This is a genomic window from Romboutsia sedimentorum, assembly GCF_030131845.1.
Lineage (GTDB): Bacteria > Bacillota > Clostridia > Peptostreptococcales > Peptostreptococcaceae > Romboutsia_D > Romboutsia_D sedimentorum.
Map to the genome: position 1 here is coordinate 288,357 of NZ_JASKYM010000002.1, position 57,671 is coordinate 346,027.

Here is a 57,671-nt window from a genome sequence, read left to right on the forward strand (position 1 = left end):
TTCTATAATATGTATTGGAATATATATTATATCGACATCTTTATATAGTAGTTATTGTTTTATAAACTACAATAAAGAACAATTCCAAATGCTAAATATAGCTAAGTCTAAAATAGAAGATGCTAAATATTATGTTAAAAATAGTGGATTAAAAATAGTAGAAAATAGCTATGATGTAGAATGTGAAAATGGGTATAAAATAGATACAACTATACAAAAAGATAGAGATTACTATCAATGCTATAAAATTAATGTAGGTGTATCGAATAAAAAACATGATATAAGGCTTAATAGCTATGCAACACAATAATAAAGGATCTATATTAGTGACTACATTGATAATATTTTCTATAATATTAACAATGGTTATGACTTGTATAGGATTACATTATACTAATTCTAATATTTTTAATTTGGAATATAAAGAAACTGATATGACTGAAATTGGTTATGGAGCTATTGAGATAGTTAATAGCAACATATTAGAATCAGTTCAATACATACTAAAAAACACGTCTAATAAAGATGAATTTAATAACTATTTCTTAGGAAATAACTTTTTAATTGAGATAAAAGATATAACTAAAAGTGAATTAAAAGGAGTTTCAATAAATGTGCCAAGTAATATAAAGATAGACAATACAAGTGGAACTTTAGAATTTAAAGTGATTAGTGATGTAGTAGATAATAAATATAGTAAAAAATTTCAGGCTAGCGTAAAAATAAACAATCCTTTTTTTAACTCGGTAAAAGATTTTGATGAAAATTTAAAAGAAGACAAAGATGATAATGTTGAAACTGACATAAAAGAATATAATATAAAAGAAATAGTAAAAGTATATGATTACAAGGAGATATAAATTATGAAAAGAGAAGGAATGTGACATTAGTAGAATTAGTGATAACCATAAGTGTAATGCTATTAATATCAACATTATGTTTTTCAAAAGAAGATATAACTAAGCATCAAATAAATTTATTTACAAAACAACTTTGTTCAGACATAAGATATATAAGAAAAACGAATATGCTAGGAGATTCTAATACATTTATATATTATAAGAAAAATAAAGATGCTATTAGTTATGTTCTAAGATCTAACGGAAAAGATATTAAAGAAATTAAATTGCCTAATAATGTAAATTTAGAATATATTGAAGAGAAGATGTTTTTTAAAAGAGATGGATCACCAGATCCAAAAGGCCAAACCATAAGGGTTTATGACAATAAAACTAAAAAAGAAATAACAGTAGTACCTGTAAGCGGAAGAGTGCTTTTAAAGGAAGGGAAGTATGAAACGTAAAGAAGGATATTTGCTTTTAGAGAGTATAATTTCTTTATCGGTTATACTAATAATAATATCTATACTTTATTATTTATTATTTTTTTCGTATAATACTAAAATTAAGCTTGAAGATAAAGTAGAATTGCAACAACAAGCTAACGAAATGAGTAGATATATAGAAGAGACCATAGGGGATTCTAAAGGATTGATTAGTATAAATTCTAAAGATTTAAACTATGGCGATTCTATAATAGATGCAACATCTATAAAGTGTAGATATAAGAATGACATAAATAGTATAAAAGATAAAGAAATTAGTTTGAAGCAAAACTTAAATAAACTTTTTATAAATAATTTAAGCAATAGTGGAAATAGTGAGCAAGGCGGATATGAAATAGGGGATTACATAGATAATATGTATGTATCTGTGCATCAGCAAGGTAAATTTATAAAAATAAAGTTAGAACTATCTAAAAATAATGAAAAATTACAAACAGAATTTAAAGTAAACATAAGAAACTTTGAGGGAGAGCAGATATGAGAATAATATTAATTGGTTTTATGGGAGTAGGAAAAACTGTAGTAGGAAAATCATTAGCTAAAAATCTTAGTATCAAATTTATAGATATGGATAATGAAATCGAGAAAAGAGAAAATAAGATTATATCTGATATATTTAAAGAATCTGGAGAAGAATATTTTAGAAAATTAGAAAATGATTTATTAAAAGAGTTAGTAAAACAAGATAACATTATAATTTCAACAGGCGGTGGAATAATTACAAAACAAGAAAATATAGATATATTAAAACAAGAAAGAAAAGTTGTTTTTTTAGATGCAAATGTATGGACAATACAAAAGAATGTATCTAAGGAGATAAATAAACGTCCATTACTTAAACAAAGCGAAAATATAGCTGAAACTATAGATAATCTTTTGAAAAAAAGAATAAATAAATATAATGATACTTATAACATAAAAATAGACATAAATGATAAAAATATAAATGAAGTAGTTAGTGAAATACTTGTTCACATTGGATAATATATGATATTATTAAGGTAGTAAAATTTGTAATCAATTTGTCGGGGGTGCTTATGAACATTATAGTAATTAATGGACCCAACTTAAACATGTTAGGGAAAAGAGAAAAGAGTATATATGGAAAAAATACTTTAAGTGATTTGGAGACATACATAAAAGAAGAGTTTAAAGTATCGGAAAATGATTTATGTATAGATTTTTTTCAAAGCAATCATGAAGGTTGTATAATAGATAAAATACATGATGCTATGGGTATTTATGATGGAATAGTTATAAATCCAGGTGCTTTTACCCATTACAGCTATGCTATTCATGATGCCATTAAATCTATAGATATTGACGTAGTAGAGGTTCATATATCTAATATTCATCAAAGAGAAGAATTTAGACAAAAGAGCGTTACAGCAAAAGCTTGTATAGGTCAAATATCTGGACTTGGATTTGATAGTTACATATTTGGAATAAGAGCTTTAATGAATCAAAATAAGATTTTATATTAACTCAAACTATATCAATAGAACTTGACAAGATTACAATAGGATATATAATTGAAAAAGGTATGGTGATATATATACATATGCATAGATTGCAAAAGAATATAGAATTATTTAATAATGAGTATCACCAAACCATAATAAAATAAAATTATTTTTATATGGAGGAACAAAGATGGTTTCAGCAAGTGATTTTAGAAAAGGTGTAACATTTGAAAAAGATGGACAACCATGTTTAATAGTTGATTTCCAACACGTTAAACCAGGTAAAGGTGCAGCGTTCGTAAGAACTAAATACAGAAATTTAAAGAATGGAGCAATAAGAGAAGAAGCTTTTAACCCAAGTGATAAATTCCCTAAAGCTCATATAGACACAAGACAAATGCAATATTTATATAGTGATGGAGATTTATACTACTTTATGGATGAAGAAACATTTGACCAAATTCCTTTAAACTATGTTCAAGTTGAAGAAGCTATAAAGTTCTTAAAAGAAAATGAAGTTGCTACTATAAGATTCTACCAAGGACAAGCTTTCCAAGTTGAAGCTCCGAACTTTGCAGAATTAGAAGTTGTAGAAACAGAACCAGGAGTAAAGGGTGATACTGCAAATAACGTAACTAAAGCAGCTACAGTAGAAACTGGTGCAGTTGTTCAAGTTCCTTTATTCATAAATCAAGGAGACAAAGTAAAGATAGACACTAGAACTGGAGATTATTTATCAAGAGTTTAAGAATCTATGTATAAAAAGCTGGTATATCTTAATAATAAAGATGTACGGGCTTTTAATTTATATAAAAAGAAAGAGAGGGGTATCTATGAAATATTTATATGAAGAAGTTGCATACCTAAAAGGATTAGCTGAAGGACTAGAAATAAGCACTGAAAGCAAAGAAGGCAAAATAATACATAAAATAGTAGACGTATTAGAAAGTTTTGCAGATGCAATAGTGGAGTTAGATGAAGAACAAGCTGATTTAGTAGAATATGTAGAATCTATTGACGAAGATTTATCAGATATAGAAGACGATATATACGAAGATGGTGATGACGAAGACGAAGAAGAGCTTAGCTTCATAGAAATGGAATGTCCCAATTGTGGAGATTTGGTAGAAGTAGATGAAGAATTACTATACGATGATGAAGTAGATGTAGTTTGCCCTAATTGCCAGGCAATTATATTATCAGCAGATGATAATGATGATTGCATGTGTATAGATTTAGACGAAAACTAAACAAAGAATAGAGACCTATGAGATTTAAATCTCATAGGTTTTTCTGTATATGAAAGAAGGGATATAAAGGGGAATAGAATATAAATGAATTTTATTTTGCAATACTTCTAGAAAAATAGTACACTATAATCTAGAGATAATTAACTCGGAGGTAGTAGTATGAAAATAAATAAGAAAATATCTGATACTATAGATAAGTTTGAAAATATAATAGACTATAAATTTGAAAATAGAGAATACATATTAGAAGCTCTTACTCATAGTTCATATTCTAATGAAAATAAAGATTATAATTTTAATGAACGATTAGAGTTTTTAGGTGATTCAGTTTTAAGTATAGTTGTAAGTGAATATCTATTTAAAAAAGAAACAAACCTTCCAGAAGGGGAACTTACTAAATTAAGAGCAAATATAGTATGTGAAGAGTCATTAAGTGATGCAGCTAATGAAATAAATCTTGGCGAACATATGTTACTTGGAAAAGGTGAGGAAGCTACTGGAGGAAGAAAAAGAATATCGATTATTGCAGATGCATTTGAAGCAGTTATAGCAGCCATTTATTTAGATGGTGGTATAGAAAGTGCTAGAAAATTTGTACTAAACTATATGGAAGATATAATATGTGATTCTAGAAAAGGTAAAATATTTAGAGATTATAAAACACACCTTCAAGAAGTACTACAAGGTAAAGGTGAAAATAATATATGGTACAAACTAGTAGAAGAAAAAGGACCAGACCATAATAAGAGCTTTGTTATGCAAGTTGGTACAAATGAGGAAGTTTTAGGTTTAGGAGAAGGAAAAAGCAAAAAAGAAGCAGAGCAATTAGCTGCAAAGGTGGCACTAAAAAATAACATATAGATCAAATAAATATTATCAAAAGGATGACATTAAATGAAAAAAAGAATAATTCCAATTTTTGTACCTCATCAAGGTTGTCCTCATGACTGTATATTCTGTAATCAAAAAAAAATTACGGGTGTAAGCACAGATATGACAAGTGACGATGTAAGGGGTATTGTTGAAGAATATTTAACTACGATAGATAAAGATGCAATGGTAGAAATTGCATTCTTTGGAGGCAGTTTTACAGCGATAGATGTAGATATACAAAGGTCTTTATTGTCTGTTGCAAAAGAGTATGTAGATAAAGGTGTAGTGCATGATATTAGAATGTCTACAAGACCTGACTGTATAAGCCAAGAGATACTTTCTATGTTAAAAGAATATAAAGTTAGCATAATTGAATTGGGTGTACAATCTCTTGATGAAGATGTGTTAAAAGATAGTATAAGAGGTCACCATACAGACGAAGTGTTCGTAAGTTCAAGACTTATAAAAGAAAATAATATAAAATTAGGTCTTCAAATGATGGTTGGACTACCATCAGATAGTGAGCAAAAATGTATAGATACAGCAAGACATTTTATACACTTGAACCCAGATTGTGTAAGAATATATCCTACATTAGTGGTTAAAGAAACGGGGTTAGAAGATTTATTGAACAAAAATGAATATAGTCCATTTTCTCTAGAACAAAGTATTGAGATAGTAAAGAAACTTTTAGCTTTATTTTATGTTAATAATATAAACGTAATAAGAGTTGGTCTACAAGCTACTGATGATATACAATTAGGAAAGGCCGTAGTTGATGGTCCGTATCATCCCGCATTTAGAGAATTAGTTGAAGGTAATATGATAAAAGACTACCTAAAACATATTGTTATAGAAAATAAAGTTACAAGTAGTGTATTAATAAAAACAAATAAAAAAAATATATCTAAAATAATAGGAAATAAAAAGTGTAATAGTATTTATATGAAAAATGAATTAAGTGTAAACTTAAAAACACAAGAAGAACATATTGATATAGATAAATTAGAAATTGTGTTAGATAATGATAAAATAGTTAAGATTGATTTTAAAAGTATCTATGCAACTTTATATAATATTTACAACCTTTAGTTTTAGCATTGAAGGGAGAGAGAAACGTGTATTTAAAAAGATTAGAACTAAAAGGATTTAAATCCTTTCCTACAAAAACAGACATAATATTTAAAGAGGGTATAACTGCAATAGTAGGTCCTAATGGTAGTGGTAAAAGTAATATATCTGATGCTGTTAGATGGGTTTTAGGGGAGCAAAGTATAAAAAGCCTTAGAGGTGACAAACTTGAAGATGTAATATTTGCAGGGACAGACACTAAAAAAGCAATGAATTATTGTGAAGTTGCCCTTACAATAGACAACTGTGATAATAAGCTAGATTTAGATTTTAATGAAGTTACTATAAAAAGAAGAGCCTATAGAAATGGAGAAAGTGCATTTTTTCTAAATAACAAAAGTTGTAGGCTTAAAGATATAAAAGAAGTACTGCTAGATACAGGAATAGGAAAAGATGGGTATTCTATTATAGAACAGGGAAAAGTTGATGAAATACTTAGTAACAATCCTGTAAATAGAAGAAAAGTTTTTGATGAAGCCTGTGGAATATCTAAATTCAGATATAAAAAGCAAGAAGCTGAGAGAAATCTAAAAAACACAAAAGAGAATTTAGAGAGAATAAATGACATATATATTGAAATTGAAAATCAACTAAAGCCTCTTTTTACTCAGCAAGAAAAAGCTAAAAAATATGAACAATTTAGTAAAAAGCTAAAAAATATAGAAGTAAATAGTTATATAAGAGAGATAGAAGGATTAGAAATAGAAATAAATGAAGTAAGCAAACATAGTCAACTATTAGAAAGCGATTCTACAGAAACAGAAAAACAAAAATCTCTTATAGAAAAAAGTTTTAATGAAACGAATAAAGAAATAGAAGATATAGATGAAAGCATCAATAAAGCTCAAGATTATATAAACAGCATAAAAACTGTAATATCTCAAAAGGATGCTCAAGTAAATCTTATAAATGAAAGAATAAAAAATCATAAAAGTGATATAGAAAGAAATCATAAAGAATTAAATGAAATAAAAGAAAAATTAGTAAAGAATAATGAAATCATAAGTGAATTGAACGAAACAAAGTTAAAAAATGAAGAAAATATAATTACTTTACAAGAAAACATAAGCTTATTAGATGAACTGAATACTAATAAAAAAGGTAAGATTGAAGATATAAATAATAATGTAGAAAATTTAAAAGACGATATAATAAGTATTTTAAATAAAAAACAAGAATCTAGTAGTAAATTATCTACACTTACGGCTAATATGGAAAATATAAACTCTAGAACTGAAAGTATAGATTTAGATATAAAAGAAATAAATAAAGAAATAAATGAAAAAAATGTAGATTTAAATGAGTCTAAACTTAGACATGAACGCAAAAAAGAAGAGTTAAATATACTTAATAATAGACAAATTGAAATGAATAAAAAACTAACTGATTTAATTAATGTAAACAATAACTTAGATAAACAAATTCAAAATAATAAATACAGTTTGAATGACTATAACTCTAAGGTCAATATCTACATTGAAATGGAAAATCATAATGAAGGTTTTAATAAAGGGGTAAAAGAAGTTCTTAAAAATAAAAACTTACAAGGTGTACATGGAGCATTAGGACAACTTGTAGGAGTAGATGCTAATTATGAAAAAGCTATAGAGTCAGCACTTGGTGCATATATGCAAAACATAATTACTAGCGATGAAGTTAGTGCGAAGATTGCTATAAACTACTTAAAGAAAAATAATTTAGGAAGAGTAACATTTTTACCATTAAATATTATAAAATCTAATAAAATAGATGTGAAAAATATTAGATGTAATACTAAATTTATAGGTTTAGCAAGTGATTTATTATCATATGATGAAAAGTATAAAAATATAGTTGAGAATATACTTGGAAGAACAATAGTGATTGATACTATAGATAATGGAATTAAATTTGCAAAAGAAACAAACCATAAATATAAAGTTGTAACTTTAGATGGAGAAATACTAAACCCAGGAGGTTCTTTAACAGGAGGAAGTTTTAGAACTAACGGGAATATATTATCTAGAAAAAGGTTAATAAATGAATACTCTCAAAAAATTCAAGATGCTAAAGAAGAAATTGAATTGTTAACAAATCAAAAAGAAGAATGTAGTCAAGACATAATCAACTATCAAAGTGACATAAATGAAATTAATAAACAAATAAAAGAAGTTGATAAAACTATAATAATTGAGAATTCATACATTGGAAAAGTAGAAGATGAGATAAAATCTTTAAAAATAAACACAGCTAAATTAGAAAATGAAAAAGAAAGTTTAGATTCTAACTTGAAATATACTTTAGAAAAAATTGAAAGCGTTAAAAAGAGTATATTAGAATTAGATAACAAACATAATGATAACAAGGATAAAATAGGTGAGCTATCTATAGTATTAAAACAATCAAGTGGAGTTTATGAAACTGACAAGATAAAATATGATGATCTAAATATAGATTTAGTGAAATATAAACAATTAAATACAAATACTTTAAGTGAATTAAATAGAATTGATAAAGAAAATCTAGAATTAAAAGAAAAACTAGACAGCATCCAAAAAGAATTTGAGATACACGGAGTTCAAACATCTAAACTAGAAGAAGAAATAGTTATAGAAGAAACAGAAAAGGTAAGTTTAAATAAACAGTTAGTTGATAATATTATAAACTTAGATAACAAAAAAGCTTCTAAAGAAGATTTAAAGAATAAATTAGAAGAACTAAACAAAGATTTAAAAACTATAGATAGACAGTACATAGACTTAAAAGAAAGTTTATTTAAAGTACAAGGTAAATTAGAAAGATTTAAATCTAGTCAAGAAACTTATAAAAATAGATTGATTGAAGAGTATGAAATGACTTTAGAACAAGCTGTAGAAATTAAAGATGATACTATAGAAATAGATAAAAGGATGCTAGAAAACCTAAAAAGAGAAATAAGAGTTCTTGGAAATGTAAATATGGACTCTATAAAAGAGTATGAAGAAGTAAAAGAGAGATATGATTTTTATAGTGAACAAAAACAAGATTTAGAACAGTCAATAGAAGCGATAGAAAAGCTTATATCAGATCTAGAAGAAAATATGAAGGCAGAGTTTAAAGTTAAATTTGAAAAAATAAATGAAAACTTCAAATATGTATATAAAAGGTTATTTGGTGGAGGTAATGGAGAACTTACTATATTAGATAAACAAAATATACTAGAAAGTGATATTGAAATAACAGCTCAGCCACCTGGCAAAAAAATGAAAAACTTAAACTTATTATCAGGTGGAGAAAAAGCTCTTACTGCAATAAGTATATTGTTCTCAATATTATTAGCTAAGCCAACGCCGTTTTGTATATTAGATGAAATAGAGGCTCCATTAGATGATGCTAATATATTTAGATTTGGAGAATTCTTAAAAGAATTATCTCAAGATACTCAGTTTATAGCAGTTACACATAGAAGAGGAACTATGGAAGCATCTGATTATATATATGGAGTAACTATGCAAGAAAAGGCAATATCTAAAGTTTTAAGCTTAAAATTAAATCAAGCTCAAGATATAACTGACATAATTTAAAACCATTTAGCAAGTAAATATATTTTACTTGCTAAATAAATATATAAACAGATTTATTAAAATCTATATGATAAATCTAATATTGTACTTTGGAGGTAAAATAGTGTTTAAGAAATTATTTAAATTTGGAAAGAAAAAAGATGATAATGAAGAAATAGAAAAATTAAATGAAACTGAAGATACAAATGATGTAGCTAAAGAAATAACAGAAGAAGAAAATACAAATAAAGAACAAAAAATTGAAACAAATATACAAGAACCAATAACTGAAAAAGACAAAGAACTAATTGAAGAAGAAATAAAACAAGACGAAGAAAATACAAAGTCTGAAGCTGAAGAAGAACCAAAACAAGATAAGATAGAACAAATAGAAGTTATTGAAGAATTATCACAAGAAGATGATAAAGAAGAAAATAATATTGAAGAAACTATAGAAGAAGAAAAAATTAGCTTATTTGATAGACTAAAGCAAGGTTTAAGTAAAGCTAAACAAGGTATAACAGATAGAATAGATGAGGTATTAAAATCATATACAAAAGTAGATGAAGAATTATTAGAAGAATTAGAAGAAATATTAATAACTGCAGATGTTGGTGTAAATACTACTATGGATATAATAGAACAACTTAGAGTTAAGATAAAACAAAAGGGAATAACAGACCCAATGGATGTTAGGGTTGAACTTAAAGCTATAGTAGAAGAAATACTAACTAATGATAATTCAAAGTTAGATGTATCTCATTCTCCAACTATAATACTTATGGTTGGTGTAAATGGAGTTGGGAAAACAACTACAATAGGAAAATTAGCAAACAAATATAAAAAAGATGGCAAAAAAGTATTATTAGCAGCAGGAGACACTTTTAGAGCAGCGGCGATAGAACAATTAGAAGTATGGTCATCAAGAAGTAATGTTGATATAATAAAACATCAAGAAGGAGCAGACCCAGGAGCTGTAATATTTGATGCTGTAAAAGCTGCGAAGGCTAGAAATGTGGATGTATTAATTTGTGATACTGCAGGTAGATTACACAATAAAGCTAACCTTATGAATGAACTTGGAAAAGTGTTTAAAATAGTAGATAGAGAATTCCCAGAAGCTAAAAAAGAAGTACTATTAGTAGTCGATGCGACAACTGGCCAAAATGCAGTATCTCAAGCTAAGACATTTAAAGAGGTTGCACAGATAACTGGAATAGTTTTAACAAAACTTGATGGTACTGCAAAAGGTGGAGTTGTTATAGCAGTTAAAAGTGAAGTTGACGTTCCGGTTAAGCTAATAGGAGTAGGAGAAACTGTAGAAGATTTACAAGACTTTGACGCAAAGGCATTTTCTGATGCTTTATTTGGGAAGTAATTAGCATTAAAAATAAAGTGTCAATAATATACTACAATAACTTTAAAATAAATAATAATTCTATATTGACAACAAGTGCTATATAGTATAAAATACAATGTGTAAAGTAAATAACCTTTACAGTATGTCACTGGGAAGTGTAATAGATGAATATAGAAAAGATGGTTGAAATTGGATTATTATTTGAACAATACAAAGAATTACTAACTGATAAGCAAAGAGAGATAGTTTCTCTATATTATGAAGAAGATTATTCTTTAGGCGAAATTAGTGAAAATTTTAATGTATCTAGACAAGGTGTCTATGATACGCTAAAGCGTTCAGAGAAAATACTAAAAGACTATGAAAATAAATTGAAATTAGTATATAAACTCCAAGAACAAGAAAAATTCGTCAAAGTTATAGTAGATAAAATTGTTGACATTAAACAAGATTTATTGCAAAATAGAGATTGTGCTAATTTAATCCCTAGGCTAGAAAATATAGAAGATATATGTAGGGAGATGTTAAAATGATATTTGAAGGATTATCTGATAAACTACAAGGTGCACTTAGTAAGTTAAAGTCTAAAGGAAAACTTACTGAAAAAGATATAAAAGATGCTATGAGAGAAGTTAAACTTGCTTTATTAGAAGCAGATGTTAACTTTAAAGTAGTTAAGGATTTCATAAAAAAAGTACAAGAAAGATGTGTTGGACAAGAAGTGATGGAAAGTTTAACTCCTGCACAACACATAATTAAAATAGTAAATGAAGAACTTACAAGCTTAATGGGTGATGTATCTAGTAAAGTAGTAATATCTCCTAAGCCACCAACAATAATAATGATGGTTGGACTTCAAGGGGCAGGAAAAACTACAACATCTGGTAAACTTGGAGGATACTTTAAAAAGCAAGGTAAAAGACCTTTGCTTGTTGCATGTGACGTTTATAGACCAGCGGCTATAAAGCAGTTACAAGTAGTTGGAGAAAAATTAGATATACCAGTATTCAACATGGGTGACAAGGAAAGTCCAATAAATATAGCAAAAGCAGGATTAAGTCATGCATTAAAAAATAATAATGACTTAGTTATTATAGATACAGCAGGTAGACTTCATGTTGATGAAGCTTTAATGGATGAATTAAAATCAATCAAAAGTGAAGTTAAACCTCATGAAATACTTTTAGTTGTAGACTCTATGACAGGACAAGATGCAGTTAATGTTGCAGAAAGTTTTAATGAAACTCTTGGAGTAGATGGAGTAGTATTAACTAAATTAGATGGAGACACTCGAGGTGGAGCAGCACTTTCAATAAGAGCTGTAACTCAAAAACCTATAAAGTTTATAGGTATGGGTGAAAAGTTAGATGACTTAGAACAGTTCCATCCAGATAGAATGGCATCTAGAATATTAGGTATGGGAGATATCCTAAGCTTAATAGAAAAAGCACAAGAAAATATGGATATGGATAAAGCTAGAGAGTTAGAGCAAAAGATTAAGAAGCAAGAACTTGATTTTGAAGACTTTTTAGAACAAATGGAACAAATTCAAAACATGGGACCACTTGATAAAATATTAGGTATGATGCCAGGTATGGGAAATATTAAAGACCAACTTGGTGACGTAGATTTAAATGGTAAAGAGATGAAAAGAACTAAAGCCATTGTACAATCTATGACAGTAGAAGAAAGAAGAAATCCTACTATATTAAATGCTTCTAGGAAAAAAAGAATAGCTAGAGGTAGTGGAAGTAGTGTCCAAGATGTAAACAGGCTGATAAAACAATTCAACGAAATGAAGAAAATGATGAAGATGTTTACAGGCTCACAAAAAAGTATGAAGAAAAGGGGCGGTTTCGCCGGACTTCCTTTCTTTAAATAAATAATAGACAAAAATTTTCGGAGGTGACTGTAATGGCAGTTAAAATAAGATTAAAAAGAATGGGATCAAACAAAAAACCTTTCTACAGAATAGTAGTAGCGGATTCAAGATCTCCTAGAGATGGAAAATTCATAGAGGAAATAGGATTTTACAATCCAATTACTCAACCAAAGCAAGTTAAAATAAACGATGAGAAAGCTGTAAAGTGGTTATCAAACGGTGCTCAACCAACTGAAACTGTAAAATCTTTATTAGTTAATAACGGAGTAATGGAAAAATTCGAAGCTTCTAAAAAATAATTTTTTTTGATTAGGAGATGAGTATATGAAAGAGCTAGTGTTAGATATAGCTAAAGCTCTAGTTGATAACCCAGAAGGTGTAGTAGTTGAAGAAACAAAGGATAAAGATGAAATAATCTTAAAACTTAGTGTTTCTCAAGATGACATGGGAAAGGTTATTGGAAAGCAGGGCAGAATAGCTAAGGCTATAAGAACTGTCGTTAAATCTGCTGCAAACAGAGAGAACGTCAAAGTTTCTCTTGAGATAGTATAAAAGGATTAGGTATATACCTAGTCCTTTTTGTATATAAGTACAAAGAATAAAAAATACCAATTATACAAAGAATAAGATTAATTTAAGGCGTAAGGAGAAGTATAATGAATAAATTAACGCATTTTAAAATAGGACAAATAGTTAGTACCCAAGGCCTAAAAGGTGAAGTAAGGGTATATAGTTATACAGATGATATATATAGATTTGATGATTTAGAGACTTTTTATTTAGGTAAAGATTTAGAAAATAAATGGATAGTTGAAAAAGTTAGATATAAGGGCAACATGGTAATAATGAAGATAAAAGGCATAAACACTGTAGAAGAAGCTGAAAAATTAAAAAATAAATTTATGTATGTATCAAGAGAAGAAGGTAGAGAATTAGAAGAAGGTGAATTCTTTATATCTGATATGATAGGTATAGATGTATACACTGTAGATGGACAACATGTAGGGGTATTAGATGATGTACTTCAATATGCTGCAAATGATGTGTATGTTATAAAAGGTGCAGAGAATAAAGAATATATGATACCAGCTATGCTTAAGTTTGTGCCTACAATAGATATGAGTGAAAGAAAAATGATAATAGACCCTATAGCGGGAATGTTAGACTAGGAGATAATATGAGATTTCATATAATGACCCTTTTTCCAGAGATATTTAATTCATATATGAGTGAGAGTATAATGAAAAGGGCTGTGGAGAAAGAAAAAATAGAAGTAAACATATATAATATGAGAGACTTTTCTACTAATAAACATAAAAAAGTAGATGACTATCCGTTTGGAGGAGGAGCTGGTATGGTAATGACTCCTCAACCTATATATGACACGTATATGCATATTATAAACACACACAATATAAAAGACCCAAGAGTTATTTATTTAACTCCTAAGGGAAAAGTACATAATCAAACTATGGCAGAAGGTTTTTCTAAATTAGATGATGTTATTCTTTTATGTGGGCATTATGAAGGGATAGATCAAAGGATTATTGATTTAATAGTAACTGATGAAGTCTCTATAGGAGACTATGTTCTAACAGGTGGGGAGCTTCCAGCTTTAATACTAATTGATTCAATATCTAGACTTATACCCGGTGTATTAAGTCAAAATGAATCTTTTGAAGAAGAATCTTTTAAGGATAATTTGCTAGAATATCCGCATTACACAAGACCGAGAGAGTTTATGGATCTTCAAGTTCCAGATGTTTTATTATCTGGAAATCATAAAAACATAGAAAATTGGAGAAATGACGAATCTATTAGAATCACTAAAGAAAGAAGACCAGATTTGTATAAAAAAGCTTGTAAATAAACATAAAATATAGTATAATTTTAAATGTTGAAAAAATAAACGGGCATTCCTCTTTTTACACAAATGAGGTAATTAAGAATGTCTATGATACTAGGAGGACGTAAAATGAACGAATTATTAAAATCATTAGAGCAAGAACAATTAAAGAACGAAATACCTAACTTTGGAGCTGGTGATACTGTTAAGGTACACGTTAAAATAGTTGAGGGTAAAAGAGAAAGAATACAAATATTCGAAGGATTTGTATTAAAAAGACAAGGTGGAGGAATAAAAGAGACTTTCACTGTTAGAAAAATATCTTTCAACGTTGGAGTAGAAAGAACTTTCCCAGTTCATTCTCCAAGAATAGATAAGATAGAAGTAACTAGAAAAGGTAAAGTAAGAAGAGCTAAATTAACTTACTTAAGAGGTAGAGTTGGTAAAGCTGCTAAGATAAAAGAATTAAGAGTTGCTAGATAATTAAACTTTACTATAAATTAAAAGGACTGATTATATCAGTCCTTTTTGTATGCTATATTATATGTGAGAATATATAATTTCCATGTTACCATCTAAAGTAAATTCATCTAAATCTGAAGGTATTATGAAATTATCGCCTTTAGTTAATTCAAATGAAGATGTAGAAGTAGTTAAAGTACCATTCCCATCTAATACACTGTATAAAGAAAATGGCTTATCATGTCTAAAATTACATTTTCCAAACACCTCTAATTTATGAACGCTAAAAAATTCATTACTTACAAATGTAGTACGATTAAAACTATCAGTAGATGCTGTATTGTAAGTGTTATTATTTTCAATATGAGGAACTGTAGTTACAGCTATAGATTTATTTACATGAAGTTCACGCTTATTTCCATTATCATCAACTCTATCATAGTCATAAACTCTATAAGTTGTATCAGAGTTTTGCTGCGTTTCTAATACTAAAGTTCCTTTACATAGTGCGTGTATAGTACCACTTGGAACATAGAAGAAATCTCCTTTTTTAACTTTAACTCTTCTAAGTAAATCACTCCACTCATTATTAGCTATCATTTGAGATAGTTGTTCACGGGAAGTAGCATTATGACCAAATATCATTTCTGCATCGTCATCACAATCTATTATATACCAGCATTCTGTTTTTCCAAGTTCTCCATTTTCATTTACATTTGCATATTCGTCATTAGGATGAACTTGCACAGAAAGGTTATCGTTTGCATCTAGAATTTTAGTAAGCAATGGGAATTTATCACCAGGAGCATTTCCGAAAACTTCTCTATGAGTATTCCATAATTGAGATAGTGTCATACCCTTGTATTTTCCATTTGAGATGGTACAATCACCATTTTCATGAGAACTTATAGCCCAACATTCTCCGGTATTATTAGAGGGTATTTCATAGTTGAATTTATCTTTTAAAGCAGTTCCTCCCCAAATTCTATACATGAATAAAGGGTTTAAAAATAATGGTTCCATATATATTTGCCTCCTAAGCTGTGATTAAAATTTAATGATACTATAAACAATTATATTATAAAATTAATTAAAATCAAGATAATAATAATTAAACAAGTTAAAATGTCCCTTAAATTGACACAAAGTATAGGGATATATATGCAGAGGTGTATTATTATAAAGTTATAAATAAAAAATTAGACTAACATATAGACATACAATTGGAGTGATAATATGAATAAATTTAAAAATACAAATCAAAATCATAAAAAAGAGTTATTAGAGTTAATAAAAGAGTGGGTTGCAATACCATCTGTATATGATGAATATACAATAAGTCATTGCATGCCGTTTGGGAAAAATGTGTCGGATGCTTTATGTTGGTTTGAAAATTTAGGCAAAGACAATGAATTTATTGTTAGGAATGTAGATAATCATGCAGTATATATTGAATATGGAAAAGGAAATGAACATATTGATATATTTGGTCATTGTGATGTTGTAAATGCATGTGAAGGATGGGATAGTAATCCTTTTGAACTTAAGATTGATGGAGATAAATTAATAGGGAGAGGTATTTCTGATAATAAAGGTCCTATGATAGCTTGTTTTTTAGCACTAAAAATGATTAGAGACTTAGATATAAAATTAAATAGAAAAGTAAGACTTATAGTAGGTGGCAACGAAGAAAGTGGATTTAAGTGCATAAAACACTATTATTCAAAAGAACCATATGGAGTATGTGGATTTACCCCTGATGCAAAGTTTCCTGTATTAAATGGAGAAAAAGGCTCAGGAAATATAAATTTAAGGTTAAACATAGAAAATAAAGATTTGATTTTAAGGGGAGGATTAGAAAATAACACTATTCCATCTAAGGCAACAATAATAAATTTAAAAGAAAATAAAAAATATATTGTAAAAGGCGTAGGAGGACACTCTTCTAAGCCACAAGATTCTGTAAATCCTATACCTAAAGCTCTTATAAATTTATATGAAGAATTAGGTGAAAAGTGGATAATAGATTTATATAAGCTTATAAATGAGGAGAATGTTAATGGTAAATTATTTGGGTTAGATATAGAAGGTAAGTGTGGAATATTATCAATTGTCCCTACGATTATTAATGTAGAAAATGGATGTGTAGAGGTTACATTGAACACTAGGTATCCTGAAAATATAAAGTTTGAGGAAATTATAAAAATTATACGAACATATATACATCAAAATAATATGGCGAAATTTAATGTAACTGGTAAAGAAGTTAAAAAGTCAAATTATATAGATGAAAAATCTGAATTAGTAAAAATATTGCATAATACTTATGTAAAGTATTCTAAAGATACTAAGAGTGTTGTAAGAGTTACATCAGCAGGAAGCTATGCAAGTGAAATGAATAACTCCGTTATTTATGGGTGCGAATTTCCTGATGGTGGATTTGGAAATATTCATAAAGAAAATGAATTTGCTAGCTTAGAAAAGTTAAATTTAGCAATAACAATATATGCAGAAGCAATAGTTTGTTTATGCAATAGTATATAAGTATTTAAATAAAGTATAAGATGTCCCTTGTTAAGACAAAGTATATATATAAATAAAATTTAATTATATGTATAATTAAATCAAGAAGAAGGTGATACAGTGATAACTAAAAAACATGCAACTATAGTAATATATTTAAATGATAAAGATGGATATGTAACATCTAATGAATTAGCTAGATTGCTAGATGTGTCTACTAAGACTATTAAAAGGTATATATCAGATTTAAATAATATAGTTAAAGAGTATGATGTAGAGATATCTTCTTCTAGAGGTATAGGATATAAGCTAAGTGGATCTAAAGCTAATACATTGAGGCTAGTAAAAGAAGCTGAAAATTATATAAATGGATTTTTGGATGATGACTCTGATGAAAGTCGGATAGGTAATGCTATATGTAGGTTTATAAATAAAACTTATATAAGTGTAGAAGAAATGTCTGAAGAGTTAAATTTAAGTGTTGGAGCCACAAATAAACTAGTCACTAAAATAAAAGAACAAATAAAAAAATATGATTTGATAATTAAGTCTAAGCCATATTATGGGAGTTATATATATGGAGAAGAAATAAATTTCAGACAACTTATAACTGACTATGCTATAAAAAATGATGGTAAAAATAAAATAAAGGTAGACATAGAAAATATAAGTGAGGTAGATATAAATAATATAGAAAATGTTTTAGCAAAGCATCTAAGAAAACAAGAAATAATAATTTCTGATAAAGATTTTAATCTTTTAGTTTCAAAAATTATAGTATCTATATTTAGAAGTAAAAGTGGTAATAGCGAAAAAGTAAATTATTTAGATACAGAGTATAGGCTTCATAATTACTTGTTTATAAAAGATTTAATGGAAGAATTGTATGAGTTGATAGATTGTGAGCTACTAGAAGAAGAAGTTCTTTATATATCTAACTATTCGGGAGTTGTTGCAAATAGTTATAGCAAAAATATCAGCAAGATTAATGAAGACCAAGAAAAGATAAATAAACTAATAGATAAAGCATTAAAAGATATATTGCTTATATCGGCAAGAGATTATAGTCAAGATGAAGAATTTATGGACGCTATATTTGATCATATAAAGAGATTTATAAATAGATCAAAAGCTAACGTAGAGTCTAAAAACCCACTTCTTAGTCAAATAAAATCTAAGTTTCCTATAGAATTTAATTTGGCTATATTTTTAGCTAATAAAATTGAAAGTGAGTTAAGTATTAAATTAAATGAAGATGAACTTGGATATATAGCAATACATTTTGCAGCAGCAAATGAAAGAAATAAAAAAAATACAAGTAAGAAAATTTGTATAGTATGTCACTATGGAATAGGAACAGGTCAGCTTCTTTCAGAAAAATTAAAGCAAAGCATAAGTGATCTAAATGTTATAGGTGTTTATCCTGTTAGGTACCTCGATATAGCAAATAGCCAAGATGTAGATTTGATAGTATCTACTATAGAAATAAAAGACAGTGAAAAACCTGTATTATATATAGAAAATATATTTGATGATAGTGTAGTGGCAAATGTAAATAAGGCATTTTATGAAAAAGAAGAAAGACGAAAAATAATAAATAATATGTTTGAGGAAGAAGCATTTTTTACTATAAAAGGCAAAGAAAAAGAAGAAATAATAAACAATGTTTGCAACCAGCTTATGCAAAGAGGATTCATAGAAGAAAATGCAATACAAAGCATACTAGACAGAGAAAAAATATCTTCAACTGAAATTGGAAATCTAGTAGCAATACCCCACACGATAGTAGAAGGCGATAAAAAATCTATAATAGGAGTAGCAATACTTGAAAATCCTATTATTTGGGATAAACAAGAAGTTCAATTAATATTTATGGTGTTTTTTAATCCAAAAGAAAAGCATAATTTTTCTATATTCAAATATCTTTATACTTTTATAAAAGATGAAGGTGGAGTGAGAGGTATAATAAAAATTTGTGATTTTAACAAGCTGATCAAATTAATTGAAGATTAAAGGAGGTTGTTTGTAGTGAAAGCAAACGTATTCAAAAAAGAAAATGTATTCTTAAATGTAGAGGAACAAACCAAAGAGGAAGTTTTAAAGTTCATAGGCTTAAAATCTAAGGAATTAAATATAACTAACGATGCTGATGGAGTATATGAGGGATTAGTGAAAAGAGAATCTCAGTTTACTACTAATTTAGGTGAATTTATAGCGATACCTCATACTAAAAATGATGCAGTGCTAAATCCAGCAGTTCTTGTTTTGAAATTTAATAAAGATGTAGTATGGAATGAAGGCGAAGAAAAAATTAAGCTAGTAATAAGTTTACTTATGCCAGGACAAAGTGAAGAAAATACTCACTTAAAATTACTTTCAGCATTATCAAGAAAATTAATACATGAAGATTTTAAAAGTGCATTATTAAATAGCAATGATTCAGATGAAATAACATCTTTAATAAGTGAAGCATTAGGATTATAAAAAAAATAAAAATCTAGGAGGAATTATACAATGAAAAAATTAGTAGCATTATGTGCATGTCCAATGGGGTTAGCTCATACATTTATGGCAGCAGAAGCAATAGAACAGGCAGCAAAGAAAGCGGGATATGAAGCTAAAGTTGAAACTCAAGGTGCAGATGGGATACAAAATGAATTAACTAGAGATGATATACTAGGTGCAACAATGATAATACATGCAATAGCGATAACACCGGAAGGAATGGAAAGATTTGAAGGATGTGAAGTGTATGAGGTTGAATTACAAGAAGCTATAAAGAATGCGGATGGAGTAATAAAAGAAATAGAAGAAGACTTAGGACTATAATATAAAATACTGGAGGCGAATATTATGGCAATTAAGAAAAAAACTATAAGTAGCAATGGTTCATCTAGTATGAATTCACAAGCACCTAACAATTCACCTAAACAACCACAAGGATCAAAAGGAAATAGTAAATGGAAAGAGATAAGCAAACATATAATGACAGGTATATCATATATGATACCAGTTTTAGTAATGGGTGGACTTATAGGAGCGCTATCTCAATTAATACCATATGCAATTCTAGGAATTGATCCATCGATTGGAATAGTCGATGCAATGAATTCAGGTGAATTTGCTGGATTTAAACTTACATTATTAAATATGGCTCAATTAATGTCTAACTTCGGATTTACATTGTTTGGATTTGCGATACCTTTATTTGCAGCATTTTGTGCAAATTCTATAGGAGGCAAAACTGCACTTATAGCAGGATTCATAGGTGGATATGTAGCTAACAAGCCAATTGCTACATTACAAATGGTTGATGGTAAATGGGCTGAAGTAGTTCCTGTAGCATCAGGGTTTTTAGGAGCTATATTAATAGCATTTTTAATAGGATACTTTGTAAAATGGTTAAACAAAACTATAAAAGTTTCTCATGATTGGTTAGCATTTAAAACTACATTCTTAATACCATTATTGGCATCATTAACATGTATGGTATTAATGATATTTATAATAACTCCAATTGGAGGATGGTTAAACGAAGGAATGAAAAACTTCTTAACAGCAGCAGGATCAGCTGGAGAATATGCATATGCAACAGCTTTAGCAGCAGCAACTGCATTTGACTTAGGTGGACCAATAAATAAAGCAGCAGGATTTGTTGCACTTGGATTAACAACTGAAGAAGTACTGCCAATAACAGCAAGAACAATAGCAATAGTTATACCTTCAATTGGATTAGGATTAACAACTTTATTAGATAAAAAATTAGTAGGTAAAAGAGTTTATGACAAGCAATTTTACCAAGCTGGAAAGACATCAATATTCTTAGCGTTTATGGGAATATCTGAAGGTGCTATACCATTTGCGCTTGAAAGACCAGGGTTTGTTATACCGTTAAATATAGTTGGAGCTATAATAGGTGCATTGACTGGTATAACTTTAGGAGCCGTTCAATGGTTCCCTGAGTCTGCAATATGGGCTTGGCCTTTAGTTAATAATTTATTAGGATACATTGTAGGAATAGCAGTAGGTGCTTTATTTGTAGCAATAGGAAACATATTATACAGAAATAAGTTAATAAAAGAAGGTAAATTAGTTGTAAATAATGACTAATATTATATAAAGGAAAGGGGAGATTTAATTTGAAATTAAAACTCCCTTTCTTTTATATCTTAGAAATTTTTTACTATATATAAATAGGAGAGCATTACCATGAATAAAATAGAAAAATTAAGAAGCTATTTAAGTGAAAATAATATACAAGGTTTGCTTTTAAATAGCTCAAAAAATAAGTTTTATAGTGCCGATTTGTATAGTTCATCAGGATATATTTTTATAACGTGTAAAAATCAGTATGTAATAGTTGATTTTAGATACTTTGAAGAAATGAAAGAAAAAGATATAAAATTTGAAGTGTTGCTTATGGATAAACAAAAAACGTACTTTGATATAATAAATGAAATATGTAAAAGAGAAAACATAATTAATATTGGATTTGAAGGAAATGAAGTTTCATTTGATGATTATAATAATATTGATGAAAAAATAAATTGTAACTTAACATCGATTGATTTATCTAAACTTAGATGTGAAAAAAGCGAAGAGGAATTAAAATATATAAAAAAAGCATGTGAAATAGCAGATAAAGCTTTTTATCATATAATTAAATTTATAAAAATTGGAATGAGCGAAAAAAAAGTTGAAAATGAAATAGTTAGATATATAAAAGAACAAGGTGGACAAAAAGAGTCTTTTGATATAATAGTTGCGTCTGGAGTAAGAGGATCTCTTCCTCATGGAAAAGCAAGTAATAAGCTTATAAAAGCAAATGAATTTGTAACATTTGATTTTGGAGTTAAATTTAATAATTATTGTTCTGACATAACAAGAACTATATGCATGGGCATAGGAAATGAAGAATTAAATGAAATTTATAACATAGTCAAATGTGCAAATGAAGAAGCTATAAAATTATTAAAGCCAGGTATGACTACTGGAGAAGTTGATAAAATAGCACGAGATATAATAGAAAAAGAAGGATATGGAGATTACTTTGGTCATAATTTAGGCCATGGAGTTGGAATTATGGTTCATGAATATCCAATATTAGCTCCTGGGGGCAAGGATTTGCTTTTAGAGGGTATGGTAGTTACAATTGAGCCAGGAATATACATACCGGGTCTTGGTGGAGTGAGAATAGAAGATGATGTTTTAATAACTAAAGAAGGTTGTAAAAGGCTTACTAATAGTACAAAAGACTTAATAAATATATTATAAAACATAAAGCTAAATGCTTATCATCATATAAGAAAGAGAGGATATAATAATGTATAGTTTTGATTATAAACCAGATAGAGTTAGTGAAAAGTGTAGAAAATGGGATTTAAATATAATAAGAGCAAAATTTGGAGATGTTAGTGAAGATTTTATACCAATGTGGATAGCAGATATGGACTTTAAAATACCTACACAAGTAGAAAAAAAATTTATAGATACAATTAAAAGAGGTGTGCTTGGATACACTTATTGCTATGATGAATTTTATGATGCAGTTATAAATTGGCAAAGAGATATGCATGATGTAGAAGTTAAAAAAGAAGAAATAACTTTAACTTATGGAACAGTATCTACACTTCATTATACAGTTCAAGCTTTTTGTAAGGAAGGAGATAGTATAATATTAAATACGCCAGTGTATGATCCATTTGAGTCAAGTGCTAAAAAACAAGGAGTTAAGGTTATAAGCAATGCTTTAGATGCTGTAGATAATAGATATTATATAAACTTTAAAAAATTAGAAACTCAAATAAAACATCATAAGCCAAAATTAATGATGTTTTGTACCCCTCATAATCCATCGGGTAGAATATGGAGTATTGAAGAGATGAATAAGGTAGCAAGAATTTGTAAGGAAAATAGTGTTATATTAGTAGCCGACGAAGTTCATGCAGAGCATATTCATTATGGAAAATTTAATTCTATATTAAAAATAGAAGATGAACTTTTACAAAATGTGATATTATTAACATCACCAAATAAAGGATTCAATATTGGAGGGTTAAAAACTTCTTATTCAATAATTAGAAATAAAGAATTAAGAGATATATTTAAAGCTAGGTTGCAACAAAACTCTATAACATCACCAAATGTATTTGGGATAATAGGGCTTATAACATCTTACAATGAAAGTAGAGATTGGTTAACAGAGGTTAATAAATATATAAAACAAAATTATGAACTTTTAGAAAAATGGATAAATAAGTATGACAATTTAAGTATGATGAAAATGGAGTCATCTTATTTAGCTTGGATAAATATATGCAAATTAGGTATAAGTTCTAAAGAATTAACGAATAAATTAGCACTTGAGGTAGGTGTCTTATTAGAAGAGGGTAGTCATTTTGTAAATGATGGAGATAATTATATAAGGATAAACTTAGGGACTCAAAGGGAAAATGTAATTGAGGCTTTAAATCGAATGGATAAATTTATGAGTAAATTAAGTAAATAGATAAAAACTACTTAGTGTTATAACACTAAGTAGTTTTTGTATACAAAGAGTGTGAATAAGGTAAATATTAGACAAGCATAAAAAATAATAATATGGTATAATAGACAAGTTAAAGTAAAATGAGCGAATTAGTTTAGAGAATACACTAGATATATAAAGGAGTGATAATTATGGCAAGAGGCGACAAAATGAGAGTCAATTATGAGGAGTACCTTGTAGACGACGATTTACATATAAACTGGTATCCAGGGCACATGAAAAAAACTAAGGACTTAGTTAGAGACAACTTAAAGTTAGTTGATGTGGTAGTAGAACTTTTAGATTCTAGAATACCGTTTAGTAGTAAAAATCCAGATATAGATAAACTTGCAGGTGACAAACCTAGAGTTGTTATATTAAATAAATCTGACTTAGCAGATAGAGCTAAATTAGACAAATGGATAAAATATTATAAAGATCGTGGGATTAAGGCTATACCTATGGACACTATGAAAGGTGTAGGTTTAAATAAAATAGTTGATGAGTGTAAAGATGCAGTTAAAGATAAAATGGATGCGTTAATTGAAAAAGGAAGAAAAGAAAGACCAATAAGAATTATGATAGTTGGAGTTCCAAACGTAGGTAAATCTTCTATTATAAACAAGTTAACTGGTAGAAAAAGTACTGCAACAGGAGATAAACCAGGTGTAACTAAAGGTAAACAATGGGTAAGATTAAAAGGAAACTTAGAGCTATTAGATACTCCAGGTATACTTTGGCCTAAATTTGAAGACCAAGAAGTTGCTCTTAACTTAGCATTTAGTAGAGCTATAAAAGATGAAGTATTAGATGTTGAAACTTTATCTTTAAGACTTATAGAAAAACTTATGGTAATAGAACCTGAGAAATTAAAAGCTAGATATAAGTTAGAAGAGTTAGGCGAAACTGGATTAGACACTATGGATATGATAGGTCGTAAAAGAGGGTTTATAACAGGTAAAAAAGAACTTGATTATACTCGTATAGCTACCACTGTTTTAAACGAATTTAGAGAAGGTAAAATAGGTAGAATAAGCTTAGAAGTTCCAGAAGATATAAAAAAGTAATTATATAATAAAAAACAAAAAGGTATTGATTTAAAAATCAATACCTTTTTTGTTTTATTATATATAGAATTAAAATAAAAAATTAATGATATAATTATTATATGTTTTAATCAAAAAATTAGGGGGTAAAATTATGGGATTATGCAAAGATGAAATAAAAAAATTAATAAGTGGGGAAGTAGAGAAAGTACATATAATTTCAGAATTTGAATCTATGGAAAGTATATCGACAGCATTACAAGTGTGGACGTATGATAAATCAAAAGACATAATATCATATTGTACAATAACAAAATCCAATTATAAGAAACCATATTTTATAAAAATAAAGAATGGTTCAAATTTTGTTGAAAAAAAATATGTTGGCGAAAGTTTAACCGATGATACTAAGCTTACGTTAACTACTAAAGAAAGAGCCTTTGAAATTTTAGAAAATTTAAAAATACCCAAAGATGTTATAATGTAATTATTTTATAAGTACAATTTATAAATCCTTTAACATATTATAAAATAAAATGTTAAAGGATGATGAGATATGAATCGAAAAATGAGCATATTAGCAGCTATAAGTATAGTATTAGTATTGTCATTAGTAGTACTAGGTGTTAAGTTTAAATCTACAAGTAGCCAAGTAGAAAATTTAAATGAAAAATTAGAAACAAGTAACAAAAGATTAACTTCATTGCTAATAAAAAATGAAGATTTAGAAAAAGATTTAGAGAACAAAGATCTAATAATAAAAGAACAAAATATGGGGATACGAAAACTTGATGATTTAATATCTATTAAAGAAAGTACTATAAAAGAAATAGATGATTTAATAATACAAAAGAAAATTAGAATAGATAAAATAGATAAAATAATAAAACAGCAAGAAGATAAAATATCTAAATTAAATAAGCTGATAAATACTAAAGATAAAAAAATAACAGACTTAGATAAATATATTAAAAATAAAGATAATTACACACAGGAACTTCAAAATTTAATAAATACTAAAGACAAAAATATAGAAAATATAAAAAAAGAAAAAGAAACTTTTGGTAATAAAAGAAACGAATTGCAAAATAAAGTAACACAGTTAGAAAATGAAATAAAAGACTTAAATCTAATAAAATAAAATTTGAAATGAAAAAGCTAGCTTAGTTTATATTAAGCTAGCTTTTAAACTTTAATAAAAATATAACTATGGTTGCAAATGCAACTAAATTGAAGTATACTAAAACAGTTGTGTATACAATAAACTATACATATCCACAAGGAGTTGGAAACTTGATGAAACAAAATTGTGAATACATCGGAAAATATATATCTCAAATGTATAGAAAAGGCAGCTCATTTGTATCTAAGGAACTTAACGATTTAGAAATAGGTTCAGGCCAAGTTATGTTTTTACTAGAACTCTACAGAAAAGATGGAAGAAATCAAGAAGAACTCTCAGATATTCTTAATATAGACAAAGGAACTACTGCACGAGCTATAAAAAAATTAGAATTAAATAATTTCTTAATTAGAGTAAAAGATGAAAATGATAAGAGAGCATATAAAGTTTACTTAACTCAAAAGAGTAAGGATTTAGAAAAAGAGATTTATGCTGTTATGATGAACTGGGAAGATATCATAAGTTCGAAACTTACTAAAGATGAAACAAGAACGATGATATTATTACTTAGAAAAATGTGCACAATTAAATAAGGAGGTAATTTATGAAAAACTCGCAAGTATTAGGAACAGAATCAATTGGAAAATTATTAATTAAATATTCAATACCGGCAATTATAGGAATGATAGTTAACGCACTTTATAATGTAGTAGATAGAATATTTATTGGAAATATACCTGATGTAGGACCGTTAGCTATAACAGGTGTTGGCGTTACAATGCCTATTATGACTATAATATTAGCATTTGCAATGCTTATCGGGATAGGTGTCACAACTAACATTTCAATTAAATTAGGTCAAGGTAAAAAAGAAGAAGCGCAAAAACTTATAGGAAATGGTATAACATTATCAATAATCATAAGTGTAATTATAAGTATAGTAGGAATAATATTTGGAGATAGTATACTAAAGTTATTTGGGGCAAGTGATCAAACACTATATTATGCTCAATCGTATATATATATAATTTTAGCAGGAACTATATTTAACATATTAGCATTTACATTAAATAATACCATAAGAGGAGATGGGAATCCAAAACTTGCTGCAACTATAATGGTTGTAGGGTGTTTAACTAATATAGTATTAGATGCTGTTTTAATATTTGTATTTAAATTAGGTATACAAGGTGCTGCAATAGCAACTGTAATATCTCAAATGGTAACGGCAATATGGGCATTAATGTATTATGTAAAAGCAAAATCTAATCTTAAATTTGAAAAATCAAGTTTAAAACTAGATAAATCATTAGTAAAGATAATATTTGCAATAGGATCAGCTCCTTTTGCGATGCAAATAGCTACAAGTTTGGTTCAAGTAATATCTAACAATGCATTAAAAGTATATGGTGGAGATTTAGCAATAGGAGCTATGGCAACTATATCATCTATATCTATGATATTTTTAATGCCTATATTTGGGCTTAATCAGGGTGCACAACCTATAATTGGATTTAATTATGGAGCAAAACAATATGACAGAGCAAATAATGCTTTTAAAGTATCAGCGTTAGCATCAATTATAATAATGACTAGTGGATGGTTATTGGTTCAAACTGTACCTGAACTTATAGTTGGAATGTTCAACAAAGATCCAAAACTTATGAAAATAACAGTTAATGGAATTAGAATATACTTACTTATGTTACCTATAATAGGTGTGTCTATAACTGGTTCGAACTATATTCAATCAGTAGGAAAAGCAAAAATAGCAATGGTGTTAAGTTTACTAAGACAAGTTATACTACTGATTCCTATGATTGTTATATTGCCAAAATTCTTTGGATTAGATGGTGTATGGTATGCTCAACCGGTATCGGATTTTTTAGCTACAGCAATTACGGTAGTTATATTAGTTAAAGAATTAAGAAGTTATAAAAAAGATGATTTTGTAAAAAATGAAAAAAAACTAACGGCATAAAAGTTAAAAAAGTATAGATCTTATCTATGCTTTTTTTTTGTTTTGTATAGGAAGAAGTTTTCTTGGATTTTAATATGAAAAATGAAATAAAAAATAAAAAATATGAAAAAATATAAAAAAAAGTATAATGAAATGAAATGCTTAGACTTAAGTTATTCCATAATGCGACAAGAAAATGATTTCATAAATAGAATTGTCAGAAAGTTTAATAAATTTTAAATATTATTGACCTTTTGAAAATATAGATGTTATAATTAATTCAAAATATTAAATTAAAAAATAATTTGATATTTTGAAGTTATAATTATTTAGATTTACATGAATTTTTAAGGGGGCAATAATATGAATAAAACAAATAAAGATGTAGTGATAGTTGGATTTGCACTGTTCGCCATGTTCTTTGGAGCAGGGAACTTAATTTTCCCACCGTTTCTAGGAGTGATTTCTGGCTCAAGCTGGATAACCGGATTTGGTGGATTTTTACTAGCAGATGTTGGTTTAGCATTATTAGCAGTAGCAGCTTCAGCTAAATGTAATGGAGAAATAAGTCAAATTCTTGGAAGAGCAGGAAAAAATTTAGCTTTAATATTAGGTTCAGCAATAATGATATGCCTAGGACCGCTTTTAGCAATACCTAGAACAGCAGCAACAACTTTTGAGATGGGTGTAGCACCAATATTTAATGGATTTAATCCGATATTATTCTCAATATTATTCTTTGCATTAACTTTTATATTAACTATAAAGCCATCAAAAGTTGTAGATATAATAGGACAATATTTAACACCAGCATTATTAATTGCATTAGGAGTGTTAATAGTTAAAGGTATAATGTCTCCACTAGGAGAAATAAACCCACAACCAATGATAAACGATATCTTTGCAGAAGGTGTTAAACAAGGATATCAAACAATGGATGCATTAGGTGCAGTTGCATTGTCAACAGTTATAATAACATCACTTACAAACAAAGGTTATACTGATCAAAATCAAAAAGTTAAATTAACTATGAAAGCAGGGATTGTTGCTGCTATAGGATTGTTCTTAGTATACGGAGGACTAACATACCTAGGAGCAACAGTATCTAAAATATACGGACAAGATGTAGTAAGAACATCATTAATAGTAGAAATAACAGCATCACTTCTTGGTCACCCAGGAAAAATTATATTAGCTTTAATAGTAGGGTTAGCTTGTTTAACAACAGCTATAGGTCTTGTGTCCGCAACAGCACAATTCTTCTCAAAGCTTACAAATGGAAAAGTAAAGTATGAAACAATAGTTACAGCAGTTTGTATATTTAGTGCAATAGTATCAAACTTCGGAGTAAGTACAATAATACAATTCTCTGGTCCTATATTAGATATAATATATCCAGCAACAGTTGTATTAGTAATAATGACATTATTTAGTTCTAAAATTAAAAATGATAATGCATTTAAAGGCGCAACTTATATGGCTTTAATAGTAAGTGTATTAACTGTAGCAAATAATTTAGGAGTATCTATACCAATGGTTACTAAATTACCATTTAACTCATTAGGATTTAACTGGATAGTACCAGTTTTAATAGCAGGTATAGTAGGTAACTTTATACCTTCAACTAATAAACAAACAAGAATAGACATTGATAAAGTTGGTTAATTAGTAAATAATATATTTACATTTTAAAGATTAAATTATATTTTTAAAAACTAATATTTTTAGAAATTATTATATAATTGGATAGTATTATAAAAATCGTTGATATTAATTTATCAACGATTTTTTATTTGTAATGATTTTATAATTACTGTGTATAAGGTATACTAAATTGTAGTGATATTTAGTAAAATAAATAATACATAATGTTAAGGAGAAAAAATATGAAAGACAAAAATGTAAAAGAAATTAAAGAAATAATAGATAATTTAAGTTCTGATAAATACTTAGAATATATAGATATATTAAGACTTGATGAGAGAAAATCAGTTCAAAATATAGCTGTAAAAATGGCAAAGAAATTAGATTCTATTAGAAGGGAAGATGAAAGGCTAGAAGCTATAAATATATTTGAAAATGAAGGATACAACAAAGGATATATGTATATTGGGGGGATAGATGAGGCTGGACGAGGACCTCTTGCAGGACCTGTTGTAGCTGCTGTAGTAATATTTAAACCAAATACTAAGATAGAAGGCGTAAATGACTCTAAAAAGCTAAGTGAGTCAAGAAGAGATGAATTGTTTGATATAATAAAAGATCAAGCTCTAGATTACGGAATAGGGATAGTTAACAATGAGGAAATAGATAAATTTAATATATTAAATGCTACTTATATGGCTATGAAAAAGGCAGTAAATTGTTTAGAAAAAAATCCTGATTATTTATTAATAGATGCTACAACAATACCAGGGGTAGATATAGCACAAAATCCTATAATAAAAGGTGATTTAAAATCTATATCTATAGCAGCAGCAAGTATATTAGCTAAGGTTACAAGGGATAGTATAATGTATCAATATGATGAAGTATATCCAGGATATGGATTTAAATCACATAAAGGATATGGAACTAAAGAGCACTATGAAGCTATTGAAAAACAAGGAATAACACCTATTCACAGAAAGAGTTTCTTGAAAAATATATTATAAAATACAAACAGCTGCTTTAAGTTAATAGGTTATTACAATATACATTATTTGAAACAAATATAAATTGGAGGAAGCTATGATGGACTTTAAAGAATTAGAAAAAAAAGCAAGAGAAAATTTAAATGGAAGTTGTAAAGTTTGTAAAGTATGTAATGGTGTAGCTTGTGCAGGTGAGGTTCCTGGAATGGGTGGAAAAGGAAGTGGATCTTCATTTATTGAAAGTAGAAAAAGTTTGGACTCTGTAAAAATAAATATGAGAGTAATTCACAATGTATCTAATCCAGATATGAGTGTTGAATTATTTGGACAAAATATGGAGGCGCCTATATTTGCAGCACCAATAACAGGTACTACTTTAAATATGGGTGGTCAAGTATCTGAAAGAGAATATATAGAGCCTGTTGTAAAGGGTTGTGCAAATAGTGGTATTCTTGCAATGGTAGGAGATACAGCCGTAGATGAATTTTTAATAGAAAACTTAAAGGTTTTAAAAGAAAATAATGGTCAAGGAATAGTATTTATAAAGCCGTGGGAAAATGATGACATAATAAAGAAAATTAAGTTAGCAGAAGACAGTGGTGCAATAGCTGTAGGAGTAGATATAGACGCATGTGGTTTAGTTACCTTATCAATGCATGGAAAAACAGTAGAACCTAAGGATATGAAAGCACTAAAAGAATTAAAACAATCTACTAAACTACCATTCATAGTGAAAGGAATAATGACAGTTCAAGATGCATTGATGGCAGCTGATTGTGGTGCTGATGCTATCGTAGTATCCAATCATGGAGGTAGAGTGTTAGATTGTACACCGGGTGTTTGTGAGGTGCTACCTCGAATATCAAAAGCAGTAAAAGGTAGAGTGACTATACTTGTAGATGGAGCGATTAGAAGTGGCGTAGACGTACTTAAAATGATAGGATTAGGTGCAGATGCAGTATTAATAGGAAGACCATTTATAACAGCTTCATTTGGTGGTCAAACTGAAGGCGTAGAGGCTTATGTAAATAAATTAAAAAATGAATTGAGTTCAACTATGATATTAACTGGATGCCAATCTATAAAAAATATAAATGATAGAGTAATTTATAAAAGTATGCCAGATAATAAGGGAGTACACATAATATAAAGATAAAAGCCCTATGAAAAATTTTCATAGGGCTTTTATCTTTATGTTATATATAAATTAAATAACAACTAATTAATTTTAACAAATTAATATTGCAAAGATAAATATTGTATATATAAATATTAAAAAGGTAATAATTACAAAAAAGTTAAAAAATAGGAGATAGTATGAATAATAAACAAAAAGGTGACTTAGGTGAGAGTATAGCATCTAGATATTTATTGAATAAAGGTGCACAAATATTAGAATCTAACTATAAAATAAAAACTGGAGAAATCGATATAATAACGAAATTAGAAAATGAACTTGTGTTTGTAGAAGTTAAAGCAAGAAGTAATATAAAATATGGATATCCATGTGAAGCTGTTAATTATAGAAAAATTAAAAAAATAACAGATACTGCAAAGTATTATATTTTAAAAAATAATTTAAATAATGTACCAATTAGATTTGACGTTATAGAAGTTTATTTAAATGAGAATAAAGTCAATCATATAGTAAATGCTTTTTAGGAAGGAGAATTATGTTTAGTAATATCAATGGTAGTAATTTAATAGGAATAGAAGGATTTCTGGTAAGGGTAGAAGTGGATATAAACAATGGAATGCCTTGTTTTAATATAGTTGGTCTTGCTAGTACTGAAATAAAAGAATCTAGAGATAGAGTGAAATCGGCAATAATAAATAGTGGATTTAAGTTTCCAAATTCTAGGATAATAATAAATTTATCCCCAGCTGATATGAAAAAAGAAGGTTCCTTTTTTGATTTACCTATAGCTATTGGAATTTTAAGAGGATTTATAAAAAAAGATGATAGCTATTTAAATGAAAGTATGTTTGTAGGTGAAGTATCATTAGATGGAAAAATAAGAAAGGTAAAGGGAATACTACCGATAGTTATAGGTGCTAAAAATAAAAATATAAAAAGAATATTTGTACCATTAGAAAATATAGTAGAGAGTTCTTTTGTAGATAATATAGAAATAGTTCCTTTAGGGAGTTTAAAGGAATGTATTGAATTTTTAAATGATAATTTGCAAATAGAAAGCAATGAAATTTTAGAAAACAAAAGATTTAGTATAAATGAAGTAAATGAGAAATATTACGATGAAGATTTTCAAGATGTAAAAGGTAATTATTTTGTCAAACGAAGTGCAGAAATAGCTGCAGCAGGAAATCATAATATACTTATGATAGGTCCACCGGGGTCAGGTAAAACTATGATTGCAAAACGCATAAGAACAATACTTCCACAAATAGAAAAAGATGAAATGATAGAAGTTAGTAAAATATATAGTGCATCAGGTCTTATAAATGAAAATGAAGGCATAATTTACAAAAGACCATTTAGATCACCTCATCATACTTCAACAAGGCAATCTCTAATAGGTGGAGGAGCTAATGCAACACCTGGAGAGGTAGTATTAGCTCATAGAGGGGTATTATTCTTAGATGAGATAGCAGAATTTGATAGACGCATATTAGAAACACTAAGACAGCCGATAGAAGATAAATATATAAATATATCTAGAGTAAAGCAAAATATACAGTATCCGTGTAATTTACTTTTAGTAGGAGCTATGAATCCATGTCAGTGTGGATATTATTTATCAGATAATGAATGTAAATGTAGTGGTTTTGAGATAAGCAGGTATATAAATAAAATATCAGGACCTTTGTTAGATAGATTTGATATTTTTATACAAGTTAATTCTGTATCTTATGAAGAGCTAAATAATAATACTAATTGTGAAAGTTCAGAGGTAATTAGAAATAGAGTGGAAAATGCAAGAAAAATTCAAGGTATAAGATTTGAAAATGAAAATATAAAAACAAACGACGAAATAAAATCATCTAAGTTACTAGACTACTGTAAACTAGATGAGCAAGCTTTAAATACTACAAAATTAATATTGAATAAGTATAAACTGAGTAATAGAAGTTATACAAAATTATTAAAAGTAGCTAGGACTATAGCTGATTTGGAAAGTAGTGAAAATATAGATTCAAATCATATTATGGAAGCTTTTTCATTTAGAAAAGCTTACTATACTTATTTCAAATAGGAGAAAATCATGGAAAAGAAAGATGCATATTTGTGGTTAAATTCAATAAATGGAGTAACTAATAAAACTATAGATAAAATAAACGATAATGATTTAAATATAGAAGAATTAATTTATCTTAGCGATAAAGAAATATATAATTTAAAAAATATAAATTTAAATATTAAGGAAAATATAGTAAAATATAAAAGTATTTCATATTTAGATGAAATAAAAGAGAAAAATATTAAGGAAAATATAAATTATATTTGTATTGAGGAAAATGATTATCCAAATAATTTGAAATATGTCTATGATGCACCAAATATTATATTTTATAAAGGCGATATAAAGATAATAAACAAAAACATTGGGTTAGCAGTAGTAGGTTCAAGGAAAGCTACAAAATATGGAATGAGTTGTGCAACCTCAATAAGCAAAAGTCTTTCTAATGTAGGAATCAATGTAATAAGTGGTTTGGCTTTTGGAATAGATTCATATGCACATATGGGGTGTATGGAAGGTTTAGGGAAAACTATTGCAGTATTAGGTTCATCCGTAAATAATGTGTTGCCCAAAAAAAATATTTATTTAGCAAATAAGATATTAGAAAATGGTGGATTGATAATCTCAGATTATAATATTAATTCAAGTGTTTTTCCAAGCAACTATGTAAATCGAAATAGAATAATAAGTGGAATTAGTGAAGGCGTAATAGTAGTGGAGGCTGCTAAAAAAAGCGGTGCGTTAATAACTGCTGAATTTGGTCTAGAACAAGGTAAAAACATATATGCAGTGCCAGGAAATATAAACTCATGTATGAGTAAGGGATGCCACCAAATTATAAAAGAAGGTGCTAAATTAATAGACAATATAGAGGATATTTTAAACGAATACCAAATAGTTAATATTAAAAGTAGAGAAAATTTAAAAAAGTATGATAATATGAACTTAAGCAAAGAAAGTACCGTAATAATCGATACAATAAAAAAGCAAGGTGTCTTGCATATAGATGAAATATGTGATAATACTAGAATGGAAATAAAATCTGTGAATACAATTTTGAGTGAGCTAGTATTAAAAGATGTATTAGTAGAGATGAATAATAAAACATACAGTTTAAATGTATAAATAACATAGATAGTGGGGGTGTGGGTTTATGGCCAAAACATTAGTCATCGTGGAGTCGCCTGCGAAAGCTAAAACCATAGAAAAATTTTTAGGAAAAGGACATTATACAGTAAAAGCTTCTGTAGGACATGTTAGGGATTTACCTAAAAGTAAATTAGGTGTAGATATAGAAAACAATTTTGAACCGCAGTATATAAATATACGAGGCAAAGGCGATGTAATAAAGGAATTGAAAAAAGAAGCGAAAAAATCTAAAAAAGTGTACTTAGCAACTGACCCTGATAGAGAAGGTGAAGCTATATCATGGCATTTAGCTCATATATTAAACCTAGATCAAACTGAAGAGTGTAGAATCGAGTTTAATGAAATAACTAAAGATGCCATTAAAAAAGCTATAAAAAATCCTAGAAATATAGATTTAAGTGTAGTAGATGCTCAGCAAGCAAGAAGAGTATTAGATAGATTGTTAGGATATCAAATAAGTCCAATACTTTGGCAAAAAGTTAGAAAAGGGCTTAGTGCTGGTAGAGTACAATCTGTAACAACAAAGCTTATATGTGATAGAGAAAAAGAAATAAAAGCATTTATACCAAAGGAATATTGGAGTATAGAGTTAGAAGCTAAAACAAATTCTAATGAAGATATAAGTTTAAAGTTTTATGGAAAAGATAATCAAAAATTAGAAATAGAAAATGAAGAAATGGTAAACGAGATATTAAATGATATAAAAGATAAAAATTTAGATGTAGTGTCTATAGAATCTAAGTCAAGAAAAAAATCAGCTCCAAAACCATTTACAACAAGTATGTTGCAACAAGAAGCTGCAAATAAGTTGTCATTTACAACAAAGAAGACAATGAGCGTAGCACAAGAGTTATATGAAGGTATAGATATAGATAAGGAAACAGTAGGTCTTATATCGTATATAAGAACCGATTCTAAGAGAATATCTGATGAAGCTAAAGAAAAATCAAAAGACTACATATTAGATGTGATAGGTGAAAACTATTATAAATCAAATGCTGATAAAAAAGAGAAAAAAGAAACAAAAAAAGTTCAGGATGCACATGAGGCAATAAGACCAACTTATGTAGATAAAACACCAGATAGCATAAAGAGTTCTTTAACTAGAGATCAATATAAGTTATATAACTTAATTTGGAGAAGATTTGTAGCAAGTCAAATGGAAGATTCAGTGTTTGACATTTTAAACGTTGAATGTAGAATAGACAACTATGTATTTAAGGCAACTGGATCTAAGATGAAGTTTGATGGATATACTAAAATATATAATTTTACGGATAGAGAAGATAAAATTTTACCAGTAATTAATGAAGGTGATATTTTAAAACTTGAAAATACATTACCACTTCAACATTTTACTCAGCCGCCAGCAAGGTTTACAGAGGCGAGTTTAGTAAAAACGTTAGAAGAATTAGGAATAGGTAGACCTAGTACTTATTCACCAACTATAAGTACTATATTAAATAGAGAATATGTTGAAAAACAAGGTACTAGTTTATGCCCAACTGAATTAGGAATAATAGTAACTGACATATTAGAAAATAACTTTCAAAAATTTATAGATGTTGATTTTACAGCACATATGGAAAATAAGTTAGATGAAATAGAAGAAGGTAACACAGAGTGGAAATCAGTTGTATCTGAAGCGTACGAACCTTTAAAAGAAGCTATAGAGATAGCTATGGAAAGCATAGAAAAAATTAACATGGATGAAGAAACCGATGAAATATGTGAAACTTGTGGAGAAAACATGGTTATCAAGTATGGAAGGTTTGGAAAATTCATGGCTTGTAAAAATTACCCAGAATGTAAAACTACAAAGCCACTTGTTAATAAAGTAGGGGTAAAGTGTCCAAAATGCCATGATGGAGATATAATACTTAGAAAATCTAAAAGGGGTAAAGTTTTTTATGGATGTTCTAATTATCCAGGGTGTGACTTTATAACGTGGAACAAACCAACAGGAGAAATCTGTGATAAATGTGGTTCTTACATGATTGAAAAAATAACAAAAAATGATACTAAGGTTATTTGTTCAGATAAAGAATGCCATAAACAAAATGGGAAAGATATGGATAAAGACATAGACAAAAAATCAGGCAAAGAAACCGATAAAGATATTTTGCAGGAAAATAGCGAAAATTAAAAAAATAATAACAATTCTATTGAAAAAGGCAGAGATTTGTGATAACATTTCAATTGCACAAATTAGCATAAAATAGGGAAAAATATTGAAAATAGATAATGTAAAGACAAGGGCTTGTAGAGGCAGAATTTACATGAGGAGATGAATTATAAATGGCAAGTGAAGTATTACAAAAAACTAGAAGAATAAACAAAACATTGCAAACAAGCGGTGGAAGTAATGTATCCTTCAATTTATTAGCAGGAGCATTAGGAGAAGTATTAAATTCAAATGCATACGTATTAAGTTCTAAAGGTAAAGTTTTAGGATTATATCTTAGCAATGAAAAAGATAGTTCAGCAATGGAAGAAGAAGGAACTAATCAAAAGAAATTTCCTAGTGAATACAACAAAAATATGTTGAAAATTTCAGAAACACAAGAAAACTTAACTGGCGAAGCGTTATTAAAAGTATTCCCAGATGAGCAAGAAAGAACTGAAAAAAATACTACTATAGTTCCAATACTTGGTAGTGGACAAAGACTTGGTTCTTTAGTTCTTTCAAGATATGATGAAATTTTTACAGATGATGATTTAGTTATAGCTGAATATAGTGCAACAGTAATTGGTCTTGAAATATTAAGATCAATAGGGGAGCAACTAGAAGAAGAAATGAGAAAAAAAGCTGTAGTACAAATGGCTATAGGAACATTATCTTATTCAGAACTTGAAGCTGTAGAGCATATATTTGAAGAATTAAAGGGAAGAGAAGGATTACTTGTTGCAAGTAAAATAGCTGATAGAGTTGGAATAACAAGATCAGTTATAGTAAATGCATTAAGAAAGTTTGAAAGTGCTGGAGTTATAGAGTCAAGATCTCTAGGAATGAAGGGTACTCATATAAAGATACTTAATGATAAACTTATAGAAGAATTAAAAAAATTAAAAAGTAATCACTAACAATTAATTCATTAATATACAAAAGGTATCTATATTGCATAGATACCTTTTATTTTATAAAAAAGGAGGAGGAACTATGCAACCATTAGCAGATAGACTACGTCCACAACAAATTGATGACATGGTAGGTCAATCACATATAATAGGCAAAGGCAAAATTCTTAATAAGCTTATACATAATAAATCTATACCTAATATGATTTTATTTGGACCACCAGGGACAGGTAAAACTACATTAGCCAATATAATTGCTGCTATAACCGGAAAAAAATATGTTAAGTTAAATGCTGTAAATTGTGGAGTAAAAGAAATAAAAGAAGTGATAGATGCTACTAAAATAGATTTATTTTCATATAATGGGATAATTTTAATGTTAGATGAGATCCAAGCGCTAAATAGAAAACAACAACAGTCATTACTTGAAGTTATTGAAGATGGATCTGTAACATTAATAGCAAGTACAGCAGATAATCCATATTTTGTAGTATATAAAGCTATTTTAAGTAGAAGTACTATATTTGAGTTTAAACCTATACAAAAAAAAGATATATTTAAAGGCTTAAAAAGGGCAGTAGATAAGTTTGAAGAGCTATATACATATGAAACTATTAATGTAGAAGAAAAGGCCTTAGAATATATCTCTGAAACTTGTAATGGAGATATGAGAAGTGCTCTAAATAAATTAGAACTAGTTTTTAATACGGGTATAGATATTGCTTCTAACTCTGTAAATATAACGCTAGAGAACGTTGTGGAATGTTCTAGTATTAAGATGTTAAATTATGATAAAGGTGGAGATGATGCATACTCTATAATGTCTGCATTTCATAAATCACTAAGGGGTTCTGATGCAGACGCTTCTATTCATTATTTAGCTAGGCTTGTCAAGGCTGGTGATATACAAGGAATAACTAGAAGATTATTATGTGTTGCAAGTGAAGATGTAGGATTAGCAGTCCCACAAGCTATCACAATAACACAAGCATGCGTTGCATCAGCATTGCAATTAGGTTTTCCAGAAGCTAGAATACCCCTGGCACAAGCTACAATATATTTAGCACAGTGCCCAAAATCAGACTCGGTTATTAAAGCTATCGATGTTGCATTATCAGATTTAGATAATATAGAAATAGGAGATATTCCATTTAATTTAAAAGATGCTCATTACAGTGGAGCTAAAGATTTAGGTAGGGGGTTGGATTATAAATATCCGCACAATTATGAGAATCACTATGTTAAACAGCAATACTTGCCAGACCCCATAAAGGATAAAAATTACTATGTACCTTGTGAAAATAAAAATGAAATAGCGTTTAAGCAATATTGGAACAGTATAAAAAAGGGTGAGTAGTAATTTATGCTATTTTGAAAATACAAAAATAATTTTGGATATAAATACACATAAAATACAATATATTTAGAATAAACTATTATAAAACTTTAAATTATCGTTATTACATTGGCACAATATAAAGGCGAAAAATTTATATCAGGGGGACGTTTTATGATTGTAAAGCTTAATAATAGTCATCATAATAAAGTTATGGAGTATTTAAAAAAAGAGCCTGAATTTAATTTATCTATAATAGGGGATATAGAAAGATATGGATATGATAATTATTTTTTGAATATATGGGCAGGTATTGATAAAAGAGGAAATATAGAGGGAGTTCTATTTAAATATTTTGAGTTTATTATGTTTTATTCATATAATAAATTTGAAGTAAATGAATTTGCACGACTTATAAATAAATTGAAATATAAAGAGATAAGTGGAAAATCTGAGAGTTTAGATATACTGGCTACTAAGTTGAATTTTAAAAAAAGAAGAGTAGTGAATTTTTGTAAGTTAGATAGAAAAGATAATCTACAAAATAGTAGTACAAATATAAAAATTAAAAAAATAGGATTTGGAAATATAAATAAAGTTGTTAAACTGTATGAATTAATAGATGAATTTGACAACACTACATCAGAGAGTGTCAAAAATGGACTAAAAAGTGGTAGAGGATATTGCATAGAAAAAAATAGACAAGTAATAGCCATGGCAAAGAGTACTGCAGAAACTAACACACATGCAATGATTGTTGGTGTTGGGACACATCCTAATCATAGGAACAGAGGATATGCAACTAAATGTATGATTAAGGTTTGTAGAGAACTCTTAGATGAAAATAAAATACCTTGTTTATTTTATGATAATAAAGAGGCAGGCAAGATATATAGAAAATTAGGCTTTCAAGAACTTGGAAAATGGAGTATATATTATAAATAGTTATAAAGATAAAATATGTTTAGTAGATTTGGAAACTATTAAGCATATTTTTTTATGAAAAAACTTGGTGAAAAAAATATCTATATAATGTATAATTTTATGTATTGAAGGAAACCTTTTTCAGCTAAAACTATTTAAGAATACATATGTAAGTTAAATCGTAGAAAATATAAAAAGCAATTTTAGGAGGAGTATTATGTATAGTATAGGAATAGATGTAGGTGGTATGAGCATAAAGTCGGGCATTGTAAAAAATGGGGAAATTATTCATAGTTTAAGTAAAGAAACAAGTCGTGGAGGAGTAGAAGTATTAGTACAAGATATAGAAAACTTAGTTCAAGAACTTTTAAAAGAAAAGAAAATAAACATAAAAGAAATAAAAAATATAGGTATAGGGATACCTGGTGTTGTAACTAATGATGGAGCTGTTACATGTGTAAATTTAGGGTTAAATAACTCTTTGATAGCACCTGCATTAGAAGAAAAGTTTGAAGGAATTAGAGTTTGTATAGGAAATGATGCTAATGTTGCAGCTCTTGCAGAATATTCATATGGAAGTATGAGGGGATTTGATAGTGGAGTAATGATAACTCTAGGAACTGGTATTGGTGGAGGCGTGGTTATAAATGACAAGCTTATAACTGGAGCTAATGGAATCGGAGCTGAGATAGGTCATATGATGATATCTAGTAACCATTTTGAGTGTAACTGTGGTAATAATGGATGCTTTGAAACGTTTTGTTCAGCTACTGCAATAATAAAATACGCTCAAAAAAAAGTTTTAGAAGGTGCTAAGACTTCAATAATAGAAAAATCAGAGAATGATATAAACAACATAACTGCAAAGATGATATTTGATTGCTATAGAGAAAATGACGAAGTAGCAATAGAAATTGTTAATAGATTTAAAAAATACTTAGCAATGGGACTTGCAAACATTGTGAATTTTATAGATCCTAAAGTAATATCTATAGGCGGAGGGCTTTCTAATGCCAGTGATGTGATTTTAGATGGATTAAGTGATCAAGTTAAGCAACACCTACCGTTTAAAGAAAGTAATATTGGTGAAATTGTAATCGCCAAATTTAAAAATGATGCAGGTATATTAGGTGCTTCTGCTCTTTAAAAATAAAAAAGTATTCTATTGTATCGTGCAATAGAGTACTTTTTTTTATAAAAAGAAGAAGCTGAAATAATTTAAAAATTGATTATAATTTATATTTTAAGGGTATAAAATACGTTGAATATAAAGTAATATAAAAATAAATTAATTCCTAGTAAAACAGTATGAATTTAATGTTGACAAAATTACTAGGGTATAATAAAATAATATTGAAAGTAATTCATATCAAAATAGTAGGGATTAGATTTCAAAAGTAAAGGGTGATGAAATATGAAGCTATCAACTAAAGGTAGATATGGACTTAAGGCTATGTTTGAATTATCACTAAATGAAAAAAATAGTCCGGTACCCTTAAAATATATTGCTAAAAAACAAAGTATATCGGATCAATATTTAGAACAAATATTTTCATCTTTAAAAAAATCTGGTTTAGTAAAAAGTGTAAGAGGTGCCCAAGGCGGATACCTATTAACTAAAGAACCAAAAGATATAACTGTAGGAGATATTTTAACAGTATTAGAGGGTCCTGTTTCTGTATCAGATTGTGTATTAGATGAGGATATATGTGAAAATTCAGGTGTGTGTGTAACAAAAGTAGTTTGGGAAAAAATTAAAAAGGGTATAGAAGAAGTTATAGATTCGATTACTCTTCAAGACATGATAAATGATTACAATAAAAACAAACTAGAAAATGATATAACTAATTTAATTATAAAATAGATAGGGAGACGAATAAAAATGGAAAAAAGAAGATTATATATGGATTATTCTGCGACAACTCCTGTAAAAAAAGAAGTGCTAGATGAAATGATGCCATACTTAACAGATTATTTTGGGAATGCATCAAGCTTTCACCTATTTGGTAGAGAAGCAAAAAGTGCTTTAGATAAAGCTAGAGAACAAGTTGCAAACCTTGTAAATTCAAAAACAAATGAAATATACTTTACAGCTGGTGGTACAGAAAGTGATAACTGGGCGCTAGAAGGTGTAGCTTATGCACATAGAGAAAAAGGTAACCACATAATAACATCAAAGATAGAACATCATGGTATACTTCACACATGTGAATATTTAGAAAAACATCATGGGTTTGAGGTAACTTACTTAGATGTTGATAGTGAAGGTAAAGTAAGAATAGAAGATTTAGAAGCTGCAATAAAAGATACTACAATATTAATAAGTATAATGTTTGCTAATAATGAAATAGGAACAATACAACCTATAAAAGAAATTGGTGAAATAGCTAAAAAACATAAAATATTATTCCATACTGATGCAGTTCAAGCAGCAGGGAATATACCAATAGATGTTAAAGAATTAAATATAGATTTAATGAGTATGTCTTCACATAAAATATATGGACCTAAAGGAATAGGTGCATTATACATAAAAACAGGAACTAAACTTCATACGTTTGTTCATGGTGGAGCACAAGAGAAAAGAAGAAGAGCAGGAACTGAAAATATACCATCAATAGTGGGATATGGAAAAGCAGCAGAGATTGCTAAAGCTAACATGCAAAATCATATAGAGACACTTACTAATTTAAGAGCTAAATTAATAGATGGAATATTAGCGAAAATACCATACACAAGAGTAAATGGTAGTATGGAAGATAGATTACCAGGAAATGTAAACTTCTCATTTGAGTTTATAGAAGGAGAAGGAATTCTTCTAATGCTAGACATGTTAGGTATAGCTGCATCAAGTGGATCAGCTTGTACTTCAGGATCACTTGATCCATCTCATGTCTTAATGGCTATAGGTCTACCTCATGAGATAGCTCATGGATCACTTAGACTATCAATAGGAGATTTTACAACAGTAGACGATATAGATTATATAATAGGACAATTACCAGCAATAATAGAGAGATTGAGAAGTATGTCTCCTCTTTATGACGCGGCTATGAAAAATAAATAATAATAAAAACTAACAGATATTTAGGAGGAAAAAAGATATGAACCCATATAGTGATAAAGTTATGGAACATTTTATGAACCCAAAAAACGTTGGGGAGATAAATAATGCAAGTGGAATAGGTGAAGTAGGAAATGCTAAGTGTGGAGATATAATGAGAATATATCTTGATATTGAAAATGAGATAATAAAAGATGTAAAGTTTAAGACATTTGGATGTGGATCTGCAATAGCAAGTTCATCAATGGCTACTGAAATGGTTAAAGGAAAAACAATACACGAAGCACTAGCTGTAACCAATAAAGCAGTTGCAGAAGCATTAGATGGTTTACCACCAGTAAAAATGCACTGCTCAGTGCTTGCTGAGCAAGCTATAAAAGCGGCGTTAATAGATTATGCTGAGAAGAATAATGTTCATATACCAGAATTAGATGGTGTTGTTATAGACAATGATCATGATCATCATGATGATATAGAAGTAGAAGAAGCTTAATACAAAGTTATTCATTAAATTGTAATATCCCTTTTAGGTAGTATACTTAAAAGGGATATTGTAATTTAAGTATCTATTTTCAAAAATAAAAGTTTATTCTTTAAAAAATAGTATATTATATATATAATAGTAAGATAAATGTAATTTATAAGAAGAAGGTGACAACATGAAAAAAAAGGTAATGATCGGTATGAGTGGTGGAGTAGATAGTTCTGTTGCAGCGTATCTTTTAAAGCAACAAGGATATGATGTAATCGGAGTAACTATGAAACTTTGGCAAGATGATGACGATGAGCTAATAGAAAATGAAGGTGGATGTTGTTCATTAGCTGCAGTTGAAGATGCAAGAAAGGTAGCAGATAGTATAGGTATACCTTTTTATGTATTAAATTTTAGTGATGTATTTAAAGAAAAGGTAATAGAGCCTTTTATAGATGAATACTTAAATGGAAGAACGCCTAATCCTTGTATAGCTTGTAATAAACATATAAAATTTGATGATTTCTTTAAAAAAGCTCGTCAAATAGGTTGTGACTACGTAGCTACAGGACATTATGCTAAAATAGAAAAAGATGAAGAAAATAATAGATTTTTACTTAAAAAATCAGTTACAGATAAAAAAGACCAAACTTATGCACTTTATAACTTAACTCAAGAGCAACTAGAACATACTCTACTTCCTATAGGAGAGTATGAAAAAGACAAAGTAAGAGAAATAGCAAAAGAAATGGGAATGGACGTTCATAATAAACCAGATAGCCAAGAAATCTGTTTTGTAAAAGACAATGATTATGCTGGATATGTAAAAAAACATTCCAAAAAAAGAATTGAAGAAGGTTACTTTGTCGATACTAAAGGTAATGTTTTAGGAAAGCACAATGGGATAATAAATTATACTATAGGTCAAAGAAAAGGTCTTGGAATAGCATTTGGAAAGCCTATGTTTGTTGTTGATATAAATGCTAAGAGAAACACTGTAGTATTAGGAGACAATGAAGATATATTTAATAAAGAACTTATAGCTAAAGATGTGAACTTTATACCATTTGATGATATAGATGAGCCTAAGAGAGTACAAGCTAAAATAAGATACTCAGCAAAACCATCTCCAGCTACTATATATAAAATTCGACAAAATACTATAAAAATAGTTTTTGATGAACCACAAAGGGCTATAACTAAAGGTCAATCTGTTGTAATGTATGACGGAGATGTAGTAATTGGTGGCGGAATAATAGATTAGGTATTGATTAATTATATAAAATTTAGTAATATAAAATATATAATGTAATATAAAATTTAATTAATTTAATACAGTGATAAGAAGTAGTAAGTTATTTGATATCTTATAGAGAGAGGGACATGGTGGAAGCCCTTAGAATAGAATAATTGAAGCAGTCTTTGAGTATCAATCTTGAAATTTTAGTAGAGGTTGACGGTAGTAACGTTATAGCTAAGGTTTTCCGAAGATGTCATAATTTATTATGATAATTAGGGTGGTACCGCGAAAGTAATCCTCGCCCCTATAAGTTTTTATAGGCGCGAGGTTTTTTATATAAGATAGAAATTTATATTTAATTTGTGAAAAAATTTTATTGTTTAAAATAAATGAAATTACATAATGTAGGAGGAATTTTAAAATGCAACAAATGGGATTAAACGAAATAAGAAGTAGATTTTTAGATTTTTTTAAATCTAAGGATCATTATGTAAGGGAGAGTTATTCTTTAGTACCACAAAATGATAAAAGTTTATTACTTATAAGTGCTGGAATGGCGCCTCTTAAAAATTATTTTTCTGGAGTAGAAGTACCTCCAAGTAAAAGAATGAGCACTTGTCAAAAGTGTATAAGAACTGGTGATATAGAAAACGTAGGAAAAACAGCTAGACATGCTACTTTCTTTGAAATGTTAGGAAACTTCTCATTTGGAGATTACTTTAAAAGAGAGTCTATCAAATGGGGATGGGAGTTCGTTACAGAACATTTAAATATACCTGAAGATAAAATATGGGTAACTGTATATGAAGAAGATGACGATTCTTATGATCTATGGTCAAAAGAAATGGGATTCCCTGAAGAGAGACTAGTTAGACTTGGAAAAGACGACAACTTCTGGGAAATAGGTATAGGACCTTGTGGACCTTGCTCAGAGATACACTTTGATAGAGGACCAGAATATGGATGTGATAATCCAGATTGTAAACCAGGATGTGACTGTGACAGATACTTAGAATTCTGGAATCATGTATTTACTCAATTTAATAGAGATGAAGAAGGAAACTATACTCCTCTTGAAAATAAAAACATAGATACAGGAATGGGATTAGAAAGAATCGCTTGTATAATGCAAGGAGTTAATACTATATTTGATGTAGATACTATAAAGCATATATTAAACTCTGTTGAAAAAATGGCAGGAGTAGAATATGGAATTAATGATAAAACAGACACTTCAGTAAGAATAATAACAGATCATATAAGAGCTGTAAGTTTCTTAGTAGCAGATGGTGTACTTCCATCAAATGAAGGAAGAGGATATGTACTTAGAAGATTACTTAGACGTGCTGCACGTCATGGTAAATTATTAGGAGTTAAAGAAAACTTCTTATTTAAATTAGTTGATGAAGTTATAAAAGTAAGTGGGGAAGCTTACCCAGAACTAGTCGAAAAAGAAAGTTACATTAAAAAAGTTATAAGAATAGAAGAAGAAAAATTTAATGAAACTATAGACCAAGGAAGTGAAATATTAGCTTCTTATATAGCTGATTTAAAGAAAAATAAAGAAAATACTTTAAGTGGAGTAAATGCATTTAGATTATATGATACGTTTGGATTCCCAATAGATTTAACTAAAGAGATATTAGAAGAAGAAAATCTTTTAATAGATGAAGGTGCTTTTAATGACGAAATGAATAAGCAAAGAGAAAGAGCAAGAAGCGCTAGAGGAAATATGGATGGAGAAAGCTGGAAAGAAGATCCTTTATCAAAACTAGATTCTTCAGTTAGTACTGAATTTATTGGATATGATAATTTAAAAAATGATGGAGCTGTTAAGGCAATAGTAAAAGATAATGAAATAGTAGAATCTGCCACTATTGGCGATAAAGTTGTTATAGTTTTAGATAAAACAACTTTCTATCCAGAAGGCGGAGGTCAATCTGGAGATACTGGATTATTAGTTAATAAAAATGAAGACATAATAATAGAAGTGATAGATACTAAAAAAGGTGCAAATAATACTATAAAACATATTTGTATTGTAAAAAGTGGAATGATAAATACTCACGAAAAATTAAATACAATAGTAAACAAAGAAGTAAGGATGGCATCTGCAAGAAATCATAGTGCTACACATATACTTCACAAAGTATTAAAAGATGTACTTGGAGATCATGTTAACCAAGCTGGGTCACTTGTTACTCCTGATAGACTAAGATTTGATGTTACTCATTTCGAAGCTATAACAAAAGAAGAGATAAAGCTTATAGAAGATAAGGTAAATGACGCAATATTAGAGGCATATACAATAAATTGCGAAAATATGAACATAAATGAAGCTAAAGAAAAAGGAGCTATGGCTCTGTTTGGAGAAAAGTATGGTAATGACGTAAGAGTTGTTTCTATGGGTGACTATTCAATAGAGCTTTGTGGAGGAACACATTTAACTAACACTTCTCAAATAGGTATGTTTAAAATATTATCTGAAGGTGGAGTAGCAGCAGGTGTAAGAAGAATAGAAGCTATAACAGGTAGAGCTGTATACAACTATTTAAAAGAAAAAGAAGAACTTATATCTAATGTTTGCTCAAATTTAAAAGTTAAAGAAGATACACTAGCTTTAAGAGTTACATCTTTATTAGAGGAAAACAAAAACTTAGGAAAAGAATTACATGATGTTAAAACTAAAATGAGTTTACAATCAATGGATTCAGTATTAGATTCTAAGATAGATGCAAATGGAGTTGATTTAGTTTGTTCTAAGTTTGAAGGAATGGACATGAACACATTAAAAGAAGTTGCAGATAGCTTAAGAGATAAATTAGTTTCTGGAGTAGTAATACTTGCTAATGTAGCTGATGGTAAAATAAACTTTGTAGTTACGGCAACTAAAGATGTAGTAGAAAAAGGAATACACTGTGGAAACATAGTTAAAGAAATTTCATCTATAGCTGGTGGAAAAGGTGGAGGAAGACCTAATATGGCTCAAGCTGGAGCACCAGATGTACTTAAGGTTGATGACGCATTGAATGCAGCTAGTGAAGTTGTAAAATCACAAGTAAAATAATTTATTCAAGGAGGTTTTTAATATGGATCAAGAATTAGATTATACTATGAAATTTGAAGGTGTAGTAACTGAAAAAATGAGTGTTGAACAAAGTATAGATTTTGTATATGAAGCATTGCTTGAAAAAGGATACAATCCAATCAATCAAATTATAGGATATATCCTTTCTGGAGACTCTAGTTATATAACTAGTTATAAAGATGCAAGAACTGTAATAAAGAAATTTGAAAGAGACGAAATACTTGAAGAAGTAATAACACATTATTTAAATAGAAAGTAGGACAATCTTATGAAAAAAAAGATTGTATCATTATTAGCAGTAGCTTTAATACTCCTAGTTTCTATTCCTAAATATAGCTTTGCCAATGAAAAAGGCAAAGTTATATTTATTAACATGAATAGAACTAACTTAGTAAGCATGCTACATATACCGACATTAGAAAATGAAGTGCAAAATAGAGGTTATGTAGGGCTTATGAACATAAGAGGAGATAAAGGTACAGATGATAGACGATCATATGCAAGTATGGGAGCTGGTGGAAGAGCCAATGTATCCACTGAGCAAAACATAAATTTTGAAAAAATAAATAAAGAAACTGAAAAATTATTCAAAGTAACAACAGGTAAAAGTGCAAAAACAATAAATGATTTAAGCATCAATAAATCAATAAATGAAAATGTAGATAATGGTCAGTATGGTTCTACACTAGGAGCACTTGGACAAACTTTATCACAAAATAAACTTAAAACATCAGTTTTAGGAAATAGTGATATTATAGAAAATGGAGAACTTACAAAAAATAGAAATATAGGATTAGTTGCAATGGACCAATATGGAAGAATAGATGCTGGTAATATTGATGATATCAATATTAAAGATGCTAATATGCCATTTGGAATAAGCACTGACTATAATAAGTTGATAAAAGAAACTAAAAAATACTATAAAGAAACTGATGTTGTATTTGTAGATTTAGGTGACACATATAGATTAGACAATTATAGATTAAATTTAAATGACGAAACATATGCTTCTATGAAAAAACGTATATCTAATCACATAGATAAATACCTAAAAGAGGTATTAGCTATGGTGGGTGAAAATGATACTGTTTATATAAGTAGTGCTTTTCCAAGTGATTTAGATTATAAGAATAAGAGAAGATTATCTCCAATAATCAAATTTAAAGGTGAAGGCAAAGGTATATTAAGCTCAGCAACAACAAGAAGAGAAGGTATAGTTACTAATTTAGATGTTGGAGTAGATATATTAAATGAATTCGGCCTTAAAAATGACAATATGGTAGGTAAAAAATACAGTCTAATAAATAAAGAAGATAATGTGGACTTTATATTAGATGAATATGAAAAAATAGTATCAATATCTAGTATAAGATCAAATGTTGTAAATGTATTTGTAGGAGTTGTATCGGCTTCATGGGTGATAGCTATGGTTTTACTTTTATTTAAGGATCGTATACCACATAAAGAAAAAGTATTTAAAGTATTAAAAGAGTTTGTAAAGTTAGGATTTATATTACCTATAGCTTTCTTTATAGCACCGATATTTAACTTTAAAACTCCAGAAACTATATCTGGAGGTATAATAATGACTACATTATTACTATACGCTTTAGGTAGAAAATTATTTAAAGATGATATAAAAAATATGGGATTCTTTGCTGTAATAACCGTAGTAGCAATAGTTATAGATACAATATTTGGAACATATTTAATGAAAAATAGTATCATGAGTTATGATTCTATAATTGGTGCAAGATATTATGGAATGGGAAATGAATATCAAGGTATCGTTATAGGAAGTTCTATTTTTGGACTTGTAATATTACTAGAGTACAAGAAGATTTCAAAGTGGCTTGCTGCAGTTGCATGTTTTGTCATATTAATGACTACAGCATCACCAATTATGGGTGCTAATGTGGGAGCTGCAATATCAGAATGCGTAGCATTCTTACTATTAATTTTACTGGTATTTGATGTTAAACTTGATTTTAAAAAGGTTATATTATTAGGGTTAGCAGCGGTAGGTGTAGTATTTGCATTCGCTGCAATAGATATAATATCAGGGAGTGAATCTCACTTATCTGGATTTGTAAGACAAATACTTTTAGATGGACCAAGTGCAATAAGTCAAACATTTGCAAGAAAAATACAGATGAACATAAAATTAGCACAAAGTAGTGTATGGGTAAATATTTTACTTGCTGGAATTGCCATAGTAGCAATATTTATATTTAAACCATCAAAACATTTTATAAATATCGCTAAGCAATCTCCATATATATTCAAAGGATTTGTGGCGTGTATTGTAGGTTGTACTGTAACACTTTTAGTAAATGACTCAGGAATAGTGGCGGCGGCTACTACTTCAATCTATATTCTTATACCGTTATTGATAGTGAGTATAAATATGATAATATTTGATAATAAAAATTAAAACAAAAATAATAAATAAGATTAGTCACTAAAAATCCTAACCAATCTTATATAAATGTAGTAAAAGAAGTAATAACAAATTATTTAAATAGAAAGTAGGTCAATCTTATGAAAAAGAAGATTGTATCGTTATTAGCAGCAGCCTTGATACTTCTAGTTTCTATTCCTAAATATAGCTTTGCCGATGAAAAAGGCAAAGTTATATTTATTAATATGAATAGAACTAACTTAGTAAGTATGCTACATATACCTACATTAGAACATGAAGTACAAAATAGAGGTTATGTAGGGCTTATGAACATAAGAGGAGATAAAGGTACAGATGATAGACGATCATATGCTAGTATGGGAGCCGGTGGGAGAGCCAATGTATCCACTGAGCAAAACATCAATTTTGAAAAAATAAATAAAGAAACTGAAAAATTATTTAAAGCAACAACAGGTAAAAGTGCAAAAATAATAAGTGATTTAAGCATCAATAAATCAATAAATGAAAATGTAGATAATGGTCAATATGGTTCTACACTAGGAGCACTTGGACAAACTTTATCACAAAATAAACTTAAAACATCAGTTTTAGGAAATAGTGATATTATAGAAAATGGAGAACTTACAAAAAATAGAAATATAGGATTAGTTGCAATGGACCAATATGGAAGAATAGATGCTGGTAATATTGATGATATCAATATTAAAGATGCTAATATGCCATTTGGAATAAGCACTGACTATAATAAGTTGATAAAAGAAACTAAAAAATACTATAAAGAAACTGATGTTGTATTTGTAGATTTAGGTGACACATATAGATTAGACAATTATAGATTAAATTTAAATGACGAAACATATGCTTCTATGAAAAAACGTATATCTAATCACATAGATAAATACCTAAAAGAGGTATTAGCTATGGTGGGTGAAAATGATACTGTTTATATAAGTAGTGCTTTTCCAAGTGATTTAGATTATAAGAATAAGAGAAGATTATCTCCAATAATCAAATTTAAAGGTGAAGGCAAAGGTATATTAAGCTCAGCAACAACAAGGAGAGAAGGTATAGTTGCCAATTTAGATGTCGGAGTAGACATATTAAATGAGTTTGGCCTTGAAAATAAAGCTATGCTTGGTAGAAGTTATAATTTAGTGGAGAAAGATGATAATGTATCGTATGTATTAGACGAATATGAAAAAATAGTATCGGTATCAGATATAAGATCAACTGTTGTAAATGGCTTTGTAGGTGTGATTTCAATATCATGGATAATTGGTATGATTGCTATATTGCTTAGAAATCACTTCGCACATAAAGAAAAGGTGTTTATAGTTTTAAAGGAATTTATAAAACTAGGAATAATAATGCCACTATCATTCTTAATAGCGCCGATATTTAATTTTAAACAGCCAATAGCGATAGCGGGTGGAATATTACTTACAACATTAGTACTTTACTTGATTGGTAGAAAGTTGTTTAAAGATGATATAAAACAAATGGGATTCTTTGCATTTATAACAATACTTGTTATAACTATAGATTCTATATTTGGTACTTATTTAATGCAAAATAATATAATGAGTTATGATGCTATAATTGGTGCAAGGTATTATGGTATAGGAAATGAGTATGAAGGCGTTACAATAGCTTGTGCTATATTTGCACTTGCAACGCTTGTAACTTATAATAAAATACCAAAATGGATTGTACCAATATTATCTATAATAATATTGATAACTAGTGCTTACCCATCAATGGGTGCAAATGTTGGTGGTGCTATATCTGAATGTGTAGCATATTTACTATTTATACTATTAATATTTGATGTAAAACTTGACTTTAAAAAAGTTTTAATGTTAGGGGTTGTAGCAGTAGGAGTAGTTGCAGCATTTGCAGTTTTAGATATAGTGTCAGGAAGTGAATCTCATTTAAGTGTATTTGTTAATCAAATATTACTAAATGGACCTAGCGCGATATTTGAAACATTTGGTAGAAAAATACAAATGAATATAAAGTTAGCACAAACGAGTGTATGGGTAAATATACTACTTGCTGGAATTGGTATAATAGCAATATTTATATTTAGACCATCAAAACATTTTAGAGATATAGCTAGAAAATATCCAGTTTTATTTAAAGGGTTTGTATCATCTATGGTTGGATGTATAATTACACTTTTAGTGAATGATTCTGGAATAGTTGCAGCAGCAACAGCATCTATTTATATACTTATACCTATAATAATAATAAGTATAAACATGATAATATTTGAAAAGCAAGAATACTAAAATATAAAATACAAATAATAAATAAAATTGGTTAGGTAAAATCCACACCAATATCATACGAAGATATGATTAAGGAGAACAATATGTTAGACGGAAGAATAATGGGACTTGATGTAGGGGATAAAACTATTGGAGTTGCAGTTAGTGACTTAATGGGACTTACAGCACAAGGTGTTAAGACAGTAAGAAGAGTTGGAAAGAAAAAAGACATAGAAGCACTAAAAGAAATAATAGCAGAGAGACAAGTAAATAAAATAGTTTCAGGATTACCTAAAAATATGAATGGAACATTAGGACCACAAGGCGAAAAAGTAATTAAGTTTTGTGATTTACTTCAAGAACAAACGGGTATTAAAGTAGAATACTGGGATGAAAGATTATCAACAGTAGCAGCAGAGAGAACTTTGATCGAAGGAAATGTTAGACGTGAAAATAGAAAAAGTGTAATAGATATGGTAGCAGCCGTAATAATATTACAAGGATATTTAGATAGACAAAGAAATTTCTAAAATACCTATAAAATTATATATTTATGATATATAATGTAAATAACAAATAAAAAATTAGAGGTGACGTATATGCAAGAAAATATAATAAACTTAATAGACGAAAATGGTGTGGAAAGCGCATTTGAAATAATATTAACATTAGAGGCTGAAGGTAAAGAGTATGCTATATTAGTTCCTGTAGAGGAAGAAGAAGCAGATGAGGCTTTAATATTCAGAATAGACCAAGATGAAGAAGGCGAAATATTAGTTCCGCTAGAAGATGATGCAGAATATGAAATAGTTGTTGATGTATATAATACATTAATGGAAGAAGAAGGATTAAATTTCGACGAAGACGAGCAATAAGAAATAAAAGCTACCTAGAAATAGGTAGTTTTTTTATATTACAATATAAATCATGTTTATTTGTTAAAAAATGCTTTTATAGTAAATGATTCTAGTTGAAATATATAGTGTAATTTATTAAATATAAGGAAAAAATATATAATAAATAAAACCTAAAAGGGCGTGATAAAATGAAAAAATTAATACCGATTTTATTATCAATTTTAATAACACTAATATTAATTCCAAATATATACGCTTTAGAAGATGACACATCATATGAAGTTTTAAAGCAAAATCAAGTGGATAACATACTATTAATAGGCAGAGATAGCTTAAAATCAAAAGGACCCGCAAGATCAGATTCTATGATAATTTTAACTGTAGATAATTTAAATAAGTCGCTTAAGCTTACTTCATTGGCTAGAGATACATTAGTTGATATACCAAATATTGGTCAAGAAAAATTAAATCATGCATATGCTTATGGTCAAGAAAAGTTACTTTTAAAAACAATAAATCAAAATTTTAAATTAGATATAAAAGACTACGCAGTAGTTGACTTTACATCATTTGTAGAAATTATAGATATATTAGGTGGAGTAGATGTAGATGTAAATGAAAAAGAAGTAAAGCACTTAAATCAAACTATAAAAACTTGTTATAGTTTGAATGATGAAAATAAGGGTAAAATAAAATATGTAAATAACTCTGGAAATCAAAGTTTAAATGGATATCAAGCGCTAGCATATGCTAGAATAAGAAAAATAGATACTATATATAAACGAGATGAAAGACAAAGAAAAATTTTAACTAGCGTGGCAACTAAATTGTCAAATACATCTATAACTAAGTATCCAGCTATAGTTAAAAATGTACTTAAACATGTAGATGTTAATATTTCATTAGATAAAATAACTAGATTAGCTTTTTTATCTCATGAACTAGCTAGCTACGATATGAAACAATTACAATTTCCTCTAGAAAAATATAGAGAAGAAGGAAGAATAAATGGAGACGGGCTATATGTAGTTAGATGGAAAGAAGATGAAAATTTAAAAGTATTACATGAGTTTATATATGGAAGGTAACAAAGTTAAAAGATTTAACTAAAATATTGACAAAAGCTTTATTATAAATTAGAATGATTAATAAAGATTATCAATTGAAAAATAAGGGTGAGATTAGAATGAATACAATGGATATATTAAAAGAAACTGGGTTTAAGGTTACTCCTCAAAGAAGAGCGATAGTAGATATACTTCTTAAAAATAAAAGTGAACATCTAAGTAGTGAAGAAATATATGATTTAGTAAGGGTAGACTGTCCAGAAATTGGATTAGCAACAGTATATAGAACTATGCAGTTATTAGATGAAGTTGGAGTAATTTCAAAACTTAACCTAGACGATGGGTGTATAAGATATGAAATAAGCTTAAATAGCAAAGATTGTCATAATCACCATCATCTTATTTGCAAAAACTGTGGAAAAATAATGGAAGCTAAAGAAGATTTATTAGACAATATAGAAAAAGAAATACAAGAACTTTATAATTTTAAAATACTTGATCATGATGTTAAGTTTTATGGATTATGTGAAAACTGTTCAAAGTAGATGTATAAAAATATAAGTCCCTAGGGACTTATATTTTTATTATAGAGTAAATTATTAAACATACTAATAATAGTATAAATAATATTTCTAATATATTACTAAAAAAACTTCCCACTTTAAAAAATCCTAAAGAAAATTTCTTATCACTAATTGGATAAAAAAGAGGTATTCCTGATTTCGTAAATAAATCTCCTAAAAATATATGACTTGAGTAACTTAGAGTTCCCAAAAAAGCTAAATTTGATATATTAGTTATTAGTTCTATTTGTTTTAATAAAAAATATATTATGACTGTTGCAAAAAAGCTATGAGAAAAACTTCTATGCTTAAGCCAAGGAAATGTGGACAACATTATACAAAAAATTGAAAAATATATTTTTACATTTACTAAATAAAGGCATATTGCCAATAATATAAATATCAAAGATAAAAAAACTTTTCTCAAAAAAGTATGAGTTAATTTTGACTCGATAATTATAATTGTTATAAATGTAATTAATGAACTTAAGTAAAAATTATCATTTATTTTTATAGATACAAAAAAAATTACTATATTAATTAGATAAATGGTTGCTTTTAATATAAATTTAGATACATCTTTTTTCAATAACATATCAGAAATTGTGGAATTAGATTCATCTAAATCTGGAAGTATTGCAAAAAATGCAGACAACATAATATTGAAAATAGAAATAGGTATATTTAAGACCAAAGACGCTTGAATAACACTTAAAACACCTATGGTACAATGGGTTTTTCCACGCATGCATCCTCCTAATATTGTATTTTATACTCAGAGGATAACAGAAGAGGATAAATTTGTCAAAATAATACAGTAACTGTATTATAAATATGACTTAAATTATAGCTTAACTTATGGTACAATAATAATAACTGGTAAAGAGTGCGAGATTTGATATTATTTAAACTATAGAACGTGTTTGGATTTTAAAAAAACTGAATAGACGTAAAGGAGATGATACAATTGTTTAAGAAAAATGCCAATAAAATAAAGATAATGGCACTAGGTGGGCTTAACGAAATCGGGAAAAATATGACAGTTGTTGAGTACAAAGACGAAATAATCGTTATAGATGCTGGATTAAGTTTTCCAGATGAGGATATGTTAGGGGTAGATATTGTTATACCGGATATAACTTATTTAATAAAAAATAAGGACAAAATAAAAGGTATATTTATTACACACGGACATGAAGATCACATAGGAGCGCTTCCATATATACTTAAAAAGATAAATGTACCTGTATACGGAGCAAAACTTAGTATAGGGCTTATTCAAGTTAAGCTAAAAGAACATAAAATAAATAACGCAAAATTAAATGTTATAACACCAAGAGAAATAATAAAAGTTGGAAATATGGATGTAGAGTTTATAAAAAATAACCATAGTATACCAGATGCTTGTTCTATAGCAGTTCATACGGATCAAGGTATAATATATCATACAGGAGACTTTAAGATTGATTTGACACCTATTGACGGAGAAGTTATGGATATTCATAGAATTTGTGAATTAAGTAAAAAAGGTGTACTTTTAATGTTAGCAGACAGTACTAATGCTGAAAGACCAGGGTCTACTATGTCTGAAAAGACTGTAGGAGCGGGATTAGATGATTTATTTAGGAAAGCTACAAATAGCAGAATATTAGTTGCAACATTTGCATCTAACATTCATAGACTGCAACAAATAATAAACACAGCGGAAAAATTCAATAGAAAAGTAGCGGTATCTGGAAGATCTATGATAAATGTAGTTGGTGTAGCTACTGAATTGGGATACTTAAATATACCTGACAATATGCTAATAGATTTAAATGACTTATCTAGATATGAAGATAATGAAGTAGTTCTAATAACTACAGGATCTCAAGGAGAACCTATGTCAGCTTTAGCAAGAATGGCAAGTTCAGACCATAAAAAAGTAGAAATAAAAAGTGGAGATTTAATAATAATATCAGCTCATCCAATACCAGGAAATGAGAAATCAATAT

Annotated in this window: 57 protein-coding genes and 1 other annotated feature (2 of these 58 cut by a window edge); of the genes, 55 read left to right on the forward strand and 2 right to left on the reverse strand. The window is 28.3% G+C overall.

Features of this window, described 5'->3' with window-relative positions; translation table 11 throughout:
- From QOZ84_RS06540 to rplS, 19 genes are all read left to right on the forward strand, one after another.
- A protein-coding gene (locus tag QOZ84_RS06540; RefSeq protein WP_284132154.1) for a hypothetical protein crosses the window boundary here: on the forward strand, positions 1 to 310 show its 3' portion. The gene continues 50 nt to the left of window position 1, outside the view; the window shows 310 of its 360 coding nt (coding positions 51-360); its start codon lies beyond the left edge, outside the window; it ends in the stop codon at positions 308 to 310.
- Between the two features lie 16 nt (positions 311 to 326).
- On the forward strand, positions 327 to 860 hold the full coding sequence (locus QOZ84_RS06545; RefSeq protein ID WP_284132155.1) for a hypothetical protein: 534 nt from the start codon (positions 327 to 329) through the stop codon (positions 858 to 860).
- A 20-nt stretch (positions 861 to 880) separates the two neighbouring features.
- Positions 881 to 1,303 carry a hypothetical protein gene (locus tag QOZ84_RS06550; RefSeq protein ID WP_284132156.1) on the forward strand — a complete coding sequence of 141 codons (423 nt, stop codon included), beginning with the start codon at positions 881 to 883 and terminating at the stop codon, positions 1,301 to 1,303.
- On the forward strand, positions 1,293 to 1,826 hold the full coding sequence (locus tag QOZ84_RS06555) for a hypothetical protein (RefSeq protein ID WP_284132157.1): 534 nt from the start codon (positions 1,293 to 1,295) through the stop codon (positions 1,824 to 1,826). The genes QOZ84_RS06550 and QOZ84_RS06555 overlap by 11 nt, the downstream gene beginning before the upstream one ends.
- Entirely contained in the window at positions 1,823 to 2,329 is a 507-nt protein-coding gene (locus QOZ84_RS06560; RefSeq protein ID WP_284132158.1) for a shikimate kinase, read from the forward strand. Before QOZ84_RS06555 ends, QOZ84_RS06560 begins: the two co-directional genes overlap by 4 nt.
- A 53-nt stretch (positions 2,330 to 2,382) precedes the next feature.
- Positions 2,383 to 2,829, forward strand: a complete 447-nt coding sequence (aroQ, locus tag QOZ84_RS06565) for a type II 3-dehydroquinate dehydratase (RefSeq protein ID WP_284132159.1) — start codon at positions 2,383 to 2,385, stop codon at positions 2,827 to 2,829.
- A 169-nt stretch (positions 2,830 to 2,998) separates the two neighbouring features.
- Entirely contained in the window at positions 2,999 to 3,556 is a 558-nt protein-coding gene (gene efp, locus QOZ84_RS06570) for an elongation factor P (RefSeq protein WP_026900485.1), read from the forward strand.
- A gap of 85 nt (positions 3,557 to 3,641) precedes the next feature.
- On the forward strand, positions 3,642 to 4,058 hold the full coding sequence (locus tag QOZ84_RS06575; RefSeq protein ID WP_284132160.1) for a CD1247 N-terminal domain-containing protein: 417 nt from the start codon (positions 3,642 to 3,644) through the stop codon (positions 4,056 to 4,058).
- 159 nt (positions 4,059 to 4,217) lie between these two features.
- The gene (rnc, locus tag QOZ84_RS06580; protein ID WP_284132161.1) at positions 4,218 to 4,919 is read left to right on the forward strand and encodes a ribonuclease III; all 702 of its coding nucleotides are present in this window, start codon (positions 4,218 to 4,220) and stop codon (positions 4,917 to 4,919) included.
- A gap of 33 nt (positions 4,920 to 4,952) precedes the next feature.
- Complete coding sequence (locus QOZ84_RS06585; RefSeq protein ID WP_284132162.1) at positions 4,953 to 6,023, forward strand: elongator complex protein 3; 1,071 nt, start codon at positions 4,953 to 4,955, stop codon at positions 6,021 to 6,023.
- Between the two features lie 26 nt (positions 6,024 to 6,049).
- Positions 6,050 to 9,604: a chromosome segregation protein SMC gene (gene smc / locus QOZ84_RS06590; RefSeq protein WP_284132163.1), complete on the forward strand. Its 3,555-nt coding sequence runs from the start codon at positions 6,050 to 6,052 to the stop codon at positions 9,602 to 9,604.
- A gap of 103 nt (positions 9,605 to 9,707) precedes the next feature.
- Positions 9,708 to 10,961: a signal recognition particle-docking protein FtsY gene (gene ftsY, locus QOZ84_RS06595; RefSeq protein ID WP_284132164.1), complete on the forward strand. Its 1,254-nt coding sequence runs from the start codon at positions 9,708 to 9,710 to the stop codon at positions 10,959 to 10,961.
- Positions 10,962 to 11,107: 146 nt separating this feature from the next.
- Positions 11,108 to 11,476, forward strand: a complete 369-nt coding sequence (ylxM, locus tag QOZ84_RS06600; RefSeq protein WP_284132165.1) for a YlxM family DNA-binding protein — start codon at positions 11,108 to 11,110, stop codon at positions 11,474 to 11,476.
- A complete protein-coding gene (gene ffh / locus QOZ84_RS06605) occupies positions 11,473 to 12,825 on the forward strand; it encodes a signal recognition particle protein (RefSeq protein ID WP_026900492.1) in 1,353 nt (450 codons plus the stop codon). Before ylxM ends, ffh begins: the two co-directional genes overlap by 4 nt.
- Positions 12,826 to 12,857: 32 nt before the next feature.
- Positions 12,858 to 13,124: a 30S ribosomal protein S16 gene (rpsP, locus tag QOZ84_RS06610; RefSeq protein WP_284132166.1), complete on the forward strand. Its 267-nt coding sequence runs from the start codon at positions 12,858 to 12,860 to the stop codon at positions 13,122 to 13,124.
- Positions 13,125 to 13,149: 25 nt separating this feature from the next.
- On the forward strand, positions 13,150 to 13,377 hold the full coding sequence (locus QOZ84_RS06615; RefSeq protein ID WP_026900494.1) for a KH domain-containing protein: 228 nt from the start codon (positions 13,150 to 13,152) through the stop codon (positions 13,375 to 13,377).
- Between the two features lie 101 nt (positions 13,378 to 13,478).
- Positions 13,479 to 13,994 (forward strand): ribosome maturation factor RimM, encoded by a 516-nt coding sequence (rimM, locus tag QOZ84_RS06620; RefSeq protein WP_334305492.1) that lies wholly within the window; start codon positions 13,479 to 13,481, stop codon positions 13,992 to 13,994.
- A gap of 8 nt (positions 13,995 to 14,002) precedes the next feature.
- Positions 14,003 to 14,695: a tRNA (guanosine(37)-N1)-methyltransferase TrmD gene (gene trmD, locus QOZ84_RS06625; RefSeq protein ID WP_284132168.1), complete on the forward strand. Its 693-nt coding sequence runs from the start codon at positions 14,003 to 14,005 to the stop codon at positions 14,693 to 14,695.
- Positions 14,696 to 14,800: 105 nt separating this feature from the next.
- Positions 14,801 to 15,154 (forward strand): 50S ribosomal protein L19, encoded by a 354-nt coding sequence (gene rplS, locus QOZ84_RS06630; RefSeq protein WP_284132169.1) that lies wholly within the window; start codon positions 14,801 to 14,803, stop codon positions 15,152 to 15,154.
- Positions 15,155 to 15,211: 57 nt separating this feature from the next.
- Here rplS and manA read toward each other — a convergent pair whose 3' ends face one another.
- Positions 15,212 to 16,156: a mannose-6-phosphate isomerase, class I gene (gene manA / locus QOZ84_RS06635; RefSeq protein ID WP_284132170.1), complete on the reverse strand. Its 945-nt coding sequence runs from the start codon at positions 16,154 to 16,156 to the stop codon at positions 15,212 to 15,214.
- A 213-nt stretch (positions 16,157 to 16,369) separates the two neighbouring features.
- On the opposite strand from manA, the gene QOZ84_RS06640 reads away from it, so the two are divergent.
- The 35 genes from QOZ84_RS06640 to QOZ84_RS06810 all read left to right on the forward strand — a co-directional run bounded on the left by QOZ84_RS06640 (position 16,370) and on the right by QOZ84_RS06810 (position 55,659).
- Entirely contained in the window at positions 16,370 to 17,677 is a 1,308-nt protein-coding gene (locus tag QOZ84_RS06640) for a Sapep family Mn(2+)-dependent dipeptidase (protein ID WP_284132171.1), read from the forward strand.
- A 99-nt stretch (positions 17,678 to 17,776) separates the two neighbouring features.
- Positions 17,777 to 19,669, forward strand: coding sequence for a BglG family transcription antiterminator (locus QOZ84_RS06645; RefSeq protein ID WP_284132172.1), 1,893 nt, complete (start codon positions 17,777 to 17,779; stop codon positions 19,667 to 19,669).
- Positions 19,670 to 19,684: 15 nt separating this feature from the next.
- Complete coding sequence (locus tag QOZ84_RS06650) at positions 19,685 to 20,140, forward strand: PTS sugar transporter subunit IIA (RefSeq protein WP_284132173.1); 456 nt, start codon at positions 19,685 to 19,687, stop codon at positions 20,138 to 20,140.
- 30 nt (positions 20,141 to 20,170) lie between these two features.
- The gene (locus tag QOZ84_RS06655) at positions 20,171 to 20,485 is read left to right on the forward strand and encodes a PTS fructose transporter subunit IIB (RefSeq protein ID WP_284132174.1); all 315 of its coding nucleotides are present in this window, start codon (positions 20,171 to 20,173) and stop codon (positions 20,483 to 20,485) included.
- Positions 20,486 to 20,509: 24 nt separating this feature from the next.
- Positions 20,510 to 21,766 (forward strand): PTS fructose transporter subunit IIC, encoded by a 1,257-nt coding sequence (locus QOZ84_RS06660; RefSeq protein ID WP_284132175.1) that lies wholly within the window; start codon positions 20,510 to 20,512, stop codon positions 21,764 to 21,766.
- Positions 21,767 to 21,865: 99 nt separating this feature from the next.
- Entirely contained in the window at positions 21,866 to 22,930 is a 1,065-nt protein-coding gene (locus QOZ84_RS06665; protein WP_284132176.1) for an aminopeptidase P family protein, read from the forward strand.
- Between the two features lie 49 nt (positions 22,931 to 22,979).
- Positions 22,980 to 24,164, forward strand: coding sequence for a MalY/PatB family protein (locus tag QOZ84_RS06670; RefSeq protein WP_284132177.1), 1,185 nt, complete (start codon positions 22,980 to 22,982; stop codon positions 24,162 to 24,164).
- 188 nt (positions 24,165 to 24,352) lie between these two features.
- Positions 24,353 to 25,249, forward strand: coding sequence for a ribosome biogenesis GTPase YlqF (gene ylqF, locus QOZ84_RS06675; protein ID WP_284132479.1), 897 nt, complete (start codon positions 24,353 to 24,355; stop codon positions 25,247 to 25,249).
- A 133-nt stretch (positions 25,250 to 25,382) separates the two neighbouring features.
- A complete protein-coding gene (locus tag QOZ84_RS06680) occupies positions 25,383 to 25,715 on the forward strand; it encodes a hypothetical protein (protein ID WP_284132178.1) in 333 nt (110 codons plus the stop codon).
- Between the two features lie 69 nt (positions 25,716 to 25,784).
- Entirely contained in the window at positions 25,785 to 26,369 is a 585-nt protein-coding gene (locus QOZ84_RS06685) for a hypothetical protein (protein ID WP_284132179.1), read from the forward strand.
- A 155-nt stretch (positions 26,370 to 26,524) separates the two neighbouring features.
- Positions 26,525 to 26,944, forward strand: a complete 420-nt coding sequence (locus QOZ84_RS06690) for a MarR family winged helix-turn-helix transcriptional regulator (RefSeq protein ID WP_284132180.1) — start codon at positions 26,525 to 26,527, stop codon at positions 26,942 to 26,944.
- Positions 26,945 to 26,955: 11 nt separating this feature from the next.
- Positions 26,956 to 28,332 (forward strand): MATE family efflux transporter, encoded by a 1,377-nt coding sequence (locus tag QOZ84_RS06695; protein ID WP_284132181.1) that lies wholly within the window; start codon positions 26,956 to 26,958, stop codon positions 28,330 to 28,332.
- A gap of 342 nt (positions 28,333 to 28,674) precedes the next feature.
- Complete coding sequence (gene brnQ / locus QOZ84_RS06700; protein ID WP_284132182.1) at positions 28,675 to 29,976, forward strand: branched-chain amino acid transport system II carrier protein; 1,302 nt, start codon at positions 28,675 to 28,677, stop codon at positions 29,974 to 29,976.
- Positions 29,977 to 30,197: 221 nt separating this feature from the next.
- On the forward strand, positions 30,198 to 30,965 hold the full coding sequence (locus QOZ84_RS06705; protein ID WP_284132183.1) for a ribonuclease HII: 768 nt from the start codon (positions 30,198 to 30,200) through the stop codon (positions 30,963 to 30,965).
- A 79-nt stretch (positions 30,966 to 31,044) separates the two neighbouring features.
- The gene (locus QOZ84_RS06710; RefSeq protein WP_284132184.1) at positions 31,045 to 32,094 is read left to right on the forward strand and encodes an alpha-hydroxy-acid oxidizing protein; all 1,050 of its coding nucleotides are present in this window, start codon (positions 31,045 to 31,047) and stop codon (positions 32,092 to 32,094) included.
- 167 nt (positions 32,095 to 32,261) lie between these two features.
- Positions 32,262 to 32,606, forward strand: coding sequence for a YraN family protein (locus QOZ84_RS06715; protein ID WP_284132185.1), 345 nt, complete (start codon positions 32,262 to 32,264; stop codon positions 32,604 to 32,606).
- A gap of 11 nt (positions 32,607 to 32,617) precedes the next feature.
- A complete protein-coding gene (locus QOZ84_RS06720; RefSeq protein ID WP_284132186.1) occupies positions 32,618 to 34,159 on the forward strand; it encodes a YifB family Mg chelatase-like AAA ATPase in 1,542 nt (513 codons plus the stop codon).
- A gap of 9 nt (positions 34,160 to 34,168) precedes the next feature.
- Positions 34,169 to 35,269, forward strand: coding sequence for a DNA-processing protein DprA (gene dprA, locus QOZ84_RS06725; RefSeq protein ID WP_284132187.1), 1,101 nt, complete (start codon positions 34,169 to 34,171; stop codon positions 35,267 to 35,269).
- Positions 35,270 to 35,297: 28 nt separating this feature from the next.
- Positions 35,298 to 37,439, forward strand: a complete 2,142-nt coding sequence (gene topA, locus QOZ84_RS06730; protein ID WP_284132188.1) for a type I DNA topoisomerase — start codon at positions 35,298 to 35,300, stop codon at positions 37,437 to 37,439.
- A gap of 152 nt (positions 37,440 to 37,591) precedes the next feature.
- The gene (gene codY, locus QOZ84_RS06735) at positions 37,592 to 38,377 is read left to right on the forward strand and encodes a GTP-sensing pleiotropic transcriptional regulator CodY (RefSeq protein ID WP_284132189.1); all 786 of its coding nucleotides are present in this window, start codon (positions 37,592 to 37,594) and stop codon (positions 38,375 to 38,377) included.
- A 76-nt stretch (positions 38,378 to 38,453) separates the two neighbouring features.
- Positions 38,454 to 39,728, forward strand: coding sequence for a replication-associated recombination protein A (locus QOZ84_RS06740; RefSeq protein WP_284132190.1), 1,275 nt, complete (start codon positions 38,454 to 38,456; stop codon positions 39,726 to 39,728).
- 153 nt (positions 39,729 to 39,881) lie between these two features.
- Positions 39,882 to 40,652: a GNAT family N-acetyltransferase gene (locus QOZ84_RS06745; protein WP_284132191.1), complete on the forward strand. Its 771-nt coding sequence runs from the start codon at positions 39,882 to 39,884 to the stop codon at positions 40,650 to 40,652.
- Positions 40,653 to 40,848: 196 nt separating this feature from the next.
- Positions 40,849 to 41,778, forward strand: a complete 930-nt coding sequence (locus tag QOZ84_RS06750; protein WP_284132192.1) for an ROK family protein — start codon at positions 40,849 to 40,851, stop codon at positions 41,776 to 41,778.
- 267 nt (positions 41,779 to 42,045) lie between these two features.
- Complete coding sequence (locus QOZ84_RS06755; protein WP_284132193.1) at positions 42,046 to 42,495, forward strand: RrF2 family transcriptional regulator; 450 nt, start codon at positions 42,046 to 42,048, stop codon at positions 42,493 to 42,495.
- Between the two features lie 18 nt (positions 42,496 to 42,513).
- Positions 42,514 to 43,698 carry a cysteine desulfurase NifS gene (gene nifS / locus QOZ84_RS06760; protein ID WP_284132194.1) on the forward strand — a complete coding sequence of 395 codons (1,185 nt, stop codon included), beginning with the start codon at positions 42,514 to 42,516 and terminating at the stop codon, positions 43,696 to 43,698.
- A 37-nt stretch (positions 43,699 to 43,735) separates the two neighbouring features.
- Positions 43,736 to 44,188 carry a Fe-S cluster assembly scaffold protein NifU gene (gene nifU / locus QOZ84_RS06765; protein WP_284132195.1) on the forward strand — a complete coding sequence of 151 codons (453 nt, stop codon included), beginning with the start codon at positions 43,736 to 43,738 and terminating at the stop codon, positions 44,186 to 44,188.
- Positions 44,189 to 44,354: 166 nt separating this feature from the next.
- Entirely contained in the window at positions 44,355 to 45,431 is a 1,077-nt protein-coding gene (mnmA, locus tag QOZ84_RS06770) for a tRNA 2-thiouridine(34) synthase MnmA (RefSeq protein ID WP_284132196.1), read from the forward strand.
- A gap of 64 nt (positions 45,432 to 45,495) precedes the next feature.
- Positions 45,496 to 45,716 (forward strand) — a binding site (T-box leader).
- 112 nt (positions 45,717 to 45,828) lie between these two features.
- Positions 45,829 to 48,474, forward strand: a complete 2,646-nt coding sequence (alaS, locus tag QOZ84_RS06775) for an alanine--tRNA ligase (RefSeq protein ID WP_284132197.1) — start codon at positions 45,829 to 45,831, stop codon at positions 48,472 to 48,474.
- A 22-nt stretch (positions 48,475 to 48,496) separates the two neighbouring features.
- Complete coding sequence (locus QOZ84_RS06780; protein ID WP_284132198.1) at positions 48,497 to 48,754, forward strand: IreB family regulatory phosphoprotein; 258 nt, start codon at positions 48,497 to 48,499, stop codon at positions 48,752 to 48,754.
- Between the two features lie 9 nt (positions 48,755 to 48,763).
- Positions 48,764 to 50,932, forward strand: a complete 2,169-nt coding sequence (locus QOZ84_RS06785; RefSeq protein ID WP_284132199.1) for a hypothetical protein — start codon at positions 48,764 to 48,766, stop codon at positions 50,930 to 50,932.
- Positions 50,933 to 51,039: 107 nt separating this feature from the next.
- Entirely contained in the window at positions 51,040 to 53,211 is a 2,172-nt protein-coding gene (locus QOZ84_RS06790; RefSeq protein ID WP_284132200.1) for a hypothetical protein, read from the forward strand.
- A gap of 83 nt (positions 53,212 to 53,294) precedes the next feature.
- Positions 53,295 to 53,720, forward strand: coding sequence for a Holliday junction resolvase RuvX (gene ruvX / locus QOZ84_RS06795; RefSeq protein WP_026900520.1), 426 nt, complete (start codon positions 53,295 to 53,297; stop codon positions 53,718 to 53,720).
- Positions 53,721 to 53,789: 69 nt separating this feature from the next.
- The gene (locus QOZ84_RS06800; RefSeq protein ID WP_284132201.1) at positions 53,790 to 54,065 is read left to right on the forward strand and encodes a DUF1292 domain-containing protein; all 276 of its coding nucleotides are present in this window, start codon (positions 53,790 to 53,792) and stop codon (positions 54,063 to 54,065) included.
- A 170-nt stretch (positions 54,066 to 54,235) separates the two neighbouring features.
- Positions 54,236 to 55,135, forward strand: coding sequence for an LCP family protein (locus tag QOZ84_RS06805; RefSeq protein ID WP_284132202.1), 900 nt, complete (start codon positions 54,236 to 54,238; stop codon positions 55,133 to 55,135).
- A gap of 98 nt (positions 55,136 to 55,233) precedes the next feature.
- A complete protein-coding gene (locus QOZ84_RS06810) occupies positions 55,234 to 55,659 on the forward strand; it encodes a Fur family transcriptional regulator (RefSeq protein WP_284132203.1) in 426 nt (141 codons plus the stop codon).
- A 28-nt stretch (positions 55,660 to 55,687) separates the two neighbouring features.
- Here the strand turns inward: QOZ84_RS06810 and QOZ84_RS16625 are convergent, their stop codons facing one another.
- Positions 55,688 to 56,425 carry a metal-dependent hydrolase gene (locus QOZ84_RS16625; protein ID WP_284132204.1) on the reverse strand — a complete coding sequence of 246 codons (738 nt, stop codon included), beginning with the start codon at positions 56,423 to 56,425 and terminating at the stop codon, positions 55,688 to 55,690.
- Positions 56,426 to 56,635: 210 nt separating this feature from the next.
- On the opposite strand from QOZ84_RS16625, the gene QOZ84_RS06820 reads away from it, so the two are divergent.
- Positions 56,636 to 57,671: the 5' portion of a ribonuclease J gene (locus QOZ84_RS06820; RefSeq protein WP_416390342.1), read on the forward strand. 641 nt of this gene lie beyond the right edge of the window; the window shows 1,036 of its 1,677 coding nt (coding positions 1-1,036); its start codon is at positions 56,636 to 56,638; its stop codon lies off the right edge, out of view.

Coding starts and splice junctions, on each gene's coding strand:
- QOZ84_RS06805 (WP_284132202.1), top strand. CDS start 54,236: ATGAAAAAATTAATACCGATTTTATTATCAATTTTAATAACACTAATA.
- manA (WP_284132170.1), bottom strand. CDS start 16,156: ATGGAACCATTATTTTTAAACCCTTTATTCATGTATAGAATTTGGGGA.
- QOZ84_RS06665 (WP_284132176.1), top strand. CDS start 21,866: ATGAATAAAATAGAAAAATTAAGAAGCTATTTAAGTGAAAATAATATA.
- trmD (WP_284132168.1), top strand. CDS start 14,003: ATGAGATTTCATATAATGACCCTTTTTCCAGAGATATTTAATTCATAT.
- QOZ84_RS06640 (WP_284132171.1), top strand. CDS start 16,370: ATGAATAAATTTAAAAATACAAATCAAAATCATAAAAAAGAGTTATTA.
- QOZ84_RS06680 (WP_284132178.1), top strand. CDS start 25,383: ATGGGATTATGCAAAGATGAAATAAAAAAATTAATAAGTGGGGAAGTA.
- dprA (WP_284132187.1), top strand. CDS start 34,169: ATGGAAAAGAAAGATGCATATTTGTGGTTAAATTCAATAAATGGAGTA.
- QOZ84_RS06690 (WP_284132180.1), top strand. CDS start 26,525: ATGAAACAAAATTGTGAATACATCGGAAAATATATATCTCAAATGTAT.
- ruvX (WP_026900520.1), top strand. CDS start 53,295: ATGTTAGACGGAAGAATAATGGGACTTGATGTAGGGGATAAAACTATT.
- QOZ84_RS06790 (WP_284132200.1), top strand. CDS start 51,040: ATGAAAAAGAAGATTGTATCGTTATTAGCAGCAGCCTTGATACTTCTA.
- QOZ84_RS06655 (WP_284132174.1), top strand. CDS start 20,171: ATGAAAAAATTAGTAGCATTATGTGCATGTCCAATGGGGTTAGCTCAT.
- QOZ84_RS16625 (WP_284132204.1), bottom strand. CDS start 56,425: ATGCGTGGAAAAACCCATTGTACCATAGGTGTTTTAAGTGTTATTCAA.
- QOZ84_RS06755 (WP_284132193.1), top strand. CDS start 42,046: ATGAAGCTATCAACTAAAGGTAGATATGGACTTAAGGCTATGTTTGAA.
- QOZ84_RS06780 (WP_284132198.1), top strand. CDS start 48,497: ATGGATCAAGAATTAGATTATACTATGAAATTTGAAGGTGTAGTAACT.
- QOZ84_RS06740 (WP_284132190.1), top strand. CDS start 38,454: ATGCAACCATTAGCAGATAGACTACGTCCACAACAAATTGATGACATG.
- QOZ84_RS06710 (WP_284132184.1), top strand. CDS start 31,045: ATGGACTTTAAAGAATTAGAAAAAAAAGCAAGAGAAAATTTAAATGGA.
- mnmA (WP_284132196.1), top strand. CDS start 44,355: ATGAAAAAAAAGGTAATGATCGGTATGAGTGGTGGAGTAGATAGTTCT.
- ffh (WP_026900492.1), top strand. CDS start 11,473: ATGATATTTGAAGGATTATCTGATAAACTACAAGGTGCACTTAGTAAG.
- QOZ84_RS06615 (WP_026900494.1), top strand. CDS start 13,150: ATGAAAGAGCTAGTGTTAGATATAGCTAAAGCTCTAGTTGATAACCCA.
- QOZ84_RS06810 (WP_284132203.1), top strand. CDS start 55,234: ATGAATACAATGGATATATTAAAAGAAACTGGGTTTAAGGTTACTCCT.
- QOZ84_RS06745 (WP_284132191.1), top strand. CDS start 39,882: ATGATTGTAAAGCTTAATAATAGTCATCATAATAAAGTTATGGAGTAT.
- codY (WP_284132189.1), top strand. CDS start 37,592: ATGGCAAGTGAAGTATTACAAAAAACTAGAAGAATAAACAAAACATTG.
- ylqF (WP_284132479.1), top strand. CDS start 24,353: ATGAGAGTCAATTATGAGGAGTACCTTGTAGACGACGATTTACATATA.
- nifS (WP_284132194.1), top strand. CDS start 42,514: ATGGAAAAAAGAAGATTATATATGGATTATTCTGCGACAACTCCTGTA.
- nifU (WP_284132195.1), top strand. CDS start 43,736: ATGAACCCATATAGTGATAAAGTTATGGAACATTTTATGAACCCAAAA.
- aroQ (WP_284132159.1), top strand. CDS start 2,383: ATGAACATTATAGTAATTAATGGACCCAACTTAAACATGTTAGGGAAA.
- brnQ (WP_284132182.1), top strand. CDS start 28,675: ATGAATAAAACAAATAAAGATGTAGTGATAGTTGGATTTGCACTGTTC.
- rpsP (WP_284132166.1), top strand. CDS start 12,858: ATGGCAGTTAAAATAAGATTAAAAAGAATGGGATCAAACAAAAAACCT.
- efp (WP_026900485.1), top strand. CDS start 2,999: ATGGTTTCAGCAAGTGATTTTAGAAAAGGTGTAACATTTGAAAAAGAT.
- QOZ84_RS06585 (WP_284132162.1), top strand. CDS start 4,953: ATGAAAAAAAGAATAATTCCAATTTTTGTACCTCATCAAGGTTGTCCT.
- QOZ84_RS06705 (WP_284132183.1), top strand. CDS start 30,198: ATGAAAGACAAAAATGTAAAAGAAATTAAAGAAATAATAGATAATTTA.
- QOZ84_RS06750 (WP_284132192.1), top strand. CDS start 40,849: ATGTATAGTATAGGAATAGATGTAGGTGGTATGAGCATAAAGTCGGGC.
- rplS (WP_284132169.1), top strand. CDS start 14,801: ATGAACGAATTATTAAAATCATTAGAGCAAGAACAATTAAAGAACGAA.
- QOZ84_RS06575 (WP_284132160.1), top strand. CDS start 3,642: ATGAAATATTTATATGAAGAAGTTGCATACCTAAAAGGATTAGCTGAA.
- QOZ84_RS06800 (WP_284132201.1), top strand. CDS start 53,790: ATGCAAGAAAATATAATAAACTTAATAGACGAAAATGGTGTGGAAAGC.
- alaS (WP_284132197.1), top strand. CDS start 45,829: ATGCAACAAATGGGATTAAACGAAATAAGAAGTAGATTTTTAGATTTT.
- QOZ84_RS06685 (WP_284132179.1), top strand. CDS start 25,785: ATGAATCGAAAAATGAGCATATTAGCAGCTATAAGTATAGTATTAGTA.
- QOZ84_RS06785 (WP_284132199.1), top strand. CDS start 48,764: ATGAAAAAAAAGATTGTATCATTATTAGCAGTAGCTTTAATACTCCTA.
- QOZ84_RS06660 (WP_284132175.1), top strand. CDS start 20,510: ATGGCAATTAAGAAAAAAACTATAAGTAGCAATGGTTCATCTAGTATG.
- rnc (WP_284132161.1), top strand. CDS start 4,218: ATGAAAATAAATAAGAAAATATCTGATACTATAGATAAGTTTGAAAAT.
- QOZ84_RS06560 (WP_284132158.1), top strand. CDS start 1,823: ATGAGAATAATATTAATTGGTTTTATGGGAGTAGGAAAAACTGTAGTA.
- ylxM (WP_284132165.1), top strand. CDS start 11,108: ATGAATATAGAAAAGATGGTTGAAATTGGATTATTATTTGAACAATAC.
- QOZ84_RS06720 (WP_284132186.1), top strand. CDS start 32,618: ATGTTTAGTAATATCAATGGTAGTAATTTAATAGGAATAGAAGGATTT.
- QOZ84_RS06715 (WP_284132185.1), top strand. CDS start 32,262: ATGAATAATAAACAAAAAGGTGACTTAGGTGAGAGTATAGCATCTAGA.
- QOZ84_RS06555 (WP_284132157.1), top strand. CDS start 1,293: ATGAAACGTAAAGAAGGATATTTGCTTTTAGAGAGTATAATTTCTTTA.
- QOZ84_RS06670 (WP_284132177.1), top strand. CDS start 22,980: ATGTATAGTTTTGATTATAAACCAGATAGAGTTAGTGAAAAGTGTAGA.
- topA (WP_284132188.1), top strand. CDS start 35,298: ATGGCCAAAACATTAGTCATCGTGGAGTCGCCTGCGAAAGCTAAAACC.
- QOZ84_RS06695 (WP_284132181.1), top strand. CDS start 26,956: ATGAAAAACTCGCAAGTATTAGGAACAGAATCAATTGGAAAATTATTA.